Genomic DNA, 55,874 nt, shown 5'->3' with positions numbered 1-55,874 from the left:
CCGGCGCGTGCCCGGGGTCGCGCGGCCGCGCGGCGGGGGCGTCAGAGGTCGTCGACCGGCGGGGGACCGGCGCGCCACGACAGCTCGGTGTCGCGCACGAAGTACGCGCCCCACGTGCGGTCGGCCGCGGCCTCGTCGATGCCGTAGTGCGCGAGCAGCCCGCTGACGAGCGCCTCGACGCGCGCCGGCGTCGGGTCGCCGTACAGCGCCGCGATGTCGTCCATCAGCGCGGCCGGCCGGTTCGGCGCGCCGGCGGTGACGCGGACCGCCCACTTGTGGAACGGGTACAGCATCGCGTTCTCGACGAGCACCAGCCGGCACGCGAACAGGACGACCCGGTTCAGCGAGATCCCCTGCAGGTACGGGTCGCCCTTCTGGAACCCCTGGTCGTGGTACCAGCGCCACGCGAGCAGCTGCGCGACGAAGCGCTCCCGCCGCTCGGCGACGCGCTCGGCGGGGTAGCGGACCACGCGCGCGAGGAGGTCGGCGAGCTCGGGGTCGCGCGTGAACACGATGCGGGCGTTGTCGTAGCCCCAGCGGGTCGCGTCGCCGGCGCGGTCCGCCACGTCGCGGAGGAACTCGAGCGACACGTACTTCCCGTCGACGTACCCGCCCTCGTACGTCGCGAGGTCGTGCGAGAGGAACGTCAACGACGTCGACGCCTCGCGCCGCGCGAACTCCTCCTCGGTGACGACGATGACGATGTCGACGTCGGAGCCCTCGATCGCGAACCCGTGCGCGAGCGAGCCGCCGAGCAGCAGGGCCACGACGTCGGGCTGCGCCTCGAGGTGCTCGGCGGTGCGGCGGATGGTCTCCACGTGGTGCGGCCAGAGCTGGAGCCCGGCGAGCGCGTCCTCGAGCGTCGTCATGGCGCACAACCTACGGCCCGCGACGGGTCGGGCCGGCCGAACGCGCGCGTCAGGCGGCCGAGCCGCCCTCGTTCGCGCCGCCCTGGCGGCGGAACCGCTCGAGGCTGCGCAGGAACTCGGGATCGTCGTCCGGGGCGACGGGGCGCGGAGCAGGGCCGGCGTCGCCCGACCGGCGGGGTCGCACGCGCGGCACGTTCTGCGCGCGGCCCGAACGCTGCGCGGCGCTGACCACGAGCCACGCGATGCTGCCGAAGAACGGCAGCAGCACCACGAGCAGCACCCAGAGGAACGACGGGACGCCGAGCCGCTCGTCCTTGTCGCTGCGCAGCACGTCGACGATGCAGTACACGACGAGACCGACCAGGAGCAGCGTCGCGACGACCCGGATCATGCGGCCAGCGTAAGCCGGGCCGCGCAGAGCCGCCGGGCGAGCGCCGGGCGCCTGCGCGGCGGCGTCCCGCGCTTTCGGGACGCACGGCCGCGGCGCCTACCCTGTGGCCGTGCGTCTCGCGGTCTACTCCCTCCTCCGGCTCGGTCTGTTCGCCGTCTGCCTCGGCGTCCTCTACCTGGTGGGCATGCGCTCGTTCCTGCTGGTGGTCGTCGCGGCCCTCGTGGCGTGGGGCCTGTCGTACGTGCTGCTGGGCCGGTGGCGTGACGCCGCCGCGAGCCAGCTCGCGGAGGCCGCCGAGCGGCGCAAGGCGCTCGGCGGCAGGGCCGAGCTGACGGGCAAGGCGCGCGAGCAGGCGGACCTCGAGGACGCCGCCGACGAGGCCGCGCGGGCGTCGGACGTCGCGGACGCGGCACCCGGCGCCGAGGACGCGTCCGGCACCGCCCCGGCGGCGGGCACGCCCGACGCCGACGCGCCCGAGCCCGGCACCGAGACGACGACGCGGCCGAACGGCACGGCGGGCCGCGCCCCCGGCGACGAGCTCTGACCCGCCGGCCTCAGGCGTCGCGCGGCGGGAGCGCCACCAGCACCGCGATCTCGTCCGGCGTGAGCAGGAGCCCGAGCTCGGCGAGCAGCCCGCCCAGCTCCTCCGGTGCGACGACCCGGTGCTCGGGCGGCGCGTCGGGCGTCAGGACGGTGTACCGGTTCCCGACGAGGAGCCGCGCCCGCTCGTCGTCCTTGCGCTGGACCACGACCTGGCCGACGAAGCGCGAGTGCGGGCTCGTCGACGTCACGTGGTTCGCGTGCTCGACGTCGACGGGGAAGGTCTGCTCGTCAGGCACGGTGTAGTGCGTCGACCACGAGCCCTCGTGCGACCGCTCCTGCAGCCGCCAGCCGCCGTCGAGCCCCAGCACCGTCCGGAACGCCCAGCCGCCCTGCTCCGTCACGAGGCCGTCGACGAGCGGGACGGGCTCGAGCAGCCCCGAGCCGAACCCCGTGTCCGCGAGCCAGGCCCGGCCGTCGAGCTCGACGAGCGTCACGAGGTGCGACCGCCCGCGGGCCACGACCTCGGGGTCGCCGATCCGGGCGAGCCGGCGCGTCACGGCGAAGCCGAGCGCCGACAGCGCCGCCGAGAGCAGCAGGCCGTGCTCGTAGCAGTACCCGCCGCGGCGTGCGACGACCAGCTTCGCCTGGACGTCGGGCAGCGCGACGCTCACGCCGCGGCCGAGCAGCACGTCGAGGTTCTCGAAGGGGACGGTCAGCGCGTGCGCGCGGTGCACGTGCGTCAGCGCCGCGAGGTCGGGCGCCGACGGCCGCTGCGCCCCGATCCGCGCGAGGTACGCGTCGAGGTCGAGCGCCGCGACGTCCCAGGCCGCCCCGTCGCTGCCCGCCACGTCCCTGGCCGCCACGGGTCAGCCCAGCGCCAGGCCGAGGCCCAGCAGGAAGCCGAACGCGAGCTCGAGCAGCCCGGTCGTCGCGAGCACCGGCACCAGGGCGCGGCCGCGCGCCCCGAGCTGCACGATCACCGCGAGGATCACGGCGGGCAGCAGCAGGATCGTGACGAGCAGCGACCAGATCGCCTCGACCGCGCACGCCATGCCGAGTGCGATGGGCGCCACGACGAGGAACCCGTACAGCCGCCGCGCGCGCTGCTCGCCGAGCCGCACCGCGAGCGTGCGCTTGCCGGCGAGCGCGTCGGTGGGCACGTCACGCAGGTTGTTCACCATGAGCAGCGCGCACGCGAGCAGCCCGACGGCCACGGCGCCGACCCACGCCGTCCACGGCAGCTCGCCGGCCTGCGTGTAGGTCGTGCCGAGCACGGCGACGAGCCCGAAGAACACGAACACGCCCACCTCGCCCAGCCCGCGGTACCCGTACGGGTTCCGGCCGCCCGTGTAGTACCAGGCGGCGAGGATGCACAGCGCGCCGACCGCGAGCAGCCAGTACTGCCCGGACAGGACGACGAGCCAGAGACCGAGGAGCCCGGCGACGCCGAACGCCGCGAACGCGGCCGCCTTGACCTGGCCCGGGCGGGCGGCGCCGCTGGCCGTCAGCCGCATCGGCCCGACCCGGTCGACGTCGGTGCCCCGGATGCCGTCGGAGTAGTCGTTCGCGAAGTTGACGCCGACCTGCAACGCGAGCGCCACGCCCAGAGCGAGGAGCGCGCGGCCGAGCTGCGCGCCGCCCACCTGCGCCGCTGCGCCCGTGCCGACGAGCACCGGCGCCGCGGCGGCCGGCAGCGTGCGGGGGCGGGCGCCCGCCATCCACTCCGAAGGGGTCGTCACGCGGGGCTCCTCTCGGGGCCGGCCGCCGGCGGGGCGCCGACGCGTCGGTCGTTCGTCACGCTGCTGTCCGTCGCTGCCGCCGCCAACGCGGCGACGGCGCGTCGGTCGATCTTGCCCGGTCCGCGCAGCGGCAGGGAGTCGACGACCACCAGGCGGCGCGGCGCGTGCGCCGTACCGAGGCGCTCCGCGACGACCGCGCGCACCGCGTCGAGGTCGGGCGCCGCCGACCCGGCTCGGGGGACGACGACGCCCACCACGAGCTGGCCCCACTCGTCGTCCGGCACCCCGACCACGCACGCCTCGGCGACCCCGGGCAGCGCGGCGAGCAGCGCTTCGACGGTCGCGGGCGCGACGTTCGTGGCGCCGGTGAGGATGACGTCATCGGCGCGGCCGAGCACCGTGAGGACACCGCCGTCGAGCCGCCCGAGGTCGTTCGTGACGAGGTGCCTGACCCCGTGCACCTGCGCGAACGCGGTCGCATCGAGGTCGGGGCGGCCGAGGTAGCCGGTCGCGAGCACGGGCCCGGCGAGCAGGATCCGACCGTCCGCGTCGAGCCGGGGGACCACGCCGTCGAGCGGGACGCCGTCGTAGACGCACCCGCCGCAGGTCTCGGACATGCCGTACGTCGTGACGACCGGGACGCCGGCCGCGCGCGCCCGGACCAGCAGGTCGGGCGCGGACGCCGCCCCACCGACGAGCACCGCGTCGAGGCCGCGCAGCGCGTCGGTCGCGGCCGCGTCGTCGAGCAGCCGGACGAGCTGCGTCGGCACGAGCGACGTGTAGCGCGGGCCGTCGTGCGTCAGCGCTGCCACCGCGGCCGTGAAGGTGGGCGCGCGGAACGGTCCGTCGGGCAGGACGACGGGCGTCGTCCCGGCGAGCACCGACCGGACGAGCACCTGGGCACCCGCCACGTGCTCGGCGGGGAGAGCGAGCAGCCACCGGCCGGCCCCGGCGAGCCGTCGCTCGGTCGCGGTGCCCGACGCGCGCAGCGCGTCCGCGGCGAGCACGACCTCGCGCGGCTCGCCCGTCGACCCGGACGTCCGCACCACGAGCGCGGTCCCGTCGGGGACGTCGCGGTCGCTGCCCGCCGCGTGGGTGTGGGGTCCTACCGGGGACACCGCCGGCCCGGACCCGTCGAGCGCCGCCTCGAGCGCCGGGAGCAGCAGGTCGGCACGCGCGGGCACGTCACGCAGCGTCCGGCTCACCCGCCCAGCCTAGGCGGCAGCCCCGGGCCCCCCGAAGCGGAAAGGGGTCCCGACGGCGAGACCGCGCAACGGGGCGAGATCGCGCAACGGGGGCCAGATCGCTCCGTCGGAGCGTGCGATCGCGCGCTCCGATAACGCGATCCCGCAACCGGGCGAGATCCCGCAACCGGGCGAGATCGCGCAACCGGGCGAGATCGCGCAATCGGGGCCAGATCGCTCCGTCGGAGCGTGCGATCGCGCGCTCCGGTTGCGCGATCCCGCTCGTTGATCACCCCGAGCGGTCGCCCGGCGTCGCGGATCACCCGAGCGGTCGCCCGGCGTCGCGGACCACCCGAGCGGTCGCGCGGCGCCTGCCGGCCGCGTCAGCGCTCGGCCCGCTCGGCCCGCACGGTCCCGCGGCGGAGTGTCGCCAGCCCGGCGAGCCCCGCCGCGACGTCGACCACCGTCATCGCGATGCGGCTCAGCAGCACCACCGTGATCACCGACCCGCGGTCGAGCTGCCCCGCGAGCACCGCGCCGAGCACCACCTCGCGCGCCCCGAGGCCGGCCGGCGCGACGACGACGAGGAAGCCGACGACCCACGCCAGCGCGTACCCGCCGACGCACAGGGCGAACGTGCGCGCGCTCGCGGGCATCCCGACAGCCGTCGCGAGGACGAACACCTGGGCCCCCGCCGCGAGCCACGCGACGAGCGACCAGCCGACCGCCACGCCCGTCCCGCGGGTCGTGAGCGGGTGCTCGAGCGGCTCGCGCCGGGCGACGCGCAGCGCCCACGCCAGCAGCCGGTTCAGCACCGCCGGGACGAGCAGCGCCACGAGCAGCGGCACGAGCGCGACGACCCATGCGTACGAGTGGCGGGCGGTCGGCGCGAGGCCCACGGCGACCAGCGCGACGACGCCGCCGGTCACGAGCGAGACGAGCACCGCCACCGCCATCGCGGACGCCGAGCGGCGGCGCGGGATCCGGTGCCCCGCGCCCAGCTCGGCCGCCGCGACCACGTTCCACACCCCGCCGGGCACGTACTTGCCGAGCTGGCTGACGACGAAGAGCGGCGACGCGTCCCGCAGCGGCAGCGGCGACCCGAGGTCGGCGAGCACGGCGCGCCACGACAGGAGCGTGCCGCCGACGTAGAGCGCGCTGAGCGCGACGGCCGCCACGACGGTCCACGCGTCGATGCGTCCGAGCGCCGCGACGACGTCGTCCCAGGACCGCGCGACCGCGACGACCGCGAGCGCCAGCGCCACCACGAGGAACGCGACGCGCACGGGCGTCGAGCGCAGCGCGGCGAGCACCCGGCTCACGCGAGCGCCTCGCGGAGCCGCACGTCGAGCGCGCGCGTGACCGCCTGCGCGGTGAACTGCTCCGCGGCGCGGACGGCCGCGACGCGGAGGTCGGCGACGCGGGCCGGGTCCGCGGCGAGGCCGCGCAGGGTCTCGGCGAGCGCCGCCGCGTCACCGGGCGGCACGAGGACCGCGCCGTCGCCGAGCACGCGCCGCTGCGGCGGGGTGTCGCTCGTCACGACCGCGCAGCCCGCGGCGGCGCCCTGGAAAGCCTTGTTCGGCACGACGCGCAGCGCCTTCGGCCCGGTGCCGAACACGCCGAGGCACACGTCGTGCGCCGCGACGAGCGTGGGCAGCTCGGCCGGCTCGACCCACGGCAGCCGGCGCACGCGCGGCACGCCGGCGAGCGCCTCCGCGACGGCCGCGGAGTCCTGGCCGTCCCCGACGACGGTCGCGTCGACCGCGCCGCCCAGCTCGCGCAGCGCGCGGGCCACGACCGGTGCCCCCTGCAGCGGCGTCATGAGCCCGAAGAAGACGACCGACAGCCGCGGGGAGGCAGGGCGGCCCGGCTCGGCGGCCGCGAACCACTCACCGGACGCCCCGACCGGGACCACGACGACGCGCGCGCGCAGCGCGTCGGGCACGAGCGCCGCGTGCTCGTCGGTGTCGACCACCACGACGTCCGCCGACCGCAGCGCGGCCCGGTCGAGCGCGCCGAGCAGCCGTCCGCGCACGCCGCGGACCCCGCGGTCGGCGGCCGTGTCCGCGGCGAACACCAGGTGGTCGAGCACGACCGTGGTGCGCGGGAAGAGGGCGCGCGCGAGCAGCACGTCGAAGTGGCCGAGGTAGCCGACGAGCACGACGTCCGGCCGCCGGTCGCCGCGCAGCCGCACGGCCCGGGCCGTCAGCGCCGCCCAGGCCCGCGCGAGCCGGAGCCCGAGCAGTGGCAGGCGCCACGGCCGACGGAGCATCGCGACCCGGTCCGCGGTCGTGAGCCCGAGCGGCACGTCGCACTCCGCGACGCGGTACCCGCGCGCCGCGAGCCCGTCGAGCAGGACGCGGACGCGGGGATGGCGGTCAGCCTCGTACGTGCCGAACCCCAGCACGCGCGGGGGAGGCGTCATCGGCGGTCGGGCGCCGGCGCCGGCCCGGCGGGTGCGCGCGGCGCCGGTGGGACCTCCGACCGCTCGCCCGCTCGCTCCGTCGCCGTGCCGCCCGCTCGCTCCGCCGCCCCCGCGTCGCCCGCTCGCTCCGCCGCCCCCGCGTCGCCCGCGCGGACCGCGTCGTCCGTGCGCTCCCCGGCCACCACGCGGTGCCCCGCCGCGTCTCGCGCGGGCCCGTACTGCAGCTCCTTGATCCGCTCGAGCTGCTCCTCGAGCAGCGCGCGGTTGGTCCGCAGCAGGTCGCTGATCACGCCGAGCGCCACCGAGAGCAGCGCGCCGACCAGCAGCACGGTGCCGAACACGAGCGACTGGATGTTCCCGGCGGTGTCGCCGCCCGTCACCCACTTGCCGAGGAACCGCACGAACGGCACGAGGCCCAGCACACCGCAGACGACGGCGAGCGTCGCGAAGACGAACCGCGGCTTGTACATCAGGTAGCTGCGCACGATCGCGGACGCCGACTTGAACATGTGGTGCCAGATGTTGCGGAACAGCCGCGACTCGCGCGTCTTGGCGTTCGTCGTGACCGGCACGCTCGTGATCCGCAGGCGCTTGTGACCCGCCTGGATGATCGTCTCCATGCAGTACGAGAACTCGGTGACGACGTTGAGCCGCAGCAGCGCGGCGCGCGAGTAGGCACGGAACCCGCTCGCGGCGTCGGGCAGCTCGGTGTCGGCGGCGATGCTGACGACCCGGCTGCCGACGCGCTGCATCAGCCGCTTGAACGGCGAGAAGTGCGCGATCGTGCGCGTCTGCCGGTCGCCGACGACGATGTCGGCCGTGCCGTCGAGGATCGGCCGCACCAGGTCGCCGATCCGCTCCTGCGGGTACTGGTTGTCGCCGTCGGTGTTCACGACGACGTCCGCCCCGTGTCGCAGCGCGTAGTCGACGCCGTCCCGGAACGAGCGCGCGAGCCCCATGGTCCGGGTGTGCCGCAGCACGTGCGTGACGCCGTGGGCGCGCGCGACCTCCACGGTGCGGTCGGTCGACCCGTCGTCGACGACGAGCACCTCGACCGCGCCCACGCCCGGGATCTCCCGCGGGATGCCTGCGAGGACGAGCGCCAGCGTCGCCTCCTCGTCGAGGCACGGGATCTGGACGAAGACCAGCACGGGCTCACCTCCGGGTTCCCACGGGCTGCGGCTACGTTAGCGGCCGCCGGCCCCGCACCGGACGCGGGACCGGCACGCGGTCCCAGCGGCCGGGCCTCCCGCCGCCGCACGGGCGCGACCCGTACAGTGGCGCGCGCTCCGGTCGTCGCGGAGCCCGTCCGAAGGAGCCGTCCGTGACCCCGCACGCGACCCGTCGTCGCCGCAGCCTCCTCGTCACGCTGGCCGGCGGCACCGTCCTGGCGCTCGCGGCCTGCAGCGGGGGTGGCGGCCCCACCACGCCGCCGGGCCCGCCCGTGACGCAGGCGGCGCAGGTGCAGCCGGCCAAGGTGTCGCCGCCCACGCCGGTCGTGCAGCCGCGCTGGCCGCTGACGGGGGTCGTCGCCACCGACCCGGCGGACCGCCCCGCGCTCGCCGTCAAGATCGAGAACTCGCTCGACGCCCGCCCGCAGACCGGCCTCGACCAGGCCGACCTCGTCTGGGAGGAGGTCGTGGAGGGCGGCATCACGCGCTACGCGGCGGTCTTCCAGTCGAAGGTGCCTGCGGAGGTCGGGCCGGTGCGGTCGGTGCGACCGATGGACCCGTTGATCGCCGGCCCGCTCCAGGGCCTCATCGCCTTCTCGGGCGGCCAGCCGCGGTTCGTCGCGATGGTCCGGTCCTCGCCGCTGCAGACGTTCATCAACGACGCGGGCAGCCCCGGCTTCTACCGGAAGTCGGGCGTCGGGCCGGCGCCGCACAACCTGTACGGCAAGCCGTCGGTCTGGTTCGCGCACGCCGACGGCAAGCACAGCGACCCGCCGCCGCAGCAGTTCGCGTTCGCGCGGACGGCCGACCAGGCGACGGCGGTCACCGACGGCACGGCCGCGAGGAAGATCGCCGTGGTGATGTCGGGCTACTCGCACCCGACGTGGACGTGGGACGCCCGGTCGTCGACGTGGCTGCGGTCGGAGTTCACCACGCCGGCCGTCGTGCGCTCCGGCAAGCGGCTCGCCGCGACCAACGTCGTGACCCTCAATGTCAGGCTCGTCGACTCGGGCGCGGTCGACCCCGCCGGCAACCCCGTGCCCGCCACGGTCCTGTCCGGCTCGGGCCGCGGCACGCTGTCGACCGGCGGCCGGACGATCGGCGTGAAGTGGTCGAAGGCCTCGGACGACGAGCCGGTGGTGCTGACGACCGACGACGGGCAGCCCGCGACGCTCGCGCCCGGCAACACCTGGGTGGAGCTGGTCCCGTCCGCGTCGGGTTCGGTGAAGGCGCGCTGAGGGGCTCGCCGGCCGTGCGACCCTGGTCCGCACGCGTCGGCGCGCACAGTTCTGCCGGCGGCGCACCACGCGCCGCCGGGCTCGGGGCACGGAGGGGTGTCGGCATGGACAAGCGGTGGATCGCGGCCGTCGCGGCGACGGGGCTCCTGGCCCTCGCGGCGTGCAGCGCGGGCGGCACCACCCCGCCCCCGACGGGCGCCCCGGTGACGGTCGGCCCGAGCGTCGCACCCACCAAAGCGGGCGCGCCCACGCCCGACGTCCCGGTGACGTGGCCGCTCACGGGCGTCGCCACCAGCAAGGTCGCGGACCGCCCGGTGATCACGGTCAAGATCGAGAACACCGCGATGGCGCGCCCGCAGACCGGCCTCGAGAGCGCCGACATCGTGTGGGAGGAGATCGTCGACTTCGGCGTGCCGCGGCTCGCGGCCATGTTCCAGTCGAAGACCCCGAAGGAGGTCGGGCCGATCCGCTCGGTGCGGCCCATGGACCCCGCGATCTCCGCGCCCACGCACGGCCTGCTCGCGTTCTCGGGCGGCCAGGCGGGGATCGTCGCGCAGGTGCAGCGGTCGGGCGAGCAGCTGTTCAGCAACGACGCGGGCGCACCGGGCATGTACCGCACGCACGACCGCGCCGCGCCGCACAACGTGTACGGCTCGCCCGCGACGTGGTGGAAGCACGCCGACGCCGCCCACAGCAAGCCGCCGCAGCCGCAGTTCCTGTTCGCCCGGACCGCCGCGCAGTCCGCCGCCGTGGCCGGGGGCACGGCCGCGACGCACCTCGCCTTCCACCTGACACCGCTCTCGCAGCCGCGCTGGACGTGGGACGCCGAGCACGACAAGTGGCTGCGATCGGAGGGCAAGGTCGCATCCTACTCGCGGTCCGGCAAGCGCCTCGCGGCGACGAACGTCGTCTCGATCGTCGCGAACCACCCGAACACGAGGTTCAAGGCGCAGGGCGGTGCGCCGGTCCCGACGTACGACCTCGTCGGCTCGGGCACGGGCATGATCGCGACGGGCGGCCGCACGATCCCGGTGACGTGGAAGAAGACCTCGCTGGACGCGCCGATGCGGCTGTTCCTCGCCGACGGCTCGCCCGCGCTGCTCGCGCCGGGGAACACGTGGGTCGAGCTCGTGCCGAAGGGGACGTCGTCGGTCAGCGTCGGCTGACGGTGGCCGCGGTCGCCGCCGGACGTCGGGGCGTGCCCGACCTCCGGGGTCGTCCTGCGGGCTGACGCGGGTCAACCCTGGGGTGCACCGACGTCCGGTCGTGACGAGACCGGTGGCCGACGCGGTCGGCGCCGCCCGCGCGCGAGCGTGGACGCATGGCCACCACCTCGCCGCTCGGCTCGCAGGACGTTCCCGACCGCCGCGCCTCGCGCGTCGCGGTGGTCGCCTCCGCGCTCGTGCTGGGCGTGCTCGTGATCGGCGGGTCCGTCGCGCTCGGCGCGCTGATCGAAGCCGTCACGCGCATGTTCACCCCGCGCTGAGGCGCCTCGGCCGCCCTGAGACCGGCCGGACGAGGCTCAGTACGCGTACGGGAAGCCGGACCAGTCCGGGTCGCGCCGCTGCAGGAACGCGTCGCGTCCCTCGACGGCCTCGTCCGTCATGTACGCGAGCCGCGTCGCCTCGCCCGCGAACACCTGCTGGCCCGCGAGCCCGTCGTCCGCGAGGTTGAAGGCGAACTTCAGCATGCGGATCGCCTGCGGGGACTTGGTCGCGACGATCCGCGCGTACTCGAGGCCGGCCTCCTCGAGCTGGTCGTGCGCGACGACGTCGTTGACCGCGCCCCACGCGAGCGCCTGCTCGGCGGAGTACTCGCGCGCGAGGAAGAAGATCTCGCGCGCCCGCTTCTGCCCGACCTGCCGCGCCAGGAGCGCCGAGCCGTAGCCGCCGTCGAACGACCCGACGTTCGCGTCCGTCTGCATGAAGCGCGCGTGCTCACGGCTCGCGATGGTGAGGTCCGCGACGACGTGCAGGCTGTGCCCGCCGCCCGCGGCCCAGCCGTTGACGAGTGCGACGACGACCTTCGGCATCGTCCGGATCAGGCGCTGCACCTCGAGGATGTGCAGGCGGCCCGCGCGCGCCGGGTCGATGCCCTCGGCGGTCTCGCCCTCGGCGTAGCGGTAGCCGTCACGGCCGCGGATCCGCTGGTCGCCGCCGCTGCAGAACGCCCACACGCCGTCCTTCGGGCTCGGTCCGTTGCCGGTGAGCAGCACGGTGCCGACGGTCGACGTGGTCCGCGCGTGCTCGAGGACGCGGGAGAGCTCGTCGACGGTGTGCGGGCGGAAGGCGTTGCGGACGTCGGGGCGGTCGAACGCGACCCGGACCACCGGGAGGTCGCGCGGCTCGTGGCCCGAGCGGTCGACGCCGCGGTGGTACGTGAGGTCCGTCAGGTCGTCGAAGCCGTCGACGGTGCGCCACCGCGCCGGGTCGAACGTGTCGGACACCTTCCGCGGCAGCTCGCTCGTCACGACCTCCACCCTAGGTCCGCGACGTGGCTAGCCTGGCGAGGTGCACGCGTGGTCGATCCCCCTCACGACCAGGTTCCGCGGCCTGACCGTGCGCGACGGCGTCCTGCTGCAGGGCGACGCCGGCTGGGGCGAGTTCAGCCCGTTCTGGGACTACGACGCGGCCGAGTCCGCGGCGTGGTGGCGCGCCGCGCGCGAGGCCGCCGACGTCGGCTGGCCGGAGCCGGTGCGCGACCGGGTGCCGGTCAACGTCACGGTGCCCGCGGTCGACCCCGCGACGGCGCACGGCATCGTGCTCGCGAGCGCCGGCTGCAGGACCGCCAAGGTCAAGGTGGCAGAGCCGGGGCAGACGGTGGCCGACGAGATCGCCCGGCTCGAGGCGGTGCGTGACGCGCTGGGACCGGGCGGCCGCATCCGCGTCGACGCGAACGCCGGCTGGGACGTCGGCACCGCCGTCGTCCGGCTCGCGCTGCTCGACCGGGCGGCGGGCGGCCTCGAGTACGCCGAGCAGCCCGTGCCGACCGTCGAGGACCTCGCCGCCCTCCGGCGGCGCACGCAGGTGCCGATCGCCGCCGACGAGTCGATCCGGCGCGCCGAGGACCCGTACGCGGTGGCGCGGGCCGAGGCGGCGGACGTCGTCGTGCTCAAGGTGCAGCCGCTCGGCGGCGTGCGCGCGTGCCTCGAGCTGGCCGAGCGGATCGCGCTCCCCGTGGTGGTGTCGTCCGCGCTCGAGTCGTCCGTCGGGCTGGCCGCCGGCGTCGCGCTCGCGGCCGCGCTGCCCGAGCTGCCGTACGCGTGCGGCCTCGCCACCGCGCAGCTGTTCACCGCCGACGTGGTCGCCGAGCCGCTGCTGCCGGTCGACGGCGCCATCCCGGTGCGACGGCCCGAGCCCGACCCGGCGCTGCTCGCGGCGCACGCGGCCGACGAGGCGCTCACGGCGCGGTGGCGGCGGCGCGTCGAGGAGGTCCGGGCGCGAGCCTGACGCGGACGGGACGGCCGTCCGCTCGGCGCGTCAGCGATCCGGGCCGCGGGCCGCGGCGCGGGCATCCGTCCCGGGCCCGCGCGGACGGCAGCGACCCGTCCGGGGGAGGTGCGACCCGCGTCTCGTCCCGCACGGGCCGACCCTCGAGGGGGCTCGTCGCTCGGGCATGATGGCGGGATGACCTCGCCCGACGTGCCCGCTGACGCGCGCGACGACGCGACCGGCCGGACCGCTCCGGCTCCGGGGCCGGCGCTCGATCCCACGCCCGCGACGACCGCCGCGCGGGTGCTCGTGCAGGCGCTCGCTGCGCTCGGCGTCGAGGACGCCGTGCTCGCCCCGGGCTCGCGGTCGGCGCCGCTGGCGTACGCGTTCGCCGACGCGTCGCTGCCCGACGGCGCGCGGCCCGCGGGTGCCCCGTCGATCCGGCTGCACGTGCGCGTCGACGAGCGCTCGGCGGCGTTCCTCGCGCTCGGGCTCGCGCGGTCGACCGGGCGCCCGGTGCCGGTCGTCACCACCTCGGGCACGGCCGTGGCGAACCTCCACCCCGCGGTGCTCGAGGCACACCACGCGGGCGTCCCGCTGCTGCTGCTCACCGCCGACCGGCCGCACGAGCTGCGCGGCACCGGCGCCAACCAGACCACGCAGCAGCCCGGCATGTTCGCCACCGCCGTGCGCCTGACGCTCGACCTTCCCGCTCCCGTCGGCCTGCCGTCCGAGCCGCGCGACGCCCGCCACGCGGCGGCACGAGCGGTGGCGGCGGCGACCGGCGCGCGGACGGGCGACCCCGGGCCGGTGCACGTCGACCTCGCGTTCCGCGAGCCGCTCGTCCCGGGCGACGCGCCCTGGCCGGAGCCGTCCGCCGCGGGGCTGGCGCTGGTCGGGGGACGGCCCGCGCCGGGCGGGCCGTCGACGGGTGCGGTGCCCGCGGTGCTCGAGGCCGCCCGCGCCGCTGCGACCACCCCCGCGGCGCGCCGACGTGGCGGGCGGCCGACGGTCGTCGTCGCGGGCGACGGAGCGGGACCGGTCGCGCGGCGGGTCGCGGAGGCGAACGCGTGGCCGCTGCTCGCGGAGCCGTCGTCCGGCGCCCGCGGAGGCCCGGACGCGATCGCGGCGTACCGGCTGCTCCTCGCCGACGACCGGCTCGGCGGCGCGGTGCGACGCGTGGTCGTGCTCGGGCGGCCGACGCTGTCGCGGCCCGTCCAGCGGCTGCTCGCGCGGGACGACGTCGAGGTCGTCGTGGTGGCGCCGCGGGGGGCGGCGTGGGTCGACGCGGCACGGAGCGCCGACGAGGTGCTGCTCGAGCCGCCCGCCCGGATGCGCTCCGGGCGCCTGCGCGGGCCGGACGGCTGGCTCGAGGCGTGGCTCGCCGCCGACGCGGCAGCGGCCGAGGCGATCGACGCGGTGCTCGCGGCGCCCGTCGGCGGACCGCGGTCCCGTGGGGGCCAGCGCGTCAGCGGGCCGGCGCTCGCCGCCGCGGTCGCGGAGGCCAGCAGGCCGCAGGACGCGCTCGTCGTGGGCTCGTCGAACCCCGTGCGCGACCTGGACCTCCTGGCCCGCTGGGACGCTCCGCCGCTCGTGCTCGCCAACCGCGGGCTCGCGGGGATCGACGGCACGGTGTCGACCGCGGCGGGCGTCGCGCTCGGGCTGCCGGACCGCCGCACCCGCGCGTTCCTCGGCGACCTGACGTTCCTGCACGACGTCGGCGGGCTGCTGCGCGGCCCGCTCGAGCCGCGCGTCGACCTGCAGCTCGTCGTCGCGAACGACGACGGCGGGTCGATCTTCGCGACGCTCGAGCCCGGTGAGCCCGCGCGTGGCGCGCACTTCGAGCGCGTCTTCGGCACGGCGCACGGGGTCGATCTCGCGGCGTTGTGCGCGGCGTACGGCGTGCGGCACACGCGCGTGACGGACGTCGAGGCGCTCGCGCCGGCGCTCGCGTCGCCCGGGACCGGGCTGAGCCTGGTCGAGGTGCGGGTCGACCGCGCCGGGCGCCGGCCGCTCGGCGAGCGGCTGGCAGCCGAGGTCGGGTCCGCCGTCGCGCGGGCGCTGCGCTGACCCGTCTCCTGAGGAACTCCTAGCCGATTCCCAGGTTGGTCGGAGCGTCCCTCCAGCACGGGCGGCTTCCATGGAGGCCGACAAGGAGGCACACCCCATGACCAGCACCCCCGACCAGGGCCAGGGCCCGGCCGACGAGCAGGCCGCCCCCGTCCCGCCGCGACCCGCCGACGAGACGCAGCCGCTGCCGGCCACCGACGACGCGCCGCAGCTCCCGCTCGAGCACACGCAGCCGATCGCCGCGCCGCAGTACGGCGCCGGCACGCCGGTCCCGCCGCCGCCGGCGCAGGCCACGCCCGCGCCGCAGGCGTCCGCCGCCACACCGCCCTTCGTGCCGCCGGCGCAGCAGTCGCAGCCGTACCCGCAGCACACGGCGCAGGCGCCGTTCGGCTACGGCGCGCCGCAGCACGGCCACCCGGCGCAGCCGGGCTACCCCGCCTCGCAGCCCGGCCAGCCGGCGCCGCAGCCCGGCCAGCCGACGCCCGTCGCGTACGCCCCGACGGCCGCGGGCGACGGCCAGGTCGCCGACGCCGGCGCCGCGCCCGCGCCGCGCAAGCGCCGCGTCTGGGTCCCGGTCGCGTCCGCCGCGGCCGTCGCCGCGATCGTCGGCGCGCTCGCCGCAGGCGGCATCACCCACGCGCTCGACGACGGCCACGGCTCGACGTCGGCGTTCGGCAACCCGGCGTCGATGGCGACGCTCGGCGGCTCGAACAACGGCGCGGTCCCGGTGTCGGGCTCGACGAACGAGGACCCGAACTGGGAGGCCGTCGCGAACGCGGTCAAGGCGTCGGTCGTGGCGATCACCGTCACGACGAGCCAGGGCACCGCGCAGGGCTCGGGCGTGATCGTGGACGACAAGGGCCACGTGGTCACGAACAACCACGTCGTCAACGGCGCGCAGGGCGACGTGGAGGTCACGCTCACCGACGGTCGCCTGCTCAAGGGCAAGGTCGTCGGCACCGACGCGACCACGGACCTCGCGGTCGTCGAGCTCGAGAACGCCCCGTCGAACCTGCAGGCCGCCGAGTTCGGAGACTCGTCGAAGGTCACGGTCGGCCAGCCCGTCATGGCCGTCGGCAACCCGCTCGGCCTCGCCAACACGGTGACGACGGGCATCGTCTCGGCCGTGAACCGGCCGGTCACGACCACCGCCGAGGACGGCAGCGGCTCGTCGACCGTCACGAACGCGATCCAGATCGACGCTGCCATCAACCCCGGCAACTCCGGCGGGCCGCTGTTCGACGCGCAGGGCCGGATCATCGGCATCAACTCGTCGATCGCCACCACGTCGTCCGCGTCGGGCTCGATCGGCCTCGGCTTCGCCATCCCCGTGAACCTCGTGCAGAACATCGCCCAGCAGCTCGTCGCCTCGGGCTCCGCGAAGCACGCGTTCCTCGGCGTCTCGCTCACGGACGGCACCGCCACGGCGGACGGCGTCACGCGCCGCGGCGCCCTGGTGCACGACGTCACGGCCGGCTCCCCGGCCGCGAAGGCGGGCGTCAAGGCGAACGACGTCATCGTCGCGATCGACGGCAACCCGACCGCCGGCGCCGACTCGCTCACCGCGTTCGTCCGCTCGTACCCCGCCGACGCGAAGGCGAAGCTCACGATCGTCCGCGACGGCAAGACCAGCGACGTCGACGTGACCCTCGCCGTCCGCCAGGAGACCCCGAGCCAGGGCGGCAACGGCAACGGCCAGCAGGGCCCGGGCGACGGCAACGGGCAGCAGGGGCAGGGCAACGGTAACGGCCAGCAGGGCCAGGGCGACGGCTCCGGCCAGGGCAACGGCCAGCCGGGCGACGGCTCGGGCCAGGGCGGCCTCAACGGCATGACCCCCGACCAGCTGTGGCAGTGGTTCCAGCAGCAGCAGCAGCAGCGCCAGGGCGGCTCGGGCACCGGCCAGGGCTGACGACGTCCGAGCGGCGCGGACGAACCCGCGCGGCTCGGCACCCGTGCGGGCACCCTGCAGCCCGCACCGCGGTCGATGCAGCGACCGCGAACCCGACCGCCCGGTCGGGACGGACCATCCCCATCCGTCCCGACCGGGCGTCGTCGTGCCTGGGCGCCGTCCGCTCGACGGCGTCCGGTTCGCTCAGACGGTCACGACGGCGATCCTGCGGTGGGCGTCGACCAGGATGTCGACGTTGTCGGTGCGCTGCTCGATGCTCCCCAGGCCACGGGGCAGCCCCTGTGCCGCGGGGTCGGTGATCGAGGCGTGGATCGCGGGCACGAGCGTGGGCTCGACCGAGAGGTACGGCCGGTCCCAGAAGGGGACGATCGGCTCCTCGCAGGACGGGAGTCCGGCGTCGGCCTGAAGTCGGGCGAGCTCTTCCAGCGCCGACCGCAGCCCGTCGCCCCGCTCGACCCACGACGTCGCGCCGAGCGCCCGCCGCAGATGGTCGTCGATCCGCGATGCCACGGGCAGTGCGCGGAACGCCGTTCCGCGCCACTTCGAGTAGGGCGCCCACCGGCGGGAGAGCGTGAAGGCCAGGTGGACGGCGGCGTCGGTGAGTCGTGCCGCGATGACTCGCGACCCCAGCTCGTCCCCTCGGTCGCCGGCTCTCCCCATGAGCGGGAGCTCCTGGTGGATCCGGTGCCAGCCGCAGGCGACGACGTACCGCCAGATGTCGTCCGGGTACCACGTCAGCACGTCACGCAGCTGGGTGAGGTCGCCGGGGCCGTCGGCGAACACCTCGCCCGCGACGACCTCCAGGGCTGCCTGGCCCGTGACCGACAGCCACTGGGCGTCCGTCATCCCGGCGCGCGGGTCGAACCCGAGTCGTCGTCGCGCGAAGGAGCCCACCGTGGCGACGTCGATCCCGAGCGACGCCCGGTCCGACCCCGAGTACTGGATGCGGGTCGGGAGTCCGAGGAACGTCTCGGGCAGGTCGCGCTCCAGCGCGCGCCGGACGTCGTCGACGGCGCCCGCGTCGGTGAAGACCTGGAGCCGCAGTCCCCAGTCGTGGTCGCGCGACACCGTGTCGTCCAGGCCGAGGACGTCGGATCCGGGCCCGACCCTCGCCGCTGCGTATCCGACGCCGGGGCATGCACGGTCGACGACCCGCCCGACCACCGCGTGGAAGTACTCACGCGCGACGTCGATTCCGGTTCCGGGACGGTCATTCACCGTCGGACCGTACCGACTCGCACGAGCGCATATGTCGGCACGGCCCGGGACGACAGCCGCGCGCCCGGATCGTCGACCCGTCGCGGTCTCAGTCCGGCGTGCCGGCCAGCGCGTGACGCATCGGCACCAGCTTCGCCTGCGACTCGGCGAGCTCGGCGGCCGGGTCGGACGCGGCGACGATGCCGCAGCCGGCGAACAGGCGCACGCGCCGCGAGTCGTCGGGGTCGATCGCCCCCGAGCGGAGCGCGATGCCCCACTCGCCGTCACCGTCGGCGCCGAACCAGCCGACGGGCCCGGCGTAGCGACCCCGGTCCATGCCCTCGATGCGCCGGATCAGGTCGCGCGCGGCCACGGTCGGCGTCCCGCACACCGCCGCCGTCGGGTGCAGCGCCGCGGCCAGCGCGAGCGAGGACGGATGCTGCGCGGATCCCGCGGAGCCCCCGGCTGCAGACCCCGCCGGCGCGGCGAGCACGCCGGTGACGTCGGACGCGAGGTGCAGCACGTTCGGCAGGTGCAGCACGAACGGCACGTCCGGCACGTTGGTCGACGAGCAGAACGGCTCGAGCGCGTGCGCCACGGACTGCACCGCGTACTCGTGCTCCTCGAGGTCCTTCGACGAGCGGGCGAGGATCGCGGCGCGGGCGACGTCGGCGTCGTCGTCGCCGGTCCGGCGGATCGTCCCGGCGAGCACGCGCGACTGCACGAGGCCCTTCTCGGAGCGCACCAGCAGCTCGGGCGTCGCGCCGACCAGGCCGTCGACGCTGAACGTCCAGCACTGCGGGTAGTCGGCGGCCAACCGGTGCAGCGCCCACCGCGCGTCGAGCGGGCGCTGCGTCCGCGCGAGGACGTCGCGGGCGAGCACGACCTTGTCGACCTCGCCGGCACGGATCGCCGCGACCCCCTGCGCGACCACGTCGCGCCACCCGTCCGCGGACACCGCACCGTCGCGGTACTCGACCTCGCCCGGCGGGACGGGGGCCGTGCGCGCACCCACGACGTCCGCGAGCGTCGGCGCGGGGCCCAGCTGCGCGTCGGGCGTGATCGTCGTCAGCCAGCAGTGCGGTCCGCGCCGTCCCACGACCACGCGCGGGACGACCACCACGCCGCCGGCGAGGGAGTCGTCGTCGAACGCGAACGAGCCGAACGCGACCGGTCCGGTGCCCGGCACCCGCACCTCGTCGCGCACGATCGCGTGTGCGAGCACGCCCTGCCACGCGCGCTCGGCGTCCTCGAACCGGGTGGCTCCCGTGACCTCGAACCGCAGCGCCTCGCCCCACGCCACCAGCCCGTCGCCGCGACGTACCCACGCGAGCGGGGCGCCCGCCGGCAGGAGCGACAGCAGGTCGGCGGGGTCGGCGTCGCCACCGGGTGCGCCGAGGGTGTCGAGCGCGACCGTCCGGACGACGAGCGGCTGGGGTGCCGCACCTGTGGGCGCGGCGGGCTGCGTGCTCATCGCCGCCCAGCGTACGTCCGTGCTGGTCGCCGCACGTCGACGGGCGTCCCGGGCGACGCGATCCGTGCGTCACACCGGTCGGCTCGGCCGCCCGCGGTCCGGCGCGTGCGGCACGCGGCCCCACCCTCGGGCCGCCCGCTCGCGGCGGCGGCCGGCGTGCGCGACGCGCGGCGGCGACCTGCGACCATGGGCGCATGCCGCGCGCCGAACTCGACAAGCAGCCCCAGGACGTCGCCCGCATGTTCGACGCGGTCGCCAGGCGCTACGACGTGACGAACGACGTGATCTCCCTCGGGCAGGACCGCCAGTGGCGCAAGGCGACACTCGCCGCGCTCGGCGCGCAGCCGGGCGAGACCGTGCTCGACCTCGCGGCGGGGACCGGCACGTCGGCCGAGCCGCTCGCCGACTCCGGCGTCCGGGTCGTCCCGTGCGACCTGTCGCTCGGCATGCTCGGCGTCGGCAAGGCGCGCCGTCCGGACCTGCCGTTCGTCGCGGGCGACGCGCTGCACCTCCCGTTCGCCGACGAGAGCTTCGACGCGGTGACGATGTCGTTCGGGCTCCGCAACGTCGCGGACACCCCCGCGGCGCTCGGCGAGCTGCTGCGCGTGACGAGGCCCGGCGGCCGGCTGGTGGTCTGCGAGTTCTCGCGCCCCACGTGGGGGCCGTTCCGCGTCGTCTACCAGAACTACCTGATGCGGGCCCTGCCACCCGTCGCGCGCGCCGTCTCCAAGGAGCCCGACGCCTACGTGTACCTCGCGGAGTCGATCCGCGAGTGGCCCGAGCAGCGCGAGCTCGGCCTGATGATCAAGCGCGCCGGCTGGGACAAGGTCGCGTTCCGGAACCTGACGGGCGGGGTGGTCGCCCTGCACCGCGCCACTCGACCGGCCTGAGGTCACCCGTTCGGCCCAGCCGCGACGCTGTCCGGTTCTCCCGAGTTCGGTGCCCGGTGTCCGAGCCGCGCTGGGTGCCAGCACCCGGACGCGCGTCCAAGAACGGATGAACGGCTGAGCGACGCCTTCACTCCGTGCGCCTGACCGACGACTTCCGAGGTACCCGGTGGTCTCACCGGCCACCTCACGGAAGGCACGATCATGCGCAAGACGACGAAGGGCGCCCTCGCGATCGGCGCCGGTGTGGCGCTGCTCCTCGGCGGCGCGGGCACGCTCGCCAACTGGAGCGACTCGAAGAACCTCGGGGCCAACACCACCATCAGCTCCGGCACGCTGACCATCGCGAGCAAGACGCAGGGCACGTGGGGCTGGGCGAGCGGCGCGACGGGCTTCGCGCCCGGCACGTCGAAGCTCGTGCCCGGCGACAGCATCAAGATCACGGACGTCTTCACCGTCACCGCCCTCGGTGACCACCTGACCGCGACCGCCGCCTACGTGTCGCCGACCCTGTCCGGCGCGCTGGCCTCGAGCCTCCAGATCACGACCGCGCTCGGCACGGTGACGAACAAGGCCGGCAACGGCACCGTCACGCCGACGGGCACCACGTCGGTCGCCGTCACGTCGACGGACTCCGCCGCGACGACGTTCGACGTCCCGGTGACCGTGACGATCACGCTGCCGAGCACGGTCTCGAACCTGACCGCGCAGACGGTGTCCGCCGCGATCGCCGACGGCTCCGTCACCCTGACGCAGAACTGACCCTCCCCCGACCGTGCGGGGCCGCCTGATCGCCGCGTCGGCCGTCGTGCTCACCGTCCTCGGTGGCACGGCGGCCTACGGCGCGTGGTCCTCGTCGGCGGCGCTCGCGGCGGGCGGGAACATCGCGTCGGGCACGTTCGGCGTCACCGCGACCTGGTCGACGCCGCTCGACACGACTGGCATGTACCCGGGGCAGACGCGGACCGGCGTCCTCGCCGTGGCCGCGTCGGCAGGCACGACGTCGCGCTGGGTCTACACGCTCGGTGCGCCGACGTTCGCCGGCGGCCTGGCCGCCTCGATGACCGCCGTCGTCTACCCGTCGGCGACCTGCGGCGGCACCGCCCTGACGCTCCCGTGGACGCAGGCGACGCTGCAGGCGGCCTCCGCCACGGCGCAGCACTGCGTCGCCGTGACGCTCGGTGCGTCGGCGCCGAGCACCAGCCAGGGCAAGACCGTCACCGTGACCGTCCCGGTCACCGGCGAGAACCGCTCGACCACCTGAGGGACCCGATGCGCGACGCACGAGCGCGGCGCCCCGGCACGCACCGTGCCCGGGTCCCCGGTCGTGCCCTCGGTCGCGGTGGCCTCGTCGTCGCGGCGGTGTCGGCGGCAGTGGCCCTCGTCGTCGGAGCCGGCGGCGCCGCCGCGTGGTGGTCCGCGAGCGCCACCGCGTCGGCGACGGCGACCGCGGCCACGGTGCCGGTCCCTCCGACCCCGACGTGCAGCGAGAGCGGCCTGCTGAACGTCAAGCTCAGCTTCACCGACCCGAGCACCGTCCCGACCGGCGCGACGCGGACCTACTCGCTCGTCGTGCGCTCGGGCTCGACCGTCGTCGGGACGATCGATCCCTACACGAGCGGCACGGCGGTCTCGCCCGGCCAGGTCGGCTCGACCCAGGGGGCGATGACGGCGACGCTCGTCACGAAGCTGACGTTCGGCAGCACGGTCTGGACGTCGGCGGAGTCGGGCGGCGCCGGGCTGCAGGGCGCCTCGTTCATCTTCGCGTACCTCAACTGCTCATGAGCGACGACCAGCGGCGGCCCGCACCGGACGTCTCGTGGCTCAGCGCCGCGGCGTCCGCCCTCTCGGCGTTCGCGCTCGTCACGATCGCCCTGGTCGCGCTCGTGATGATCGTCGTGCCTCTCCTGCTCGGCGCGACGCCCTACACGGTCCTGACCGGCAGCATGCGGCCGTCGATGCCGCCCGGGACGCTCGTCGTCACGCGGCCGACGCCGGTCGAGGACATCCGCGTCGGTGACGTCGTGACGTACCAGCGGCGCTCGGGCCTGCCCGGCGTCGTGACGCACCGCGTCGTCGGCATCGGCGCGAGCGGAGCGGGCGAGCGCGTGATCGTCGTCCGGGGCGACGCGAACGGCGTGGCGGACCCGCCGGTGCTGCCGGTCCAGATCCGCGGGGTCGTCGTCTACCACGCGCCGTACCTCGGCTACCTCAACACGTGGGTCGGCGCGAACCGACCGACGTGGGTGACGCGCGCGGTCGCCGGGTCCCTGCTCGGCTACGGCGCGTTCCTGCTGGCGGGGGCCGTCCGCGACCGACGCCGCCGCGCTGCGGCCGGGACTGCCGCGGCCGGCGACGACGCCGACGGGCCGACGGAGCCCGGGCCCCGCGCCACCGGTGCCGAACCGGCCGAGCCCCGAGTCCCCGCCGCCGCGGACGGACGGTCCGACACCCCCGAGCCGAGCGCCGCGCCCGAGCCCGTCCCCGCGCACGCCACGGCGGCACCGTGACCCGCGCCCGGCGAGCCTGGGCCGTGCTGGTCACGATCGCCGCCGCCCTGGTCGTCACCACCGTTTCCGTCGCCGCGCAGCCGTCCTCGGCGTCGGCCTCGAGCGGCATCGAGCTCTCGCCCGACGGCGCCACCTGGGGCACCACCCTCGCGGGCGCGCTGTTCGGCACGCCCACGCACCTGGTCCCCGGAGACGTGGTCGCCGCGTCGCTCTGGGTGCGGAACGCCTCGACCACCACGGCCCGCGTCGAGCTGCGTGCCCCGGCCGGCATCGGCGCGCACGACGGCTCGTTCGCGGGCGACCTGCGGCTGACCGTCGACGGCCGCACGCTCGGCGGCGGCTCGACGTGGGACGGGCCGGTGCTCGCGCCGGGCGGCGCGACGCGCGTCCCGCTCGTCGTCACGTACGTGGCGACGGCCGGGTCGTCCGGGCTCCTGCAGGCCGCGAGCGTGCTCGACTCGGTCTCGCTCGTCGAGGTGGACCCGACCCCGCCCCCGCCCACCACCCCGCCGCCCGGCGGCACCCCGGCGCCCGCCGGTGGCCCCACCTCGCCGGCGCACCCGGGCCCCGGCGCTCCGGGTGGCCTCGCGTCGACCGGCGCTGCCGCGGCGCGCGAGGTCGGCACCGCGTTCGGCGTCACGCTCGTCGGCGCCCTGCTGCTCGCCGCCGCGCGGCGCCGCCGGCGGGCCGAGGACGCCTGACCCGGCCCACGCGCGCCGCTCGACGCGGGTGAAGAAACTCGCGGTCGCCCCGCTGCGTCACGCCGGTTGGCGCGGAATGATGGGCCTGCTCACGACGCGTTCTTCACCCGCCGTCGCGAGGTAAGGAAAGCCTTCGCAGACAGCCCTCTGAGCCGTGGTTACACTCGCCAAGGTTGCACGTGAACAACGTCACAAGTGGGAGCCACTGGTGGTGGGATCAACGATGGATGACGCCGACGTCATCGTCGTGGGCGCGGGTCCGACAGGGTCCAGCGCCGCCTACCACTGCGCCGCCGCGGGCCTCGACGTCCTCCTCCTCGAGAAGGCCGAGTTCCCGCGCGACAAGGTCTGCGGCGACGGTCTGACGCCGCGCGCGGTCGCCGAGCTCGTTCGGATGGGCGTGCCGCTCCGCGAGCAGGACGGCTGGATCCGCAACAAGGGCCTGCGGGTGCTCGGCGGCGGCCACCGCCTCGAGCTCGCGTGGCCGGAGATCTCGAGCTATCCGTCGTTCGGCCTGGCCAAGGCGCGGCAGGGCCTCGACCACCTGCTCGCCGACCACGCGCGCGCCGCGGGCGCCAAGCTGCAGGAGCGCACGACGGTCACCGGGCCGGTGCGCGACGAGCGCACGGGTCGGGTCGTCGGCGTCACGGCCCGGACGGCCGACGGCGAGCAGGCGACGTACCGCGCACCGGTCGTGGTCGCGGCCGACGGCGTCTCGGCCAGGCTCGCCACCGGCCTCGGCCGGACGAAGCGCGACGACCGGCCGATGGGCGTCGCCGTCCGCACGTACTTCCGCACCCCGCGCCACGACGACGCGTGGATGGAGAGCCACCTCGAGCTGTGGGACGGCGCGCCGGGCCGCAGCAACCTCATGCCGGGCTACGGCTGGATCTTCGCGCTGGGCGACGGCACGGCGAACGTGGGCCTCGGCTCCGTCGCCTCGACGGCCGCGGCGACGCACGTCGACTACAAGAAGCTGTTCGCCGCCTGGATGCGCAACGCCCCCGCCGAGTGGGAGTTCACGCCGGAGAACCAGGTCGGCCCGGTGCGCGGCGCGGCGCTGCCGATGGGGTTCAACCGCGGCCCGCTCTACGGCGACGGCGTCATGCTCGCGGGCGACGCGGCCGGCATGGTCAGCCCGTTCAACGGTGAGGGCATCGCGTACGGCCTGCAGGCGGGTCGCGTCGCGTCCGACGCCATCGCGCAGGGCCTCGCGCGGGGCACCGCCGCCGGCCGCGAGCGCGCGTTCGCGACGTACCAGCGCCGCATGAAGGACGACCTCGGCGGGTACTACACGCTCGGCCGCCTGTTCGTCCGGCTGATCGAGCACCCCGAGGTCATGCGGATCTGCACCCGCTACGGCCTGCCGCGGCCGCTGATCATGAAGTTCACGCTCAAGCTCCTGTCGGACTGCTACGAGCCACGGGGCGGGGACGCGATCGACCGCGTCATCGCCGGACTGGCCCGGATCGCGCCCGCAGCATGAACCCCCGCCCCTCAGCGTCGAGGAGGACTCGATGACGAACCCGTACGTGCCGCTGCTCGTCATGATGGCGCTCGCCGCGCTCATGGCCGTGGGTGGCCTGTCGACGAGCGTGATCCTCGGCCCGAAGCGCTACAACCGCGCGAAGCTCGAGGCGTACGAGTGCGGCATCCAGCCGACCCCGCACGCGGTGGGCGGCGGTCGCTTCCCGATCAAGTACTACCTCGTGGCGATGACGTTCATCGTCTTCGACATCGAGGTCGTCTTCCTCTACCCGTGGGCCGTGAGCTTCGGGACGCTCGCCATGTTCGGGCTCGTCGCGATGCTCGGCTTCCTCCTGCTCATCACCGTGCCGTTCGTGTACGAGTGGCGCCGCGGCGGCTTCGAGTGGGACTGACCTGCGTGGCACCGCGCGCCGCCGCCCCCGTGACCAGCTGTCGTACCAACCGGAAGGAGGCCTGACATGGGTCTCGAAGAGGCGGCACCCTCAGGGTTCCTGCTGACGACGATCGAGGACCTCGTCGGCTACTTCCGCAAGGGCTCGCTCTGGCCGGTGACGTTCGGCCTCGCGTGCTGCGCGATCGAGATGATGGCCGCGGGCGCGCCCCGGTTCGACCTCTCGCGGTTCGGCATGGAGGTCTTCCGCGCCTCGCCGCGGCAGGCCGACCTGATGATCGTCGCGGGTCGCGTCAGCCAGAAGATGGCGCCCGTCGTCCGGCAGGTCTACGACCAGATGTCGGAGCCCAAGTGGGTGCTCTCGATGGGCGTCTGCGCGAGCAGCGGCGGCATGTTCAACAACTACGCGATCGTGCAGGGCGTCGACCACATCGTGCCCGTCGACATCTACCTGCCGGGCTGCCCGCCGCGGCCCGAGATGCTCATCAACGCGATCCTCACGCTGCACGACCAGATCCAGAACGAGCCGCTCGGCGCCGACCGTCGCGAGATCGCCGCCAAGGCCGAGGCGGCCGCGCTCGAGGCCACGCCGACGAGCCACATGACGGGGCTGCTGCGATGAGCGACGACGCCAAGAAGGACGACGTCGGCACGCCGCACGCGCCGGTCGAGAACCCGAAGGACGCGACGCGCGACGAGCCGGCGACCGCGGTGGGCACGCCCGTCCAGGCGGACGCGGCGCAGGCCGCCAAGCCGGGCGCGGGCGCGACACCCGAGGCTGCGGCCGCCCAGTCGACGTCCGCCGCGGCGCTCGAGGCCGGCGGGCAGAACGTCCCCGCGCAGCCCGCGCGCACGCCGCTCGAGGTGGTCGACGTCCGGCACGGCATGTTCGGCGCCCACGGCAGCGGCGACACCTCGGGCTACGGCGGCCTCGTGGTGCCGGTCGTCATGCCGGGGCCGAGCGAGCGGCCGTACGGCGGCTGGTTCGACGAGGTCGTCGACGTGCTGACCGAGCTGCTCGACGCGTCGGGCACCGGCTTCGCGAACGCGATCGAGTCGGTCGTCGTCGACCGCGACGAGCTGACGCTGCACGTGGCGCGCGAGCACGTCGTCGAGGTCGCGCAGGCGCTGCGCGACGACCCGGACCTGCGGTTCGAGCTCGGGCTCGGCGTCAGCGGCGCGCACTACCCGCACGAGCAGGGGCGCGAGCTCCACGCCGTCTACCACGTGACGTCCGTGACGCACGGGCGTCGGCTGCGGTTCGAGGTCGCGGTGAGCGACGACGACCCGCACATCCCGTCGACGACCGGCGTGTACCCGGGCCACGACTGGCACGAGCGCGAGACGTTCGACTTCTTCGGCATCGTCTTCGACGGGCACCCCGGCCTGGCGCGGATCGAGATGCCGGACGACTGGCCGGGCCACCCGCAGCGCAAGGACTACCCGCTCGGCGGCATCCCGGTCGAGTACAAGGGCGCCACCATCCCGCCCGCGGACCAGCGGAGGTCGTACTCATGAGCACGCTGCACGCCACCGGTCACCTCGTCGACGAGCAGACCCAGGGCGTCCCGACGTTCGAGGCCAACGGCGGCGACTGGTCCCAGATCGCCGAGGAGGCGGCGCGCCTCGGCGAGGAGCGCATCGTCGTCAACATGGGACCGCAGCACCCGTCGACGCACGGCGTGCTCCGGCTGATGCTCGAGATCGACGGCGAGACGGTGACCGAGGCCCGCGCCGGCATCGGCTACCTGCACACCGGCATCGAGAAGAACATGGAGTTCCGCACCTGGACGCAGGGCGTCACGTTCTGCACGCGCATGGACTACGTCGCGCCGCTGTTCCAGGAGGCGGCGTTCTGCCTCGGCGTCGAGAAGCTGCTCGGCGTCACGGACGACATCCCCGAGCGGGCGTCCGTGATCCGCGTGCTGATGATGGAGCTCAACCGCATCACGTCGCACCTGGTGTGCATCGCGACCGGCGGCAACGAGCTGGGCGCGACGACGATCATGACGGTCGGCTTCACGGCCCGCGAGGAGATCCTCAAGATCTTCGAGCTGATCTCGGGCCTGCGCATGAACCACGCCTACATCCGCCCCGGCGGCGTCGCCCAGGACGTGCCCCCGGGCACCGTCGCCGAGACGCGCAAGGCGCTCGAGCTGGTCAAGGGCTACATGCGCCAGCTCGAGGACATCATGCTGGCGAACCCGATCCTGCACCTGCGCCTCAAGGACGTCGGCTACCTCGGCCTCGCGGGCTGCATGGCCCTCGGCATCACGGGCCCGATGCTCCGCTGCACCGGCCTGCCGTACGACGTGCGCAAGGCGTTCCCGTACAGCGGGTACGAGACGTACGAGTTCGACGTGCCGACCGCGACGAGCGGCGACTCCTGGGGCCGGCTCGTGGTGCGGCTCGAGGAGATCTACCAGTCGATCCGCATCGTCGAGCAGGCGCTCGACCGCCTCGACGCGAACCCGGGCCCGGTGATGGTCGCCGACAAGAAGATCGCGTGGCCCGCGCAGCTCGCGATCGGCACCGACGGCATGGGCAACTCGCTCGACCACATCCGCGAGATCATGGGCACCTCGATGGAGGCCCTGATCCACCACTTCAAGCTGGTCACGGAGGGCTTCCGTGTGCCGGCGGGCCAGGTGTGGCAGACGGTCGAGCACCCGCGCGGTGAGCTCGGCGTCCACCTGGTCTCCGACGGCGGCACCCGCCCCTACCGGGCGCATTTCCGCGACCCGTCGTTCAACAACCTGCAGGCCACCTCCATCCTCTGCGAGGGCGGCCAGGTGGCCGACGTCGTCGTCTCGGTGGCCTCGATCGACCCGGTGCTCGGAGGGGTGGACCGCTGATGACGATCGAGCACGTGGACCATCCGGCGCAGGGCAGGAAGCCGGGCCAGACCCACCGGACGGGCTACGACGACGCGACGCGCGAGCGCCTCGCCGTCGAGTCGCGCCAGATCATGGCGCGCTACCCGCAGGAGCGCTCGGCGCTGCTGCCGATGCTGCACCTCGTGCAGTCGGTCGACGGGTACGTGAGCCCGCGCGGCATCGCGTTCTGCGCGCAGGCGCTCGGCCTGACGACCGCCGAGGTCAGCGCGGTCGCGACGTTCTACACGCAGTACAAGCGGCACCCCAACGGCGACTACACGGTCGGCGTCTGCACCAACACGCTGTGCGCGATCATGGGCGGCGACGCGATCTGGGAGGAGCTCTCCGACCACCTCTGCGTCGGCCACGACGAGACGACCGAGGACGGCAAGATCACCCTCGAGCGCGTCGAGTGCAACGCCGCCTGCGACTACGCGCCGGTCGTGATGGTCAACTGGGAGTTCTTCGACCAGCAGACGCCGGAGTCGGCGGTCCAGCTGGTCGACGACATCACCGCCGGCAAGCCCGTGCACCCCACGCGCGGCGCGGACACGGTCGTCACGTTCACGGAGATGTCGCGGGTTCTCGCGGGCTTCTCGGACGGCCGCGCCGACGAGGGCCCAAGCGGCGGCGTGCCGACGATGCGCGGCACGGTGCTGGCCCGCGAGAACGGCTGGGAGGCCCCGCCGTTCCCGGGCGAGGAGGGCTCGGCCGGCGAGGGAAGCGACCACGGCACGTCCGCGACGGCCGGTGCCGAGGCGCACGCCCCGCAGGTCGGCGAGGAGCAGAGCAGCGCCGAGCGGCCCGGCGACTCCGGTTCGGGCGCGGCGAAGCGCGCCACCACCCGCACGAAGTCCGACCCGTCGAAGGAGGCGTGATGACGGACCTCGCACCCGTGCTCAGCGCGCACTGGGACGACGACCGCGCCTGGACGCTGGGCGCCTACGAGCAGGCCGGCGGCTACCGCGGGCTGCGCCGCGCGCTCGGCATGCAGGCGGCCGACGTGCTGACGATGGTCAAGGACTCCGGCCTGCGCGGCCGCGGCGGCGCCGGGTTCCCGACCGGCCTCAAGTGGAGCTTCCTGCCCGCGCCGGACGGCGGCCCGCGCTACCTCGTGGTCAACGCCGACGAGTCCGAGCCGGGCACGTGCAAGGACATCCCGCTGATGATGGCGAGCCCGCAGCACCTGATCGAGGGCGTGATCATCACGTCGTACGCGATCGGCTGCAAGCACGCGTTCATCTACGTGCGCGGCGAGGTGCTGCACGTGTACCGCCGCCTGCTCCGCGCGATCGAGGAGGCCTACGCGAAGGGCTACCTCGGCACGGACATCCTGGGCAGCGGCTTCGACCTCGAGATCACGTTGCACGCGGGCGCCGGCGCGTACATCTGCGGCGAGGAGACCGCGCTCCTCGACTCGCTCGAGGGCCTGCGCGGCCAGCCGCGCCTCAAGCCGCCGTTCCCCGCGGTCGCGGGCCTGTACGCGCGCCCGACGGTCGTCAACAACGTCGAGTCGATCGCCTCGGTGCCGGGCATCGTCCTGGGCGGCGCCGACTGGTTCAAGCAGATGGGCACCGAGCGCTCGACGGGTCACGGCCTGTTCTCGCTCTCCGGGCACGTGACGCGTCCCGGCCAGTACGAGGCGCCGCTCGGCATCACGCTGCGCGAGCTGCTCGACATGGCGGGCGGCGTCCGCGAGGGCCACCAGCTCAAGTTCTGGACGCCGGGCGGGTCGTCGACGCCGATCTTCACCGCCGAGCACCTCGACGTGCCGCTCGACTACGAGTCGGTGGGCGCCGCGGGATCGATGCTCGGCACGCGCGCGCTGCAGATCTTCGACGAGACGACCTCGGTGGTCCGCGCGGTGACCCGGTGGACGGAGTTCTACAAGCACGAGTCGTGCGGCAAGTGCACGCCGTGCCGCGAGGGCACGTTCTGGCTGCTGCAGGTGCTCCAGCGCATCGAGGCCGGACAGGGAACGTCGCAGGACATCGACCTGCTGCTCGACCTGTGCGACAACATCCTCGGCCGCGCGTTCTGCGCGCTCGGCGACGGTGCGACCAGCCCGATCACCAGCGCGATCCAGTACTTCCGCGAGGAGTTCGAGGCGGGCACCCACACGCCCGCCGACGTCCTGTTCCCGCCCGAGCGCAGCGCCCTGTTCGCGTACACGCCGCGCTCGCACAAGACCCTCGCAGGGGTGCACTGATGACGATCACGACGCCGCGAGCCACCGGCACGCCGCTGGTGCCCGCGCCCGCGGCCGAGACGGCTCCCGTGCCGGCCGACACGGTCACGTTCACGATCGACGGCGTCGAGACGACGGTGCCGAAGGGGACTCTCGTCATCCGCGCCGCCGAGCACGTCGGCATCCAGATCCCGCGGTTCTGCGACCACCCGCTCCTCGCGCCGGCCGGCGCCTGCCGCCAGTGCCTCGTCGAGGTGTGGGCGCCGGGCCGCGACGGCAACCTCGCGAAGATGCCGAAGCCGCAGGCCTCCTGCACGCTCGAGGCGACGCCCGGCATGCAGGTCAAGACGCAGCACACCTCCGCCGAGGCCGACAAGGCGCAGCACGGCGTCATGGAGCTGCTGCTCATCAACCACCCGCTCGACTGCCCGGTGTGCGACAAGGGCGGCGAGTGCCCGCTGCAGAACCAGGCGATGTCCAACGGACGCGCCACCAGCCGATTCGTCGACGTCAAGCGGACGTTCCCCAAGCCCATCGCGATCTCGACGCAGATCCTGCTCGACCGCGAGCGCTGCATCCTGTGCCAGCGCTGCACGCGGTTCTCCGAGGAGGTCGCGGGCGACGTCTGGATCGACCTGCAGAAGCGCGGCGCGCTCCAGCAGATCGGCCGGTTCGACCCGGCGGTGCTCGACTTCGCGGGCGAGGAGCCCGTCGGTGCCGCGGTCGAGGACACGAGCGGGCGGCCGTTCGCGTCGTACTTCTCGGGCAACACGGTCCAGATCTGCCCGGTCGGCGCGCTGACGAGCGCCGCGTACCGGTTCCGCTCGCGCCCGTTCGACCTCGTGTCGACGCCGGGCGTCGCGGAGCACGACTCGCAGGGCTCGGCGATCCGCGTCGACCACCGCCGCGGCGTGGTGCTGCGCCGGCTGGCGGGCGAGGACCCCGCGGTGAACCAGGAGTGGATCACCGACAAGGACCGGTTCGGCTTCCACTGGCAGACCGCGCCCGACCGCATCACGACGCCGCTGGTCCGCACGCGCCGCGCCGACGGCACCCGGGGCGAGCTCGAGCCGGCGAGCTGGGTCGAGGCGCTCGAGCACGCGGCGCACGGCCTGCGCGAGGCGCTCGCCCCGAGCGACCCGCGCGAGACCGCGCGCGGCGCGGCGGTGCTGCCCGGCGGCCGACTGACGCTCGAGGACGCGTACGCGTACGGCAAGTTCGCGCGTGTGGCGCTCGGCACCAACGACGTCGACCACCGCGCGCGCCCGCACAGCGCCGAGGAGGAGCAGTTCCTCGGCCACCACGTCGCCGGCCGCACGCTCGAGGTGACGTTCGCCGACCTCGACGCCGCGCCGGCGGTGCTCCTCGCGGGCCTCGAGCCCGAGGAGGAGGGCGGCGTCCTGTTCCTGCGGCTGCGTTCCGCCGTGCAGCACACGAGGCTGCGCGTCTACGCCGTCGCGCCCTTCGCCTCGCGCGGCGTGCAGCGCCTCGACGGCACGCTCGTCGCCGCGGCGCCGGGCACCGAGGCCGAGGTGCTGGACGCGGTCGTGCCGGGTGGCGACACCGCCCAGCTCGCGGCCGCGGCCGAGGCGCTCGCGCTCGACGGCGCCGTGATCCTCGTGGGGGAGCGGCTCGCCGCGTCCCCGGGGGCGTACTCGGCGGCGCTGCGGCTCGCGGCCCGCACGGGTGCGCGCCTCGCATGGGTGCCCCGCCGGGCCGGTGAGCGCGGGTCGGTCGAGGCCGGCACGCTGCCGTCGCTGCTGCCGGGCGGCCGGCCCGTCGCCGACTCGTCGGCACGCGTCGACGTCGCGGCCGTGTGGGGCGTCGAGCACCTGCCCGCGGAGCCGGGCCGCTCGGCGACCGAGATCCTCGCCGCGGCTCGCGCGGGCACGCTCGGGGCGCTCGTCGTGGGCGGCCTCGATCCCGCCGACCTGCCGGACCCGGCGATCGCGCGCGAGGCGCTGGACCGCGTGCCGTTCCTCGTCTCGCTCGAGGTCCGCCGCTCCGAGGTCACCGACCGTGCCGACGTCGTGCTGCCCGTGGCCCCGCCGGTCGAGAAGGGCGGCACGTTCGTCACGTGGGAGGGCCGTCCGCGGCCGTTCCCGCCGGCGCTCGTCTCGCACCAGCTCTCCGACCACCGCGTGCTCGACCGGCTCGCCGACGAGCTCGGCGTCGAGCTGGGCCTGACGAGCCTCGCGGCCGTGCACGGCGAGCTCGACCAGCTCGGCGGCTGGGACGGCGTGCGCGTCGAGGCCCCGGCGGCGGACGCCGCCGAGCCGCCGGCCGTCGCGCCCGGGCAGGCCGTGCTCGCGACCTGGCACCTGCTGCTCGACGGTGGCCGCCTGCAGGAGGGCGAGCCGTTCATGGCGGGCACCGCCAAGCGTCCCGCCGCGCGTGTCTCGGCCGGCACGGCCGCGGCGCTCGGCGTCGCGCCGGGCGGCGGGGTCGTCGTCTCGACCGACGCGGGCTCGATCACGCTGCCCGCGGTCGTCGTCGACATGCCGGACCTGGTGGTCTGGCTCCCGACGAACAGCCCCGGCAGCGCCGTCCGTGACGCGCTGCACGCCGACGCGGGCGACCTGGTCCGCATCGCGGCCGCGCCGGCGGGCGCGATCGCGCTCACCGACCGCCCGACCGACGAGGAGGCCGGCGCATGATCGCGCTGCTCGCCGCGAGCTCGACCACGGCGCAGACCGGGGCCGACTTCTCCGACGACGTCTTCTGGGTCTGGCTGGTCAAGGCCGTCGCGATCCTCGTGTTCCTGCTGGTCAGCGTGCTGATCGCGATCTGGTTCGAGCGCAAGGTCGTCGCGCGCATGCAGGTGCGGCCCGGCCCCAACGTGCACGGCCCGTTCGGTCTGCTCCAGTCGCTCGCCGACGCCATGAAGCTCCTGTTCAAGGAGGACATGACGGTCAAGGCGGCGGACAAGCTCGTCTACGTCGCGGCGCCGATGATCGCGGTGTTCTGCTCGCTGCTCGTGTTCGCGGTCATCCCGTTCGGGCCCGCGGTCTGGATCGGCGGGCACCACACCCCGCTGCAGCTCACGGACTTCCCGGTCGCGGTGCTCTACATCCTGGCGTGCGCGTCCGTCGGCGTGTACGGCATCGTGCTCGGCGGCTGGTCGTCGAACTCGACGTACCCGCTGCTCGGCTCGGTCCGGTCGACGGCGCAGGTCATCAGCTACGAGCTCTCCATGGGCCTCAGCCTCGTCACGGTGTTCATCCTCGCGGGGTCGATGTCGACGTCCGAGATCGTGTCGTCGCAGAAGACGCTGTGGTGGTTCATCCCGCTGCTGCCGGCCTTCGTCATCTACGTCGTGTCGATGATCGGCGAGACGAACCGCCTGCCGTTCGACCTCCCCGAGGCCGAGGGCGAGCTCGTCGGCGGCTACACGACCGAGTACTCGTCGATGAAGTTCGCGTGGTTCTTCCTCGCCGAGTACATCAACATGCTCAACGTCTCGGCCGTCGCGACGACGCTGTTCCTCGGCGGCTGGCGCGCCCCGTGGCCCATCTCGACGATCAACGACGGGATGTTCAACCACGGCTGGTGGCCGATCCTCTGGTTCCTCGCCAAGCTCTGGTTCTTCATGTTCGTGTTCGTGTGGGTGCGCGGCACGCTGCTGCGGTTCCGCTACGACCAGTTCATGAAGTTCGGCTGGAAGGTGCTGATCCCGTTCGCGCTCGGGTGGCTCGTGATCGTCGCCGCGGTGCAGGGTCTGCGGCAGTTCAGCGACCTGAACGTGCGGACGACGCTGTTCGTGCTCGCGGGCGTCGTCGCCGTGGTCGCGATCGCCGCGTTCTTCGTCCCCGAGAAGAAGGTCGCGGCGACGAAGCCGCGGCGCGGCCCCGAGGTGATCGACCCGTTCGCGGCGGGCTACCCCGTCCCGCCGATGCCCGGCCAGACGCTCCCGCCGTCGCCGCGCAAGGAGCGCGCCGCGGCCGCCGCGGGCGCCACCGCCGGTTCCGACCCCACCACCCCGGAGGTGCACGGTGGCTGACAGCCCCACGCCCGGCGACCGGCCGAAGCGGCCCGCCCGCCCCGCGAGCGGCGGCAAGCCGCAGGCCCGCCCGACGAGCGGCGGCAAGCCGCAGGGCCAGCAGGCCCGCCCGGCCCGGCCCGCGACGCCGGCGGACCGCACGCCCGTCCCCCGCAAGGAGCGCGACGTCGCGCCGTACGAGCCGCCGACGTTCCGCTCGCAGATCCCGACCCGCGGGAAGGTCGCGAGCTGGTTCGCACCCGTCGGCGGGTTCGGCGTGACGATCTCGAACATGTTCCGGCCGACGGTCACCGAGGAGTACCCGTCGGAGAAGGTGCCGACCAAGCCGCGTTACCACGGCCGACACCAGCTCAACCGGTACGCCGACGGGCTCGAGAAGTGCATCGGCTGCGAGCTGTGCGCGTGGGCCTGCCCGGCCGACGCGATCTACGTCGAGGGCGCGGACAACACGCCTGACGAGCAGCACTCGCCCGGCGAGCGGTACGGCCGCGTCTACCAGATCAACTACCTGCGCTGCATCTTCTGCGGGCTCTGCATCGAGGCGTGCCCGACGCGCGCGCTCACGATGACGAACGACTACGAGCTCGCCGGTCCGACGCGCGCCGGGATGATCTACGAGAAGCAGGACCTGCTCGCCCCGCTGCGCGAGGGCATGCTCGCCGCGCCGCACCCGATGGTCGAGGGCACGACCGACACCGAGTACTACCGCGGCGAGGTCACCGGCCCGACGCCGGACCAGGTCGACTGGGTGCGCGAGCACCGGCCGGACGACCCGACGCTGCCCGGCGGCGCCGGGGTCGACGCGGCCAACGTGCCCGGGCCGGCTGCCGCCGTCATGGCGGAGACCGTCGCCGCCGCGACGAAGCAGGGTCTGCGAGGGCTGCGATGAGCGCGCTCGCCGCCGGCCCCGTGCTGGCGACGCTGCACGCGGGCCAGGCGTCGACGGGCGAGGCGATCCTGTTCTGGGTGCTCGCGCCGATCATGGTGCTCGCCGCGCTCGGCCTGCTGCTCGCCCGCAAGGCCGTGCACGCGGCGCTCGCGGTGATCCTCGTGATGATCTGCCTCGCGTTCATGTACGTCGCGCAGGACGCGGTGTTCCTCGGCGTCGTCCAGGTCGTCGTCTACACGGGCGCGATCATGATGCTGTTCCTCTTCGTGCTGATGCTGGTCGGCGTCGACCAGTCGGACTCGCTCGTCGAGACGATCCGCGGCCAGCGCTGGATCGGGCTCCTCGCGGGCATCGGCCTCGCGGTGGTCCTCGCGGGCGTCGTGGGCCGGGCGACGTTCCCGCCGGCGACCGGCCTCGACAGCGCGAACGACCCGTCGAACCCCGAGGGCCTCGCGCGCCTCGTGTTCGGCAGCTACGTGTTCGCGTTCGAGGCGGTCGGCGCGCTGCTCGTCACCGCGGCGCTCGGTGCACTGGTGCTCACGCACCGCCGGCGCCTCACGCCGCGCGTGGGTCAGCGCGAGCTGGCCGACGCGCGCGTCAAGGCGGGTGCGGTGCTGACCCCGCTGCCGGCGCCGGGCGTGTACGCGCGGCACAACGCGATGGACGTCCCCGCGCTCGGACCCGACGGCCGGCCCCTCGAGCACTCGGTGCCGCGCGTGCTGCGCGTGCGCGGGCAGCAGGCCGACGAGCGCGAGTACGCCGCGCGCATCGAGCGCGTGCTCGCGGGGGAGTGGGCGGGCGGCGAGGGCTCGACCGCGCTCGCCACGACCACCGAGGCGGTCGAGACGCCGGGCTCCGACGAGAACCCGCCGCCGCACGCACGCCCGGACGTGGGCGCCCCGGTCCCCGGCGCGGCCACCGACAAGCCGGCCCAGGAGGAGCAGGGATGAGCCTCGTCAACTACCTGGTGCTGTCCGCGATCCTGTTCTCGCTCGGCGCGACGACGGTGCTGCTGCGGCGCAACGCGATCATCGTGTTCATGGGCGTCGAGCTCATGCTCAACGCGTCGAACCTCGCGCTCGTCACGTTCTCGCGGATGCACGGCAACCTCACGGGCCAGGTGCTCGCCTTCTTCGTCATGGTCGTCGCCGCCGCCGAGGTCGTCGTCGGCCTCGCCGTGATCATCGCGATCTTCCGTACCCGCAAGTCGGCCTCGGTCGACGACGTGAACCTGCTCAAGAGCTGAGGGGCGGCCCGTGCACACCCTGACCGCGTTCGCTGCGGCCCTCCACACGGTCCCGGCGGCGGCCATCGGCCCTGCCGGCGACACGGACCTCTCCGGTGCCGGGGTCTACGCGCTGGCACCGGCGCTGATCGTCGTCCCGCTGCTGTCCGCCGCCGTCCTGCTGCTCCTCGGCCGCCGGACCGACCGCTGGGGCCACTGGCTCGGCGTGCTCGCTTCGGGGGCGTCGTTCGTGGCCGCCGCCGCCGTGTTCCTCGCGATGCTGGGCCGCCCGTCCGACCAGCGCGTCATCGACGTCAACCTCGGCGACTGGATCAACGCGGGCGCGTTCGACCTGCACGCGGGGATCCGCGTCGACCCGCTGTCGATGACGTTCGTGCTGCTCGTGACGTTCGTCGGCACGCTGATCCACGTCTACTCCGTGGCGTACATGGAGCACGACACGGACCGGCGCCGGTTCTTCGCCTACCTCAACCTGTTCGTCGCGGCGATGCTCACGCTCGTGCTCGCGAACAGCTACCTGCTGCTGTTCTTCGGGTGGGAGGGCGTGGGCCTCGCGTCGTACCTGCTCATCGGGTTCTGGAACCACAACACGCCCTACGCGGTCGCCGCGAAGAAGGCGTTCGTGGCGAACCGCGTCGGCGACGTGGGCCTGGTGATCGCGCTCGGGCTGATGTTCTCCCACTTCGGGAGCGTCAGCTTCGCGACCGTGCTGAACGCGCACCCGAGCGAGGGCGTGGCCACGGCGATCGGCCTCATGCTGCTGCTCGCCGCGTGCGGCAAGTCGGCGCAGTTCCCGCTGCAGTCCTGGCTCGGTGACGCGATGGCGGGCCCGACCCCGGTCTCGGCGCTCATCCACGCCGCGACCATGGTCACGGCGGGCGTCTACCTCATCGTCCGGTCGGCGCCGATCTTCAACGCCGCGCCCGACGCGCAGCTCGTCGTGGTCGTCGTCGGTGCGATCACGCTCCTCTTCGGGGCGATCGTCGGCTGCGCGAAGGACGACATCAAGAAGGCGCTCGCCGCCTCCACGATGTCCCAGATCGGCTACATGATCCTCGCCGCCGGCCTCGGCCCGATCGGCTACGTGTTCGCGATCTTCCACCTCGTGACGCACGGCTTCTTCAAGGCGGGCATGTTCCTCGGCGCCGGGTCCGTCATGCACGGCATGGACGACCAGGTGGACATGCGCAACTTCGGCGGCCTCGGCCGGTACATGAAGATCACGTACTTCACGTTCATGGCCGGCTGGCTCGCGATCCTCGGCATCCCGCCGTTCTCGGGCTACTTCTCGAAGGACAAGATCATCGAGGCCGCGTTCGTGCCGCAGAACGGCGAGGACTGGCGGGCCTGGGTGTTCGGCGGCGTGGCGCTGATCGGAGCGGGCATCACGGCGTTCTACATGTCGCGCCTGTTCTTCATGACGTTCGAGGGCCAGAAGCGCTGGTCGAAGAAGCGCGACGGCGGCGACCAGCACCCGCACGAGGCGCCGCGGCTCATGACGTGGCCGATGATCGTGCTCGCGTTCGGCTCCGTCTTCGCCGGCATGATCCTCGCCTCGGGGAGCCGCTTCGTCGACTGGCTCGAGCCGGTGACGGGCCACACCGAGGGCGACCCGGTCCTGCCGACGTGGGTGCTCATCGCGCTCACGCTGGCGGCCGTCGTCGTCGGCCTGGTGCTCGCGTGGCGCCGGTACGCGATCTCGACGGTCCCCGTCGTCCCGCCGGTCGGCACGCTGCTGACGCGTGCCGCCCGCGTCGACCTCTACCAGGACTCGGTCAACAACGGCCTCCTCGTCGAGCCGGGCAAGCACCTGACGCGGTCACTGGTCTACGCGGACCGCGCGGGCGTCGACGGCACGGTCGTCGGCATCAGCCGGTTGCCGGTCGGCATCGGCGAGGTCACCCGCAAGATCCAGACCGGGTTCGTCCGGTCGTACGCCGCGTCGATGCTGGTCGGGCTCGTCGTCCTCGTCGTCGTCGTCCTGGCCGTCCAGAGCTGAGGGAGATCCCGAACCGATGTCGACCTCCTCCCACTGGCTCACCGCCCTCATCGTGCTGCCGGTCGTCGGCGCCGCGGTGCTGTGGGCGCTGCCCGCCGGAGCCCGCCGGCACGCGCGATCCGTCGCGCTCGGCTTCTCCCTCGCGGTCCTCGCGCTCGGCGTGGCCGCCGCGATCGCGTTCGACACGTCGAAGGCGGACGTCTACCAGCTCGGCGAGACCCACCACTGGATCCCGGCGTTCGGCGTCTCGTACGCCGTCGGGGTCGACGGGGTCGGGCTGGCGCTGATCCTCATGTCGGTCGTGCTCGTGCCGCTCGTGGTGCTCGCCGCGTGGCGCGAGCAGCGCTCGACCGAGGCGCCGACCGACGCGCTGCGCAAGTACCTCGCGCTGATCCTGCTGCTCGAGGCCTTCATCGTCGCGGTCTTCGCCGCGCGGGACGTGTTCCTGTTCTACGTCCTGTTCGAGGCGATGCTGATCCCCGTCTACTTCCTGATCGGCGGGTTCGGCGGGGCGCAGCGGCGGTACGCGGCGGTGAAGTTCCTGCTGTTCGGCCTCGCGGGCGGCCTGATCATGCTCGTCGCGGTGATCTTCCTGTACATCGAGGGTCCCGGCGGTCCTGACGGGTTCCTCACCTCGACGCTCACGGGCGTGCACCTCGGCTCGGCGACGGAGAAGTGGCTGTTCCTCGCGTTCTTCCTCGCGTTCGCCATCAAGGCGCCGATGTTCCCGGTGCACACGTGGCTCCCGGACGCCGCGGAGCAGGCCCCCGCGGGCACGTCGACGCTGCTCGTGGGTGTGCTCGACAAGGTCGGCACGTTCGGCATGCTGACGCTCTGCCTGCCGCTGTTCCCGAGCGCGTCCCGCTGGGCGGCGCCGGTGATCATCGTGCTGGCCGTCGTGTCCGTGATCTACGGCGCGCTGCTGGCGATCGGGCAGAAGGACCTGATGCGGCTCATCGCCTACACCTCGGTGTCGCACTTCGGCTTCATCGTCCTCGGCATCTTCGCGTTCACGTCGACGTCGATCGCCGGCTCGTCGTTCTACATGGTCAACCACGGGCTGTCGACGGGTGCGCTGTTCCTCGTCACCGGGTTCCTCGTCGCGCGCCGCGGCTCGCAGCAGATCGCGGACTTCGGCGGCCTGCAGAAGGTCGTCCCGGTGCTCGCCGGCTTCTGGCTCGTCTCGGGCCTGTCGGCGCTGTCGCTGCCCGGCCTGTCGACGTTCGTCAGCGAGTTCCTGGTGCTGGTGGGCACGTTCGCGCGGCACCCCGCGGCGTCGATCGTCGCGACGACGGGCGTCATCCTCGCGGCGATCTACGTGCTCTGGACGTACCAGCGGGTCTTCACGGGTCCGCCGCGCGAGGAGCTCGTCGCGGTGCCGGACCTGCGGCTGCGGGAGAAGTGGGCCGTCGCGCCGCTGCTCGCGCTCATGATCGCGTTCGGGTTCTTCCCCGGACCCGCGCTCGACCTCGTGCGCCCGCCGGCGCACCAGACGTTGCAGCAGGTCGGCGTGCAGGACGTGCCGGCGAACGCCGAAGGGAGCCACCAGTGAGCGACTTCTCCGCTCCCGACGTCCAGTGGGGCGCGCTGAGCCCGATCGTCGTCGTGCTCGGTGCGGCCGTGGTCGCCGTGCTGGTCGAGGCCTTCGTGCCGGCGCGCCTGCGCCGCACGGTCCAGCTCGTGCTCGCGCTCGCCGCCACGGCCGGCGCGATCCTCGCGGTCGCGCTGCTCTGGGGCGGCGTCAAGGACGACGGCGGCACCAAGGTGCTGGGCGGCTCGGTGCTCGTCGACGGTCCGACGCTCGTGCTGCAGGGCACGATCGCGCTGCTCGCGCTGCTGTCGATCCTGATCATCGCGGACCGCACCGCGACCGGTGAGGACGCGTTCGCGCCGTCCGCGGCGTCGGTGCCCGGCTCCGACTACGAGCAGCTCTCCCGTCGGCTCGGACTGCGCCAGACCGAGGTGTACCCGCTCGTGCTCTTCGCGACGGGCGGCATGCTGATCTTCCCGGCGGCGGGCGACCTCCTGACGCTGTTCGTCGCGCTCGAGGTGCTGTCGCTGCCGCTGTACCTGCTCACCGGCATGGCCCGCCGGCGCCGCCTCCTCTCGCAGGAGGCGTCGATGAAGTACTTCCTGCTCGGCGCGTTCGCGTCCGCGCTGTTCCTGTTCGGCATCGTGCTGGTCTACGGGTACTGCGGCTCGCTCTCGTACGCCGAGATCGCGTCGGCCGTCCAGACGCCCTCCGACCTCGACGCGCTGCTGCTCGTCGGCTCGGTGCTGATCCTCGCGGGGCTGCTGTTCAAGGTCGGCGCGGTGCCGTTCCACACGTGGACGCCCGACGTCTACCAGGGCGCCCCGACGCCGATCACGGGCTTCATGGCGGCGTGCACCAAGGTCGCGGCGTTCGGTGCGCTGCTCCGGGTCGTCTACACCGTCTTCCCCGACCTGCAGTGGGACCTGCAGGTGCTGATGTGGGTCGTCGCGATCGCGACGATGGTCGTCGGCACGGGCATCGCGCTCGTCCAGACGGACATGAAGCGGATCCTCGCGTACTCGTCCATCGCGCACGCGGGCTTCATCCTCACGGGCATCGTGTCGCTCGACCAGGCCGGCATCACCGCCGTGCTGTTCTACCTGCTCGTGTACGGCGCGGCGACCGTCGGGTCGTTCGGCATCGTGTGGCTCGTGCGGGAGAAGTCGGCCGACGAGATCCTCGGCGAGGCGACGCACCTGTCGCAGTGGGCCGGCCTCGGCCGGCGCCACCCGGTCCTCGCGCTCGCGTTCGCGTTCTTCCTGCTGTCGTTCGCGGGCATCCCGCTCACCGCGGGCTTCGCGGGGAAGTTCGGCGTGTTCTCGGCCGCGGTGGCCGGCGGCGACTGGCCGCTCGCGCTCATCGGTGTGCTGGCCTCGTCGGCGGCGGCGTTCTTCTACGTCCGGATCATCGTGCTGATGTTCTTCACCGGCCCGTCCGGTGAGCGCGACGTCCTCGTGGGCGACGGCGGCGGCGCGAGCACCGCGGCGTACGTGCCGCCCGTGCCGGTCGTCATCGGCAGCGACGGGACGGTCGCCGAGATGGAGCCGGTCGGCCAGGTCGCCGTCGTGACGCGGCCGGACGAGGCGCTCGCGGTGCTCGAGGGCGCGGAGGTGGCGCACGGCGTCACGACCACGGTCGTGCGGTCCGAGGGACCGGCGCTCATCGCCATCACGGTCTGCGTGGCCATCACCGCGATCCTCGGTGTGGCGCCGTCGGGCATCGTGTCCGCCATCTCCCACGTCGCGCACTTCCTCCCCTGACGCGCGCGCGGCCGGGTCCCGCCAGGAGTCCGGCCGCGTTCGGGCGCGTGCGCACGAGCAGATAGGTTCGGTCCCGTGACGTCGACGACCGCGATCCCGCTGGCCGACCCCGTGCTGGCGGACCGCCTCACCGCGCGGCTCGCCCTCGTCGAGGAGCGCCTGCGCGACGCGGTGACGCATGCCGACCCGCTGGCCGACGACGCGTCCCGTCACCTCGTCAACGCAGGAGGCAAGCGGCTCCGGCCCCTGCTGACGCTGCTGACGGCGGAGCTCGGGGACGGCGCACGTCGCGAGGTCGTGGACGCCGCGGTCGTCGTCGAGCTGACGCACCTCGCGACGCTCTACCACGACGACGTGATGGACTCCGCGCCCGTGCGCCGCGGCGCGCCCGCCGCGCACGAGGTGTGGGGCAACTCGGTCGCGATCCTCACGGGCGACCTGCTGTTCGCGCGCGCGTCGACCACGGTCGCGGGGCTCGGGCCGCAGGCCGTGCGGATCCAGGCCGCGACGTTCGAGCGCCTCTGCCTCGGCCAGCTGCACGAGACGGTCGGCCCGCGCGACGGCGAGAACCCGGTGGCGCACTACCTGCAGGTGCTCGCGGACAAGACAGGCTCCCTGATCGCGACGTCCGCGCGGTTCGGCGCGATGTTCGCGGGCTGCGCGCCCGACGTCGTCAGCACCGTGACGGCGTTCGGCGAGCGGATCGGCGTGGCGTTCCAGCTCGCCGACGACGTCATCGACCTCACGTCGGAAGGCGCCGTGACGGGCAAGACGCCGGGCACCGACCTGCGCGAGGGGGTGCCGACCATGCCGGCGCTGCTGCTGCGCGCGCGTGCCGCCTCGGCGTCCGGCACCTCGCAGGACCGCGCGCTCGTCGAGCTGCTCGACGGCGACCTGTCCGGCGACGACGCGCTCGGCGAGGCCGTCGCCGCCCTGCGCGAGGACGCCGCGGTCGAGCAGACGCGGTCCCGCGCGGTCGCTCTCGCGCACGAGGCGATCGCCGAGCTCGCGCCGTTGCCCGCCGGGCCTGTGAAGGACGCGCTCGTCTCGTTCGCCGACGCGCTGGTCGACCGCGCGTCCTGACGCCTGGCTGCCGCCGTCGACCGGCGCCGGGTGAAGCCGACGCGGCGCGCGCGACCGCCCCGTCCGCGAGGCGGACCGTCTGGCACCATGGCCGCGCGTCGCTGAGTGCGACGCGGCGTGGACGGGAGGTCGGACGTGGGCAGAGCTGCGCAGACGGACGTCGCGGGCTCGGGGCTCGCGGTCGCGCCCGGAGCCGTCGCACCGGTCGGGGTCCGGGTCGGAGCGTTCACGCTCGACGTGGTCGCGGTCACCACGGTCGCAGCCGTCGCCTTCGCCGTCGCGCGCACCGCCGCCGCCCGGCCCGGCTCCGAGCCGGGGCTGACCGCCGTGGTCGTCGCCGACGGCGCGGCGCTCGCGTTCGGCATCGGGCAGTGGATCGCGGAGGCGACGACGGGCGCGACGCTCGGCAGCGCCCTGCTGCGCATCCGCACCGTGTCGGCGACGACCGGTCGACCCGCCGGGCTCGCGCGCATCCTGCTGCGGCAGCTCGTGATCGGCCTCGGCTCGCTCGCGTGCGGCGTCGGCGCATGGGTCGTCGCCGCCTCGGGTGCATGGGACAAGGGCGTCGCGCAGCGCGGCTGGCACGACAAGGCGGCAGGCACGCTCGTGCTGCGCGCGGACGCGGTGAGGGGCGCGGTGCCCGCGGACGTGGCGGACTCCTACGCGTCCGCCGTCGCGCGGGTCGTCGGTCCGCCGGCACCGCCCGCCGCGCGGCGGGACCGCGCGGAGCGGATGCCCGCCACGGTGGCCGTCCGGGTCGTCGTGCCCGACGCCCCGCCCACGCCGCGTGAGGGGGTCGACGCGTCCGACGCCGCCCACCCGTCGGCTGCTGCCGGCGGGGTTGCTCCTGCTGCGCCCCTCGACCGGGCTGCCGCTCCTCTCGACCGTGCTGCGCCGGCTGCTCCGGCCTCCGACGAGACCGCCGTCACGTCGGCGGTCCGGTCCGCCGGGGCCGTCTCGGTGCCGGTCGTCCCGGTCTCCCCGGTCGTCCCGGTCGCTCCGGTCGTCCCCGCGTTCCCCGTCGCGGCGCTGCGCCCGAACGACACCGCCGACGTCCCGAACCCGTACACCGGCATGACCCCGGTGGTGCCGCCCCCCGGCCCTGGCCTGATCGAGCCGCCCCCCGGCTTCGCGCCACCCCCGGCCGCTCCGGCTGCGCGCGCCCCCCGCAGCGCCGACCTCGGCGACCTCGAGCACACCCGCCTGCGCTCGATCGACCGCGCCCTCGCGACCCCCGTCGCCCGCGCCGCAGCCTCGACGGCACCGCACCCCACGACCCTGCGGCTCGCCTTCGACACCGGCGAGGTCGTCGACGTCACGGGCGACGGCCTGGTCGGCCGCAACCCGGCCGCGCAGGCGGGCGTCACGCACCTCGTCGCGATCGAGGACCCGGACCGCTCGGTGTCCAAGGTCCACCTGGCGTTCGGGCCGGACGGCGACGGGCAGCTGTGGGTGCTCGACCGCGGCTCGACGAACGGCACGGTCCTCGTCCGCCCGGACGGCTCGCGTGCCACCCTGCCGCCGGGTGCGCGCGCGGTGATCGGCGCGGGCTGGGCCGTGCGGTTCGGCGAGCGCACGGCACGCGTCGAAGCGCGCTGAGCAGCCGGCGGCCGTCAGCGCCGCGACCGGCCCCGCACGGCGGCAGCGCCCGCCACGAGCACCACGAGCACGCCGGCGAGCCCGGCGAGGGGCCACCCGATCCCGCGGATGCCGCCGGCGGGCTGGACCACGCCGCTCGACGCGCTGAGCGTCTGCTCCGGGCGCGCACCACCGGCGTCCTCGCCCGTGGTGGGTGCGGCCGACGTAGCAGGCGGAGCCTCGACGTCGTGCGCGCTCGGTGACGTGCCGGCGCCCAGGAAGGGGTTGACGTCGGGGAGCGCGGTCGGGTCGGTGGCGAGCAGCCGCGTCACGTCGATGGTCCCGAGCCCGACGGCAGAGCCCGCGCGGTCCGACGTCCGGGCCACGGCCTGGAGCACCTGGCTCGCGGTCGCCTGCGGGTAGGCGGACCGCACGAGGGCGAGCGCCCCGGCGACGAACGCCGTCGCGGTCGACGAGCCGCTCTCGAGCGTCGTCGACGTCAGGTCGGGCGCGGGCTGGAGCACGTCCTCGCCCGGTGCGAGCACGGTGTGTGCGTCGATCACCGCGTCCGGCGCCGGGCGCCCGTCGCGGCCGATCGACTCGACGGCGAGCACGCCACCGAGCGACGCGGGTGGCTGCTGCGCGGTCCCGCCGTCGTGCGCACCCGCCGCGACCACGACGATGCCCGCGTGCAGCGCCCGCGCGATCACCGCGGGCTCGGCCGCCGACTCCGTCAGCGAGACGCTCAGCACGCCCACGCCGTCGGCGATCGCCTGGTCGACCGCGCCCTCGAGCCAGCCGCGCGTCTCGCCCGCGAACGGCGGGCACTGCGCGCTCACCGCGCTCCCGGCGTCGGGCCGCGTCAGCACCGCGTACGCGATCACCCGCGCGTCCGGTGCGACGCCCCGCACCCCGCCGCCGTCCGCCGCCGCCCCCGTGCCGACCACGAGCGACGCCATGCCGGTTCCGTGCTGCGCCGCCGGGCTCGCCGACGTGGCGGGCGCCCACGTCGTGCCGCCCGCCGTCGTGGCGCAGAACGAGGGCTCGTGCACCGTGACGTCGGCGCCGCGCAGGTCGGGCGCGTCCGGGTCGAGCGGCCCGTCGACGACGCCGACCGTGACGCCGGCCCCGCGCGAGCGGTCGTGCGCGGCGTCCAGCTGCTGCGCCTCGACGTACCAGAGCCCGGCCGGCACGGGCGGGGTCGCCGCTGCCGCCGGGGGAGCGAGTGCCCCGCACGCCACGACCGCCGCGACGACCGCCGACCCGGCGGCGCGCCGCCGTCGAGCCCCGTCCACCCGACCACCTCCCGCGACCCGCGGCACCCTACCTCCGGCGGCGGGCGGGACGGTCCGTCCTGGCTATGCTGACCGACGACTCGCCGAGGCACGCCCGCCAGGCGGACGCTCCTTGCAGACACACGAGGACACCGATGACCCGCCCGCTGCCCGCGCCCGCGACGGCGTCGCGCGCCGGTCAGGACGACGCGCGATGACGGTCACCACCGCGGTGGGCGTCGCGACGGACACGGGTGGCCGCGCCGACAACGAGGACGCGTCCTGGGCGTCGGGCCGGCTGTTCGTCGTGGCCGACGGCATGGGCGGCCACGAGTCGGGCGAGGTCGCGAGCGCGACGGCGGTCGACGTGGTCGCGGCCCTCGCGGAGGGCGTCGAGCCCGACGAGTCCGACGTCCGCGCCGCGATCCGTCTCGCGCACACGGCGGTGCGTGGCATCCCGCACGGGCGCGGCCGACGCCCGGGGACGACGCTCACCGGCGTCGTGCTGACGGAGCACGAGGGCGTGCCGTGCTGGCTCGTGCTCAACGTCGGCGACTCGCGCACCTACCGGATGGCGGGTGCGGTCCTCGAGCAGGTCACCACCGACCACTCCGAGGTCGCGGAGCTCGTGGCGCGCGGCCTGCTGCCGGCCGACGAGGCCGCGCACCACCCGCGGCGCAACGTCGTGACGCGCGTGCTCGGCGGCGGCGCGTTCGACGTCGACCCGGACCTGCAGTGGCTGCCGGTGAGCCCCGGCGACAGGATCCTGGTGTGCTCGGACGGGCTGACCGACGCGCTGCCGGACGCGCGCATCGAGGCCGAGCTGAAGGCCGAGCCGGACGCGCAGGCGGCCGCGGACCGGCTCGTCGCGGCGGCGCTGGCCGCGGGCGCACGGGACAACGTGACGGTCGTCGTGGTCGACGCGCTCGTCACGCGCTGACGGCGGCGTCCGTCCTTTCGGCGGGCGCCTGCACGCGTCCGCGCCGCGCGGTGCTCAGGGCGTCGACGGTGAGGATCACCAGCGCGACCCAGACCAGCCCGAACCCCGCCCACCGCGCCACCGGCATCCGCTCGTGGCCGACCGTCACGCCGATGACGAACTGCAGCACCGGCGTCACGTACTGGATGAGGCCGACGACCGACAGCGGCAGCCGGCGCGCCGCGGAGTTGAACAGCAGCAGCGGCACGGTCGTCACGACACCGGCCGACGCGAGCGCCACCGCGTTCCACGAGCCGTGCGCGCCGAACGTGCCCGAGCCCTGCGCGGCCAGCACCAGCAGGTAGCCGAGCGCGAGCGGTGCGAGCACCACCGTCTCGACCGCGAAGCCGGGCAGCGCCGGCACCGCGCGACCGACGCGGTTCTTGATCAGCCCGTACGTGCCGAACGACGCCGCGAGCACGAGGGCGATCCACGGCAGCCGCCCGTATCCCACGGTGATGACGACGACCGCCGCGGCGCCGAACCCGAGCGCGACCCACTGCACCCGGCGCAGCCGCTCGCGCAGCACGAGCACGGCCAGCGCCACCGTCACGAGCGGGTTGACGAAGTACCCGAGCGCCGCGTCGACCACGTGGTCGCTGAGCACGCCGTACACGTAGACCAGCCAGTTCACGGCGAGCAGCACCGCCGCGAGCCCGAGCACCGCGACGGTGCGCGGGCGACGCAGCACCGCGACGAACGAGCCCCACGTGCGCGTCACGACCAGCAGCAGCAGGCAGAACGCGAGCGACCAGACCACGCGGTGCGCGATGATCTCGAGCGGCCCGGCGGGCTCGAGCAGCGGGAAGTACAGCGGCAGGACGCCCCAGATGAGGAACGCGCCGAGCCCGGCCGCGAGCCCGGCGCGCGTCGGGCGGGTGGCCTCGGGCGCCGTCACCGGCGTCGGCACGTCACTCGTCCGGCCGTCGGCCACGCGTCGCTCCACGCCCGCGACTGTAAGGACGCGCGCTGACACCCCTGCGCCAGCTGTCCGCATGCTGGCGGGTGGGGAGTCCGCCTGCTGGGCGGCGTCCTACACTGGCGCCGAGCCCAGCCCTCCGCCGTGACGTCCCCGCGAGGGCTACCCCGACCGGAAGGCCCCGATTCGTGAGCACCCCGACCCTGCGCGTCGCCGTCGTCGGCGCCGGACCGGCCGGCATCTACGCCTCGGACATCCTGTCCAAGACCGGCCTCGACGTGAGCATCGACCTGTTCGAGCGCCTGCCCGCGCCCTTCGGCCTCGTGCGCTACGGCGTCGCGCCGGACCACCCGCGCATCAAGCAGATCATCGTGGCGCTGCACAAGGTGCTCGAGCGGGGCGACATCCGCCTGCTCGCGAACGTCGACTACGGCACGGACCTCAAGCTCGACGACCTGCGCCAGTTCTACGACGCCGTCATCTTCTCGACGGGTGCGATCCGCGACGCCGCGCTTCCCGTGCCCGGCATCGAGCTCGAGGGCTCGTACGGCGCGGCCGACTTCGTCAGCTGGTACGACGGCCACCCCGACGTCCCGCGCACGTGGCCGCTCGACGACCAGGTCGTGGCCGTCCTCGGCGCGGGCAACGTCGCGCTCGACGTGGCGCGCATCCTCGCCAAGCACGCGGACGACCTGCTTCCGACCGAGGTGCCGGCGAACGTCTACGAGATCCTCAAGGCAAGCCCGGTCACGGACGTGCACGTGTTCGCGCGCCGCGGCCCGGCGCAGGTCAAGTTCTCGCCGCTCGAGCTGCGCGAGCTCGGCCACGTGCCGGACGTCGACGTCATCGTGTACCCGGAGGACTTCGAGTTCGACGAGGGCTCGATGGCCGCGATCCACTCGAGCAACCAGACCAAGCAGGTCGTCAAGACCCTGACGGACTGGACGCTCAAGGAGCCCGAGGACAACACGGCGAGCCGCCGCATCCACCTCCACTTCCTGCACAAGCCCACCGAGATCCTCGGCGAGGACGGCCAGGTCGTCGGCATCCGCACCGAGCGCACGGCGCTCAACGGCGACGGGAACGTGACGGGCACCGGCCAGTTCCAGGACTGGGACGTCACCGCCGTGTACCGCGCGGTGGGCTACTTCGGCTCGCCGCTCGTCGACATCCCGTTCGACGACGTCGCCGGCGTGATCCCCAACCGCGAGGGCCGCGTCATCGACGTCGACGGCGAGCACCTGCCCGGCGTGTACGCGACGGGCTGGATCAAGCGCGGGCCGGTCGGTCTCATCGGCCACACCAAGTCCGACGCCTCCGAGACCATCCGCCACCTCGCGGAGGACGTCGAGGCGGGCGGCGAGGCGTTCTACTCCGCGACCGACCGCGACCCGCAGGCGATCCTCGAGTTCCTCACCCAGCGCGGCGTCGACGTCATCGACTGGTCCGGCTGGGAGCTGCTCGACGCGTACGAGCGCGGCCTCGGCGAGCCGCACGGCCGCGAGCGCATCAAGGTCGTGCCGCGCGAGGAGATGGTCGAGATCTCGCTGGGGCGCGGCTCGACCACGCTCTGACGCCACCCGACACCGACACACGGGCGCTGTGCCACGCTGGGCACGGCGCCCGTGTGTCGTTCGTCACGGGAACGCCGCGGGTCCGGCGTGCGTTCGCTGGGTGAGACCTCGAGAGGAAGGACCCCGATGGGGCACCGGCACTACAACGGCTTGAAGACTGCGGCGCTGTTCGGCTTCATGTGGGCCGTGCTGCTCGGCCTCGGCTGGATCCTCGGCGGCGGCACGCCCAAGTTCCTGCTGTTCTTCACGGCCCTCGGCCTGGTGATGACGTTCGTCAGCTACTGGAACAGCGACAAGATCGCGATCCGGTCGATGCGCGCGGTCCCGGTCAGCGAGGCGGAGCAGCCCGCGATGTACCGGATCGTGCGCGAGCTCTCGACCAAGGCGAAGCAGCCGATGCCGCGCCTGTACGTGTCGCCGACGATGGCGCCGAACGCGTTCGCCACGGGCCGCAACCCCGAGCACGCGGCCGTCTGCTGCACCGCCGGCATCCTGCAGATGCTCGACGAGCGCGAGCTCCGCGGTGTCCTGGGCCACGAGCTCCAGCACGTCTACAACCGCGACATCCTGACGTCCTCGATCGCCGCGGCGATCGCGGGTGTCATCACGTCGCTCGCGCAGTTCGCGCTCTTCTTCGGCGGCGGCGACCGCCGTGACGGCGGCAACCCGATCGCGGGCCTGCTGCTCCTGCTGCTGGCCCCGCTGGCCGCCACCATGATCCAGCTCGGCATCAGCCGCACGCGCGAGTACGACGCCGACGAGGACGGCGCCACCCTGACGGGCGACCCGCTCGCGCTCGCCTCGGCGCTCCGCAAGCTCGAGGCCGGCACGCAGGCGCGTCCGCTGCCCCGGGACCAGAAGCTCGAGAACGTGTCGCACCTGATGATCGCGAGCCCGTTCAAGGCCGGCGGCGCGGCCCGCCTGTTCGCGACGCACCCGCCGATGGCGGACCGCATCGCGCGCCTCGAGGGCATGGCGCAGCAGCAGGGCGGCATCACCCGCTACTGAGCCGAGGTCGGTGCCGCGCCAGCCGCGCTCGGATTACGTGGCGAACGAGCCTGCGCGGGGCCGTACCCTCTCCGGCGTGCTGCCCACCGCCCTCAGCGCCGCTGAGGCCCTGGCTTGGCGTCGTCGCCTCCCGCTCGCCGCGCTCCGACCCGGCCTGGCCCTCGTGATGGTCGCGGTCTGCGTCGCCTCGGCGGTCACGACCTGGTCCGACGACACGTGGACGGACGTCGACGCGCGCGGCCTCGGTGGCGCGCTCGACTCGGCCGCGATCGGGCTCGTCATCGCGTCCGTCGCCGTGCTCCTGGTCCGGCCGCGCACCGGCGTGTGGATCGCGGCCCTCGGCTCGGCGCTCTGCTCGATCGACCCGTACAGCGGCGGGATCGGACCCGCGTACGCCGCGGTGGCGATCGGATGCCTTGTGCTGGGCCTGATCGAGCTCGTGGGCGCTGCGACGCAGCGCATCGCTGCGCGTCGCTGGCCGGTTGTCGTGCCGGACGTCGACGAGTCGACCCGCGCGGCGATGCTGCGCCCACGATCGTCGGTCCTTGGCTTCGCGGGCGTGTGCCTGGTGACCGCCACGCTCGGCGTCGGCCTGTGGGCGCACGACGACGCGGCGACGCGCGCGTTCCGCGCTTCAGCGTCCGTCGGCGACGGCACCGTCGTCGCGGTCGACGACGACGCGTCGAGGGCGACCGTCGAGGTGGAGGGCCGCCGGGTGCACATCCCGACGGACGTGCGTTCGTACGAGGTCGGCGACCGGGTGACCGTGCGCTACTCGCCTACTGGCGTGCGCGCCGAGGACCTCCAGAACGTCTTCGACCCGACTGGCGCCGTGGCCCTGCTCGCGATCGGCCTCGCGCTCGGAGGGACGGCGCTCGGCGCCGAGGTCCGCCGCCGCCGCGCCGCGACCGCGCTGCTCCGTGACGGCGGGCCGTCGGCGAAGGCGTACGCAGGCGAGGGGCCAGGCTGGTTGCCGGTGCTCGCCGGTCCGGGCGGTCCGACGCTCGCACTCCTCGATGTCCTGGCGCCAGCCGATCTCGTCGCAACCGACGAAGGCGAGCCCCCGCTCGACCTGCCGGGCGACTTGGCGAACGCCACCGACGGCGAGCTGCTCGCCGCTGCGAACGCACTGGTCGACGACCCGGACGACGAGGACGAGCTCGTCGTGGTCCCAGCAGGGGCCGAGGTCCTGGTCGTGGGGCTCAGCGCCTACGGCGACCGCCCGTTGGTGCGCGTCGACGGCCGATGGTGGCGCAGCGCGTCGCCCGCGCGCGACCCGTGGCTGCTCCGGAGGTGGTGGCGGCAGCCGGCCGCGGCCGACGACCGCCGCCGCGCAGACCCGCCGCCGTTCGCGGGCGACGCTCTGCCGTCGGTGCCGGCGACGACGGACGCGCCGCCCGTGCTGACCGCACGCGGCGCACCGATCGCGCAGCGCTCCCGCCTGGCCCAGAGATGGGACGTGATCGCGCGGGCTGGCGCAGGTGCCGTCCGACGCACCCCGATTGCGGTGCCGTTCTTGGTCGGCCCGGCTGCGATCGTTCCCGTCGTCCGGTGGCTCGGTGAGGCGCTCGCGTTCCGCCATCTCGTGCCGCTCGCCGGTGTCGCCCTCGTCGGGCACGCGTGGGTCAGTGCCATCCGGCCGAGGCTGCGCCTCGCTCCTGCCGGCCTGTGGGTCGCGGGGCCGATCACGGACGAGCTCGTGCCGTGGAGTCAGGTCGAGCGCGTCGTCGCAGACGGCTCGGCGCTCGTGATCCGCGTCCAGGGTGATGCCGTGCTGCTCCCTGTCCGCCGGCAGAGCTCACCGCTTCTCGCAGGCGACCCCGACCCCGCCACGGCCGCTACCCGCATCGAGCATGCCCGCGCGTCTGCCGTCACCAAGGCGCGGACGTCCGCGACGCCAGGACGCGTGTCACGCGGCCCGGACCTCGCCTTCTTGGCGGGCCTGCTCTGGGCCTCCTCCGCGGTTGGCACCGGCATCGCGGTGCTCCTGGGGAGGTAGCGGGCGTACGCAGTCGGACCGGCGGTCAGCGGTAGTTCACGAACTGCAGCGCGGCGTCGACGTCCGACCCCTTGAGCAGAGCGATCACGGCCTGCAGGTCGTCGCGGCTCTTCGCCGAGACGCGGAGCTCGTCGCCCTGGATCTGCGTCTTGACGCCCTTCGGCCCCTCGTCGCGCACGATCTTGCCGAGCTGCTTGGCGACCTCGGAGGACAGGCCCTCCTTGATCGACGCCTCGAGCCGGTACTCCTTGCCGGAGGGACGCGGCTCGCCGTCGCCGGTGTCGAGCGACTTGAGCGAGATGCCGCGCTTGATGAGCTTGCTCTGGAACACGTCGAGCACCGCGAGGACGCGCTCGGAGGAGTTCGCCACCATCAGCACCTTCTCGCCGCTCCAGGCGATCGAGGCGCCCACGCCCTTGAAGTCGTACCGCTGGGCGATCTCCTTCGCGGCCTGGTTCAGCGCGTTGTCGACCTCCTGCTTGTCGACCTTGCTGACGACGTCGAACGACGACTCGCTCGCCATGCCTGCGTCCTCCCTCGAGTTTCGCGACCACTGGTCCGGAGTTGCTATCCTTCCACGGCACGCCGCTCCGGGGGCGGGTCGCTCCGGCGTCCCGACACCCACGAGCAGCGCCCCGGCGGGTTACCCGAGTGGCCAAAGGGGGCTGACTGTAAATCAGCTGGCAACGCCTACGGGGGTTCGAATCCCTCACCCGCCACCGCACGACGAAGGCCCCGGACGATCTCGTCCGGGGCCTTCGTCGTCGGTGCGGATCACTTCGGTGCGCGATCACTTCGTGCAGGTGTACGTCCCCTCGGTCACGGCGACCGTGCGGCCCTTGCCCTGGTCGAGCGTGGTGAAGACGCCCGCGTCGCGCGCGGTCTCGAACGCGACGCCGATGCCGACGGGCTTCTTGTAGCTGGTGAGCGTCGTGAGCTGCTCGGCGGCGTGCTCCTGGCAGGCGGGGTCCCACGGCACGGTGTGGTAGCCGAGCGAGGCGAGGCGGTCGACCTCGGGCTGGAGCACCTTGGTGCCGCCGCTGCCCTCCTCGACCTGGGTCCACACGACGTAGAACGGGCCGTCTGCCTGGCTGGGGTCGATCGCGGTGGGCCAGCTCAGGGCGTCGGCGGACGCCGCGAGCGTGGGCGTCAGGTGTGGCGCGCCGCTGCCGCTCGGGTGCGCCGAGCACGCGGTCAGGGCGAGGGACGCGGCGACGGCCACGAGGGCGGCGCCACGCAGGCGGTGGAGTGCGGGCATGCCGGGGAGCGTCGCACGGGCCCGATCGGGGCGGCGACGAGCCGAAGCGTTTCGGATCGCGGGCTCGCAGCAGTCGTCGAGCGCGGCCCGGCGCGGTCGCCGTGGCAGGCCGCGGGCGGATTTCGCGGCACCCCGGGGGCCCGTGTAACCTTGCTCGCGCTGCCCCGATAGCTCAGTCGGCAGAGCGTCTCCATGGTAAGGAGAAGGTCAAGGGTTCGATTCCCTTTCGGGGCTCTGTGGTGTGTTCGGGGTCGTGCATCAGCACGGCCCCGGGCGCACGACCTTGGCGGGATAGCTCAGGTGGTTAGAGCACACGGCTCATAATCGTGGTGTCGCGGGTTCGAATCCCGCTCCCGCTACCAGCAGCGAAGAGTGGCGCGTCGGCCGGCGCGCCCTGACGAGATCACGGCGCCCGTCGGGGCGCGAGAGGTGGCAAGACCATGGCCAGCAAGAGCGCGGACGTCCGCCCGAAGATCACGCTCGCCTGCACGGAGTGCAAGGAGCGGAACTACATCACGAAGAAGAACCGTCGGAACGACCCCGACCGGCTCGAGATGAAGAAGTTCTGCCCCCGCGAGAACAAGCACACGCTGCACCGCGAGACCCGCTGACCTCGCGTGCCCGTCGACAAGGGATTCGCCGGGCGGGTCTACCCGCCCACTGCGCCCTACGAGGTCGGGCGCGAGAAGCTGCGGGAGTTCGCCGAGGCCGTCGGTGCCTCGCACCCCGCACACACGGACGCTGACGCGGCGCGATCGCTCGGGTACCCCGACGTGATCGCGCCGCCGACGTTCGCCGTGGTCGTCGCGCAGCGCGCCGAGCAGCAGTACGTCGCGGACCCCGCCGCGGGCATCGACTTCTCGCGCGTCGTGCACGCCGACGAGCGGTTCTCGCACCACCGCCCGATCCACGCGGGCGACCTCCTGGTGAGCGTGCTCCACGTCGACGCCATCTCCGAGCGCGCGGGCCTCGCCATGGTCACCACGCGCGTCGAGATCGCCGATGCCGAGGGCGCACCCGTCTCGACCGTCGTCTCGACGCTCGCCGTCCGCCCGGAGGACTCGTGACGACCGCCCCCGAGGGCACCGCTCTCGCGGTCGGCCAGGAGGTCGCGCGCCGCACGGTCACCGTCGACCGTTCGCGGCTCGTCCGGTACGCCGGTGCGTCCGGCGACTTCAACCCGATCCACTGGAACGACCGCTTCGCCCAGAGCGTCGGCCTCCCGGGCGTCATCGCGCACGGGATGTGGACCATGGGCGCCGCGTCGTCCGTCGTCGCGGACTGGGCCGGCGACCCGGGCAGGGTCGTCGACTACCAGGTGCGGTTCACGCGGCCGATCGCCGTGCCGGACCCGGGTGCGGCCGACGTCGAGGTCGTCGCGACGGTCGGGGCGCTGGACGCCGAGGCCGGGACGGCACGGATCGACCTGACGGTCTCGTTCGAGGGCGCGCGCGTGCTCGGCAAGGCGCAGGCGGTCGTCCGGCTCGGCTGAGCCGCACTCGTCGCAGCCCGGGCCCGCAGGTCACTGTCGGGACGAACCGCGTCCGCCCGTCAGGCCGGGACGGGCCCCGTGGTGGTCCCGACGCGCAGCGCGACCGGGAGCTCCACCGCGTGCGGTACCTCGCCGGCCAGCAGCGTCGCGACCGCCTGGCCGATCGCGACGCCCTTGTCCTCGAGCGGCTGGACCACGGTGGTCAGCACGTCCGGGGCGACCCACGGGAGCTCGAGCCCGTCGAAGCCCGCGATCGAGACGTCCTGCGGCACGCGGAGGCCGAGCTCGCGCGCGGCGAGCACCACGCCGGCCGCGAGCAGGTCGGACTGCGCGATGACGGCGGTCGGGCGGTCGGGCGAGCCGAGGAGCGCGAGCCCCGCGGTCCGGCCGTGCTCGACGAGCGAGGCGGGCGTCTCGTAGACGGCGACCGGACGGACGCCCGCGTCGAGGATGCCCGCGAGTCGACGGCGCGTGATCTCCCAGTCGAGCGGGTGCGTGTCGGGATCGACCAGGCCGTCGCCGCGCTCGGCGTTGAACGGCAGCGTGACGGTGGCGATGCGCGTGTGGCCGAGCTCGAGGACGTGGCGCGTCAGCTCCGT

The 55,874-nt window shown here is 74.4% G+C and carries 53 protein-coding genes and 3 tRNA genes (1 of these 56 running past the window's edge); 40 read left to right on the top strand and 16 right to left on the bottom strand.

The window, feature by feature from the left end; genetic code table 11:
- Positions 1-41: 41 nt before the first annotated feature.
- Both QRT04_RS05685 and QRT04_RS05680 read right to left on the bottom strand, forming a co-directional pair.
- Positions 42-869 carry a nucleotidyltransferase domain-containing protein gene (locus QRT04_RS05685; RefSeq protein ID WP_289454166.1) on the bottom strand — a complete coding sequence of 276 codons (828 nt, stop codon included), beginning with the start codon at positions 867-869 and terminating at the stop codon, positions 42-44.
- A gap of 49 nt (positions 870-918) precedes the next feature.
- On the bottom strand, positions 919-1,260 hold the full coding sequence (locus QRT04_RS05680) for a PLDc N-terminal domain-containing protein (RefSeq protein ID WP_289454165.1): 342 nt from the start codon (positions 1,258-1,260) through the stop codon (positions 919-921).
- A 109-nt stretch (positions 1,261-1,369) separates the two neighbouring features.
- Here QRT04_RS05680 and QRT04_RS05675 point away from each other — a divergent pair, with 109 nt between their 5' ends.
- Positions 1,370-1,804 (top strand): DUF4229 domain-containing protein, encoded by a 435-nt coding sequence (locus QRT04_RS05675; RefSeq protein ID WP_289454163.1) that lies wholly within the window; start codon positions 1,370-1,372, stop codon positions 1,802-1,804.
- 10 nt (positions 1,805-1,814) lie between these two features.
- On the opposite strand, the gene QRT04_RS05670 is transcribed toward QRT04_RS05675, so the two are convergent.
- The 6 genes from QRT04_RS05670 to QRT04_RS05645 form a co-directional block, all read right to left on the bottom strand.
- Positions 1,815-2,666 carry an arylamine N-acetyltransferase family protein gene (locus QRT04_RS05670; protein ID WP_289454162.1) on the bottom strand — a complete coding sequence of 284 codons (852 nt, stop codon included), beginning with the start codon at positions 2,664-2,666 and terminating at the stop codon, positions 1,815-1,817.
- Positions 2,667-2,669: 3 nt separating this feature from the next.
- Positions 2,670-3,542 (bottom strand): 1,4-dihydroxy-2-naphthoate polyprenyltransferase, encoded by an 873-nt coding sequence (locus QRT04_RS05665; protein ID WP_289454161.1) that lies wholly within the window; start codon positions 3,540-3,542, stop codon positions 2,670-2,672.
- Positions 3,539-4,747, bottom strand: coding sequence for an o-succinylbenzoate--CoA ligase (gene menE / locus QRT04_RS05660; protein ID WP_289454160.1), 1,209 nt, complete (start codon positions 4,745-4,747; stop codon positions 3,539-3,541). Before menE ends, QRT04_RS05665 begins: the two co-directional genes overlap by 4 nt.
- 362 nt (positions 4,748-5,109) lie before the next feature.
- On the bottom strand, positions 5,110-6,048 hold the full coding sequence (locus QRT04_RS05655; RefSeq protein WP_289454159.1) for a lysylphosphatidylglycerol synthase transmembrane domain-containing protein: 939 nt from the start codon (positions 6,046-6,048) through the stop codon (positions 5,110-5,112).
- Positions 6,045-7,151 (bottom strand): glycosyltransferase, encoded by a 1,107-nt coding sequence (locus tag QRT04_RS05650; RefSeq protein WP_289454158.1) that lies wholly within the window; start codon positions 7,149-7,151, stop codon positions 6,045-6,047. The genes QRT04_RS05655 and QRT04_RS05650 overlap by 4 nt, the downstream gene beginning before the upstream one ends.
- Positions 7,148-8,302 (bottom strand): glycosyltransferase family 2 protein, encoded by a 1,155-nt coding sequence (locus QRT04_RS05645; RefSeq protein ID WP_289454156.1) that lies wholly within the window; start codon positions 8,300-8,302, stop codon positions 7,148-7,150. Before QRT04_RS05645 ends, QRT04_RS05650 begins: the two co-directional genes overlap by 4 nt.
- A 173-nt stretch (positions 8,303-8,475) precedes the next feature.
- Between QRT04_RS05645 and QRT04_RS05640 the strand changes: the two genes are divergently transcribed.
- From QRT04_RS05640 to QRT04_RS05630, 3 genes are all read left to right on the top strand, one after another.
- Positions 8,476-9,561, top strand: a complete 1,086-nt coding sequence (locus tag QRT04_RS05640; protein WP_289454155.1) for a DUF3048 domain-containing protein — start codon at positions 8,476-8,478, stop codon at positions 9,559-9,561.
- 104 nt (positions 9,562-9,665) lie between these two features.
- On the top strand, positions 9,666-10,727 hold the full coding sequence (locus tag QRT04_RS05635) for a DUF3048 domain-containing protein (RefSeq protein ID WP_289454154.1): 1,062 nt from the start codon (positions 9,666-9,668) through the stop codon (positions 10,725-10,727).
- 155 nt (positions 10,728-10,882) lie between these two features.
- Positions 10,883-11,047, top strand: a complete 165-nt coding sequence (locus QRT04_RS05630) for a hypothetical protein (RefSeq protein ID WP_289454153.1) — start codon at positions 10,883-10,885, stop codon at positions 11,045-11,047.
- A gap of 36 nt (positions 11,048-11,083) precedes the next feature.
- On the opposite strand, the gene QRT04_RS05625 is transcribed toward QRT04_RS05630, so the two are convergent.
- Positions 11,084-12,031, bottom strand: a complete 948-nt coding sequence (locus QRT04_RS05625) for a 1,4-dihydroxy-2-naphthoyl-CoA synthase (RefSeq protein ID WP_289454151.1) — start codon at positions 12,029-12,031, stop codon at positions 11,084-11,086.
- Between the two features lie 40 nt (positions 12,032-12,071).
- Between QRT04_RS05625 and QRT04_RS05620 the strand changes: the two genes are divergently transcribed.
- The 3 genes from QRT04_RS05620 to QRT04_RS05610 all read left to right on the top strand — a co-directional run bounded on the left by QRT04_RS05620 (position 12,072) and on the right by QRT04_RS05610 (position 16,971).
- Positions 12,072-13,010: an o-succinylbenzoate synthase gene (locus tag QRT04_RS05620; RefSeq protein WP_289454148.1), complete on the top strand. Its 939-nt coding sequence runs from the start codon at positions 12,072-12,074 to the stop codon at positions 13,008-13,010.
- A 177-nt stretch (positions 13,011-13,187) separates the two neighbouring features.
- Positions 13,188-15,062: a 2-succinyl-5-enolpyruvyl-6-hydroxy-3-cyclohexene-1-carboxylic-acid synthase gene (menD, locus tag QRT04_RS05615; protein WP_289454147.1), complete on the top strand. Its 1,875-nt coding sequence runs from the start codon at positions 13,188-13,190 to the stop codon at positions 15,060-15,062.
- A gap of 97 nt (positions 15,063-15,159) precedes the next feature.
- Entirely contained in the window at positions 15,160-16,971 is a 1,812-nt protein-coding gene (locus tag QRT04_RS05610) for a S1C family serine protease (protein WP_289454146.1), read from the top strand.
- 183 nt (positions 16,972-17,154) lie between these two features.
- On the opposite strand, the gene QRT04_RS05605 is transcribed toward QRT04_RS05610, so the two are convergent.
- The gene (locus QRT04_RS05605; protein WP_289454144.1) at positions 17,155-18,189 is read right to left on the bottom strand and encodes a DUF4037 domain-containing protein; all 1,035 of its coding nucleotides are present in this window, start codon (positions 18,187-18,189) and stop codon (positions 17,155-17,157) included.
- An 88-nt stretch (positions 18,190-18,277) separates the two neighbouring features.
- Positions 18,278-19,642: an isochorismate synthase gene (locus QRT04_RS05600; RefSeq protein WP_289454142.1), complete on the bottom strand. Its 1,365-nt coding sequence runs from the start codon at positions 19,640-19,642 to the stop codon at positions 18,278-18,280.
- 194 nt (positions 19,643-19,836) lie between these two features.
- Between QRT04_RS05600 and QRT04_RS05595 the strand changes: the two genes are divergently transcribed.
- The 23 genes from QRT04_RS05595 to QRT04_RS05485 all read left to right on the top strand — a co-directional run bounded on the left by QRT04_RS05595 (position 19,837) and on the right by QRT04_RS05485 (position 44,793).
- Complete coding sequence (locus tag QRT04_RS05595; protein WP_289454141.1) at positions 19,837-20,532, top strand: demethylmenaquinone methyltransferase; 696 nt, start codon at positions 19,837-19,839, stop codon at positions 20,530-20,532.
- A 201-nt stretch (positions 20,533-20,733) separates the two neighbouring features.
- Positions 20,734-21,291, top strand: a complete 558-nt coding sequence (locus tag QRT04_RS05590; RefSeq protein WP_289454140.1) for an alternate-type signal peptide domain-containing protein — start codon at positions 20,734-20,736, stop codon at positions 21,289-21,291.
- A 13-nt stretch (positions 21,292-21,304) separates the two neighbouring features.
- Positions 21,305-21,793, top strand: coding sequence for a hypothetical protein (locus tag QRT04_RS05585; protein WP_289454138.1), 489 nt, complete (start codon positions 21,305-21,307; stop codon positions 21,791-21,793).
- A gap of 8 nt (positions 21,794-21,801) precedes the next feature.
- Positions 21,802-22,314: a hypothetical protein gene (locus tag QRT04_RS05580; RefSeq protein WP_289454136.1), complete on the top strand. Its 513-nt coding sequence runs from the start codon at positions 21,802-21,804 to the stop codon at positions 22,312-22,314.
- Complete coding sequence (locus tag QRT04_RS05575; RefSeq protein WP_289454134.1) at positions 22,311-23,039, top strand: signal peptidase I; 729 nt, start codon at positions 22,311-22,313, stop codon at positions 23,037-23,039. The genes QRT04_RS05580 and QRT04_RS05575 overlap by 4 nt, the downstream gene beginning before the upstream one ends.
- Complete coding sequence (locus tag QRT04_RS05570) at positions 23,036-23,740, top strand: hypothetical protein (protein WP_289454133.1); 705 nt, start codon at positions 23,036-23,038, stop codon at positions 23,738-23,740. Before QRT04_RS05575 ends, QRT04_RS05570 begins: the two co-directional genes overlap by 4 nt.
- 223 nt (positions 23,741-23,963) lie before the next feature.
- On the top strand, positions 23,964-25,226 hold the full coding sequence (locus tag QRT04_RS05565) for a geranylgeranyl reductase family protein (protein ID WP_289454130.1): 1,263 nt from the start codon (positions 23,964-23,966) through the stop codon (positions 25,224-25,226).
- Positions 25,227-25,257: 31 nt separating this feature from the next.
- Entirely contained in the window at positions 25,258-25,620 is a 363-nt protein-coding gene (locus tag QRT04_RS05560; RefSeq protein WP_289454128.1) for an NADH-quinone oxidoreductase subunit A, read from the top strand.
- Between the two features lie 66 nt (positions 25,621-25,686).
- On the top strand, positions 25,687-26,241 hold the full coding sequence (locus tag QRT04_RS05555) for a NuoB/complex I 20 kDa subunit family protein (RefSeq protein ID WP_289454127.1): 555 nt from the start codon (positions 25,687-25,689) through the stop codon (positions 26,239-26,241).
- Positions 26,238-27,137 carry an NADH-quinone oxidoreductase subunit C gene (locus tag QRT04_RS05550; protein WP_289454126.1) on the top strand — a complete coding sequence of 300 codons (900 nt, stop codon included), beginning with the start codon at positions 26,238-26,240 and terminating at the stop codon, positions 27,135-27,137. The genes QRT04_RS05555 and QRT04_RS05550 overlap by 4 nt, the downstream gene beginning before the upstream one ends.
- Positions 27,134-28,474, top strand: coding sequence for an NADH-quinone oxidoreductase subunit D (locus QRT04_RS05545; protein ID WP_289454124.1), 1,341 nt, complete (start codon positions 27,134-27,136; stop codon positions 28,472-28,474). Before QRT04_RS05550 ends, QRT04_RS05545 begins: the two co-directional genes overlap by 4 nt.
- Positions 28,474-29,373, top strand: coding sequence for an NADH-quinone oxidoreductase subunit NuoE (nuoE, locus tag QRT04_RS05540; RefSeq protein ID WP_289454122.1), 900 nt, complete (start codon positions 28,474-28,476; stop codon positions 29,371-29,373). The genes QRT04_RS05545 and nuoE overlap by 1 nt, the downstream gene beginning before the upstream one ends.
- Entirely contained in the window at positions 29,370-30,704 is a 1,335-nt protein-coding gene (nuoF, locus tag QRT04_RS05535; RefSeq protein ID WP_289454121.1) for an NADH-quinone oxidoreductase subunit NuoF, read from the top strand. Before nuoE ends, nuoF begins: the two co-directional genes overlap by 4 nt.
- Complete coding sequence (locus QRT04_RS05530) at positions 30,704-33,340, top strand: NADH-quinone oxidoreductase subunit G (RefSeq protein ID WP_289454120.1); 2,637 nt, start codon at positions 30,704-30,706, stop codon at positions 33,338-33,340. The genes nuoF and QRT04_RS05530 overlap by 1 nt, the downstream gene beginning before the upstream one ends.
- Positions 33,337-34,683, top strand: a complete 1,347-nt coding sequence (gene nuoH, locus QRT04_RS05525) for an NADH-quinone oxidoreductase subunit NuoH (RefSeq protein ID WP_289454119.1) — start codon at positions 33,337-33,339, stop codon at positions 34,681-34,683. Before QRT04_RS05530 ends, nuoH begins: the two co-directional genes overlap by 4 nt.
- Before the next feature lie 202 nt (positions 34,684-34,885).
- Entirely contained in the window at positions 34,886-35,572 is a 687-nt protein-coding gene (gene nuoI, locus QRT04_RS05520; RefSeq protein WP_289455719.1) for an NADH-quinone oxidoreductase subunit NuoI, read from the top strand.
- Positions 35,569-36,522 (top strand): NADH-quinone oxidoreductase subunit J, encoded by a 954-nt coding sequence (locus QRT04_RS05515; protein ID WP_289454118.1) that lies wholly within the window; start codon positions 35,569-35,571, stop codon positions 36,520-36,522. Before nuoI ends, QRT04_RS05515 begins: the two co-directional genes overlap by 4 nt.
- Positions 36,519-36,818 (top strand): NADH-quinone oxidoreductase subunit NuoK, encoded by a 300-nt coding sequence (nuoK, locus tag QRT04_RS05510; protein ID WP_289454117.1) that lies wholly within the window; start codon positions 36,519-36,521, stop codon positions 36,816-36,818. The genes QRT04_RS05515 and nuoK overlap by 4 nt, the downstream gene beginning before the upstream one ends.
- 10 nt (positions 36,819-36,828) lie before the next feature.
- Positions 36,829-38,817 (top strand): NADH-quinone oxidoreductase subunit L, encoded by a 1,989-nt coding sequence (gene nuoL, locus QRT04_RS05505; RefSeq protein ID WP_407653563.1) that lies wholly within the window; start codon positions 36,829-36,831, stop codon positions 38,815-38,817.
- A 16-nt stretch (positions 38,818-38,833) separates the two neighbouring features.
- Entirely contained in the window at positions 38,834-40,369 is a 1,536-nt protein-coding gene (locus QRT04_RS05500) for an NADH-quinone oxidoreductase subunit M (RefSeq protein ID WP_289454116.1), read from the top strand.
- A complete protein-coding gene (gene nuoN, locus QRT04_RS05495; protein WP_289454114.1) occupies positions 40,366-42,111 on the top strand; it encodes an NADH-quinone oxidoreductase subunit NuoN in 1,746 nt (581 codons plus the stop codon). The genes QRT04_RS05500 and nuoN overlap by 4 nt, the downstream gene beginning before the upstream one ends.
- A 75-nt stretch (positions 42,112-42,186) precedes the next feature.
- The gene (locus QRT04_RS05490; protein WP_289454112.1) at positions 42,187-43,194 is read left to right on the top strand and encodes a polyprenyl synthetase family protein; all 1,008 of its coding nucleotides are present in this window, start codon (positions 42,187-42,189) and stop codon (positions 43,192-43,194) included.
- A gap of 135 nt (positions 43,195-43,329) precedes the next feature.
- Positions 43,330-44,793, top strand: coding sequence for an RDD family protein (locus QRT04_RS05485; RefSeq protein ID WP_289454109.1), 1,464 nt, complete (start codon positions 43,330-43,332; stop codon positions 44,791-44,793).
- A gap of 14 nt (positions 44,794-44,807) precedes the next feature.
- On the opposite strand, the gene QRT04_RS05480 is transcribed toward QRT04_RS05485, so the two are convergent.
- The gene (locus tag QRT04_RS05480; protein WP_289454108.1) at positions 44,808-46,067 is read right to left on the bottom strand and encodes a S8 family serine peptidase; all 1,260 of its coding nucleotides are present in this window, start codon (positions 46,065-46,067) and stop codon (positions 44,808-44,810) included.
- 193 nt (positions 46,068-46,260) lie between these two features.
- On the opposite strand from QRT04_RS05480, the gene QRT04_RS05475 reads away from it, so the two are divergent.
- Positions 46,261-46,986, top strand: a complete 726-nt coding sequence (locus QRT04_RS05475; protein WP_289454107.1) for a PP2C family protein-serine/threonine phosphatase — start codon at positions 46,261-46,263, stop codon at positions 46,984-46,986.
- Here QRT04_RS05475 and rarD read toward each other — a convergent pair.
- Complete coding sequence (gene rarD / locus QRT04_RS05470) at positions 46,976-47,971, bottom strand: EamA family transporter RarD (protein ID WP_407653561.1); 996 nt, start codon at positions 47,969-47,971, stop codon at positions 46,976-46,978. The two genes, QRT04_RS05475 and rarD, sit on opposite strands and share 11 nt — an antisense overlap.
- Positions 47,972-48,132: 161 nt before the next feature.
- Here rarD and QRT04_RS05465 point away from each other — a divergent pair, with 161 nt between their 5' ends.
- The 3 genes from QRT04_RS05465 to QRT04_RS05455 all read left to right on the top strand — a co-directional run bounded on the left by QRT04_RS05465 (position 48,133) and on the right by QRT04_RS05455 (position 52,525).
- A complete protein-coding gene (locus QRT04_RS05465) occupies positions 48,133-49,518 on the top strand; it encodes an FAD-dependent oxidoreductase (protein ID WP_289454105.1) in 1,386 nt (461 codons plus the stop codon).
- 126 nt (positions 49,519-49,644) lie between these two features.
- Positions 49,645-50,526 carry a zinc metalloprotease HtpX gene (gene htpX / locus QRT04_RS05460; RefSeq protein ID WP_289454104.1) on the top strand — a complete coding sequence of 294 codons (882 nt, stop codon included), beginning with the start codon at positions 49,645-49,647 and terminating at the stop codon, positions 50,524-50,526.
- Between the two features lie 76 nt (positions 50,527-50,602).
- Positions 50,603-52,525 (top strand): hypothetical protein, encoded by a 1,923-nt coding sequence (locus QRT04_RS05455; RefSeq protein ID WP_289454103.1) that lies wholly within the window; start codon positions 50,603-50,605, stop codon positions 52,523-52,525.
- Between the two features lie 25 nt (positions 52,526-52,550).
- Here the strand turns inward: QRT04_RS05455 and QRT04_RS05450 are convergent, their stop codons facing one another.
- A complete protein-coding gene (locus tag QRT04_RS05450; protein WP_289454102.1) occupies positions 52,551-53,048 on the bottom strand; it encodes a YajQ family cyclic di-GMP-binding protein in 498 nt (165 codons plus the stop codon).
- A gap of 114 nt (positions 53,049-53,162) precedes the next feature.
- Between QRT04_RS05450 and QRT04_RS05445 the strand changes: the two genes are divergently transcribed.
- Positions 53,163-53,244: transfer RNA gene (locus QRT04_RS05445), tRNA-Tyr, on the top strand.
- A 71-nt stretch (positions 53,245-53,315) separates the two neighbouring features.
- Here QRT04_RS05445 and QRT04_RS05440 read toward each other — a convergent pair.
- Positions 53,316-53,783, bottom strand: coding sequence for a hypothetical protein (locus QRT04_RS05440; protein WP_289454101.1), 468 nt, complete (start codon positions 53,781-53,783; stop codon positions 53,316-53,318).
- A 161-nt stretch (positions 53,784-53,944) separates the two neighbouring features.
- Between QRT04_RS05440 and QRT04_RS05435 the strand changes: the two genes are divergently transcribed.
- From QRT04_RS05435 to QRT04_RS05415, 5 genes are all read left to right on the top strand, one after another.
- Positions 53,945-54,017, top strand: a tRNA-Thr gene (locus QRT04_RS05435).
- 51 nt (positions 54,018-54,068) lie between these two features.
- Positions 54,069-54,145: transfer RNA gene (locus tag QRT04_RS05430), tRNA-Met, on the top strand.
- 78 nt (positions 54,146-54,223) lie between these two features.
- Positions 54,224-54,394: a 50S ribosomal protein L33 gene (gene rpmG / locus QRT04_RS05425; RefSeq protein ID WP_289454100.1), complete on the top strand. Its 171-nt coding sequence runs from the start codon at positions 54,224-54,226 to the stop codon at positions 54,392-54,394.
- Between the two features lie 6 nt (positions 54,395-54,400).
- Positions 54,401-54,850 carry an FAS1-like dehydratase domain-containing protein gene (locus tag QRT04_RS05420; RefSeq protein WP_289454098.1) on the top strand — a complete coding sequence of 150 codons (450 nt, stop codon included), beginning with the start codon at positions 54,401-54,403 and terminating at the stop codon, positions 54,848-54,850.
- Positions 54,847-55,275: a MaoC family dehydratase gene (locus QRT04_RS05415; RefSeq protein WP_289454097.1), complete on the top strand. Its 429-nt coding sequence runs from the start codon at positions 54,847-54,849 to the stop codon at positions 55,273-55,275. The genes QRT04_RS05420 and QRT04_RS05415 overlap by 4 nt, the downstream gene beginning before the upstream one ends.
- Before the next feature lie 59 nt (positions 55,276-55,334).
- Here the strand turns inward: QRT04_RS05415 and QRT04_RS05410 are convergent, their stop codons facing one another.
- Positions 55,335-55,874, bottom strand: the 3' portion of a protein-coding gene (locus QRT04_RS05410) for a LacI family DNA-binding transcriptional regulator (protein WP_289455714.1). 519 nt of this gene lie beyond the right edge of the window; the window shows 540 of its 1,059 coding nt (coding positions 520-1,059); the start codon falls outside the window, past its right edge; the stop codon is at positions 55,335-55,337.

Source organism: Cellulomonas alba, assembly GCF_030362835.1.
Classification (GTDB): Bacteria; Actinomycetota; Actinomycetes; order Actinomycetales; family Cellulomonadaceae; genus Cellulomonas; species Cellulomonas alba.
The sequence above is the reverse complement of the archived record's forward strand: the minus strand, read 5'-3'. Positions and strand labels throughout refer to the sequence as shown.

What these genes read in the sequence shown, in the direction of transcription:
- QRT04_RS05680 (WP_289454165.1), bottom strand. Translation starts at nt 1,260, where the DNA reads ATGATCCGGGTCGTCGCGACGCTGCTCCTGGTCGGTCTCGTCGTGTAC.
- QRT04_RS05580 (WP_289454136.1), top strand. Translation starts at nt 21,802, where the DNA reads ATGCGCGACGCACGAGCGCGGCGCCCCGGCACGCACCGTGCCCGGGTC.
- QRT04_RS05595 (WP_289454141.1), top strand. Translation starts at nt 19,837, where the DNA reads ATGCCGCGCGCCGAACTCGACAAGCAGCCCCAGGACGTCGCCCGCATG.
- QRT04_RS05685 (WP_289454166.1), bottom strand. Translation starts at nt 869, where the DNA reads ATGACGACGCTCGAGGACGCGCTCGCCGGGCTCCAGCTCTGGCCGCAC.
- QRT04_RS05440 (WP_289454101.1), bottom strand. Translation starts at nt 53,783, where the DNA reads ATGCCCGCACTCCACCGCCTGCGTGGCGCCGCCCTCGTGGCCGTCGCC.
- QRT04_RS05635 (WP_289454154.1), top strand. Translation starts at nt 9,666, where the DNA reads ATGGACAAGCGGTGGATCGCGGCCGTCGCGGCGACGGGGCTCCTGGCC.
- QRT04_RS05600 (WP_289454142.1), bottom strand. Translation starts at nt 19,642, where the DNA reads ATGAGCACGCAGCCCGCCGCGCCCACAGGTGCGGCACCCCAGCCGCTC.
- QRT04_RS05650 (WP_289454158.1), bottom strand. Translation starts at nt 7,151, where the DNA reads ATGACGCCTCCCCCGCGCGTGCTGGGGTTCGGCACGTACGAGGCTGAC.
- QRT04_RS05560 (WP_289454128.1), top strand. Translation starts at nt 25,258, where the DNA reads ATGACGAACCCGTACGTGCCGCTGCTCGTCATGATGGCGCTCGCCGCG.
- nuoH (WP_289454119.1), top strand. Translation starts at nt 33,337, where the DNA reads ATGATCGCGCTGCTCGCCGCGAGCTCGACCACGGCGCAGACCGGGGCC.
- QRT04_RS05550 (WP_289454126.1), top strand. Translation starts at nt 26,238, where the DNA reads ATGAGCGACGACGCCAAGAAGGACGACGTCGGCACGCCGCACGCGCCG.
- QRT04_RS05530 (WP_289454120.1), top strand. Translation starts at nt 30,704, where the DNA reads ATGACGATCACGACGCCGCGAGCCACCGGCACGCCGCTGGTGCCCGCG.
- QRT04_RS05590 (WP_289454140.1), top strand. Translation starts at nt 20,734, where the DNA reads ATGCGCAAGACGACGAAGGGCGCCCTCGCGATCGGCGCCGGTGTGGCG.
- QRT04_RS05575 (WP_289454134.1), top strand. Translation starts at nt 22,311, where the DNA reads ATGAGCGACGACCAGCGGCGGCCCGCACCGGACGTCTCGTGGCTCAGC.
- QRT04_RS05545 (WP_289454124.1), top strand. Translation starts at nt 27,134, where the DNA reads ATGAGCACGCTGCACGCCACCGGTCACCTCGTCGACGAGCAGACCCAG.
- QRT04_RS05500 (WP_289454116.1), top strand. Translation starts at nt 38,834, where the DNA reads ATGTCGACCTCCTCCCACTGGCTCACCGCCCTCATCGTGCTGCCGGTC.
- rpmG (WP_289454100.1), top strand. Translation starts at nt 54,224, where the DNA reads ATGGCCAGCAAGAGCGCGGACGTCCGCCCGAAGATCACGCTCGCCTGC.
- QRT04_RS05630 (WP_289454153.1), top strand. Translation starts at nt 10,883, where the DNA reads ATGGCCACCACCTCGCCGCTCGGCTCGCAGGACGTTCCCGACCGCCGC.
- QRT04_RS05555 (WP_289454127.1), top strand. Translation starts at nt 25,687, where the DNA reads ATGGGTCTCGAAGAGGCGGCACCCTCAGGGTTCCTGCTGACGACGATC.
- htpX (WP_289454104.1), top strand. Translation starts at nt 49,645, where the DNA reads ATGGGGCACCGGCACTACAACGGCTTGAAGACTGCGGCGCTGTTCGGC.
- QRT04_RS05565 (WP_289454130.1), top strand. Translation starts at nt 23,964, where the DNA reads ATGGATGACGCCGACGTCATCGTCGTGGGCGCGGGTCCGACAGGGTCC.
- nuoE (WP_289454122.1), top strand. Translation starts at nt 28,474, where the DNA reads ATGACGATCGAGCACGTGGACCATCCGGCGCAGGGCAGGAAGCCGGGC.
- QRT04_RS05450 (WP_289454102.1), bottom strand. Translation starts at nt 53,048, where the DNA reads ATGGCGAGCGAGTCGTCGTTCGACGTCGTCAGCAAGGTCGACAAGCAG.
- menD (WP_289454147.1), top strand. Translation starts at nt 13,188, where the DNA reads ATGACCTCGCCCGACGTGCCCGCTGACGCGCGCGACGACGCGACCGGC.
- nuoK (WP_289454117.1), top strand. Translation starts at nt 36,519, where the DNA reads ATGAGCCTCGTCAACTACCTGGTGCTGTCCGCGATCCTGTTCTCGCTC.
- QRT04_RS05475 (WP_289454107.1), top strand. Translation starts at nt 46,261, where the DNA reads ATGACGGTCACCACCGCGGTGGGCGTCGCGACGGACACGGGTGGCCGC.
- QRT04_RS05515 (WP_289454118.1), top strand. Translation starts at nt 35,569, where the DNA reads ATGAGCGCGCTCGCCGCCGGCCCCGTGCTGGCGACGCTGCACGCGGGC.
- QRT04_RS05610 (WP_289454146.1), top strand. Translation starts at nt 15,160, where the DNA reads ATGACCAGCACCCCCGACCAGGGCCAGGGCCCGGCCGACGAGCAGGCC.